This window comes from Kitasatospora sp. NPDC048194 (genome assembly GCF_043202455.1).
In the GTDB taxonomy this organism is placed as follows: domain Bacteria; phylum Actinomycetota; class Actinomycetes; order Streptomycetales; family Streptomycetaceae; genus Kitasatospora.
Window position 1 is genome coordinate 224,517 of sequence record NZ_JBIDAK010000004.1, and the last position, 56,437, is coordinate 280,953.

Here is a 56,437-nt window from a genome sequence, read left to right on the forward strand (position 1 = left end):
CGGTCGGTGCACGTCGTCGCCACCGTCGTTCGCGAGGACGGATACCTCCACAACACCTACCGCGACCCCTTCCACGTGCAGGCCGAGTGCACCCGCATCGCCGCCGAACTCGGCCACCTCACCCACACGGTCACCACCGCCAAGGACCACCGGATGCCCGTCATCACCATCAGCGCCGCGCCCAGCGGCAGCGTCGTCGCCACCGGCACCGGCGACGACCTGTCCGCCACCCTGCTCCGGCACGCCGGGTTCCACCAGATCGACGACTGGCACGGCCGCCGACACCGCCTGCCCACCACCACTCCCCGCCCCGAAGCGGCCTCCATCGCCACCCACGCCGCCCAGATGCTGCGCGCCGCCCGCTACAACGTCGACCTCGACCCCAAGCTCCACGTCGAGCCGCTCGACACCCCGGGCCGGCAGATCCTCCACCTCACCGACGCGATCCGCGGCGCCGCCGACTTCGCCGAACTCTCCGGGGTGCTCGACGAACTGCTCGACCCGCACGACGGGATGCTCGTCCGCCTCCAGGAGGCCCTGAAGACCACCTCCGAGCAGATCACCGATCTCGACCCCGACCAGTACGAACTCTCCGACCGGTTCGGCGCCGCGTCCGACCAGCTCGTCACCGCCCAGGCCGAACTCGCCGGGGTACTCGACGAGGTGCAGCTCGCCACGTCCGACACCGCCGGCACCGCTGACGTCCTTGCCGCCGAGGACCTGCGCACCCGCGCAGCCCTCGCCCGCAGCACCACCGCCCCCTCCGCCAACGCGCTGGGCTCGCCCGCGGCAGCAGCCTCCACCGGGCTTCCGCCCGTGCCGGCCGCAGTGGTGGGCGCTGCCGGCCGCACCCGCTGAAACGTTCCTGCCGTTCACTACCGCCCTCGGAGCCCCGATGCCCGAGCACTACTCGTCGATCGGAGACGCGGTCGGCGCCACCATGCAGCACAACATCCGCCTGGCCCACCGCGACCCTCAGACCCTCGCCGACCGGCCGCTCCAGGTCCGCTACATCCCGCCGCCCGCCGCCGACCCCTACTCCCTGCCGGGCATGGTCATCCGGCTGGAGGAGGACACCAGCCCCGCGGAGGTCGCGGCGATCCTCGAATCGACGACCAGCGCCCTGACCGGGCCGCTGACGCAGCTGACCGAGCTGGTCGCGGCCGGAGCCGACTGGGCCGGAGCGCGGGTGGACTTCGACCCACCCGGCTACAACCTGACCTACGACATGTGGACGCGCCTGGCCACCGCGCACCAGGCGCTCCTCACCGTCCGGGAGGACCTGGAGGCCGCCACCGAGGGAATCCCGGCCTGCCCCGCCGAACCCAGCCCCACGCGCCATCCGGACATGGTGCCCGTCCTGCGCACCCGCGAACTCCTGCACGACGTCATGGGCGCGCCCGCGCCCAACCCGGGAACGCCGGACACCCGCCGCCAGGCAGCAGCCCTCGCCACCTCCCCCAACACCACCGCCCGCAGGACCGCCCCCACAGACCCGCCGGCCCCCGCACCGGGCCCGACCACCGCAGGCCGGCCCCGGCCCACCCGCTGACCGGACGAAGGAGGACCAGGAAGATGCGCACCCTCGCCGACGTGTTCGGTACCGACGTCGAGATCGTCCACCGCTCGGACGACGTAGTCCGGGCCTTCTGCCGGACCGACGCCCCGGAGCAGATCCACGACGTCCTGCGCCAGTGCGGGTTCACCGCGTCCGAGAAGCACAGCTCCTGCTGCTACAGCCTGCCGCCGGAAACTCCCGGCGCCGGCCGGTTGGAAGGCCTACCAGGAAGCCCGGCTGGACGCCTCGCTCGCCGCGCCGGCCGGCTACGTCCGCAGCGAGAACGACGATTCGGTCACCTACACCGACCCGACCCAGGTCTTCGTCCTCAAGTTCGGCAAGTGGACCGGAGAGAACCGCAGCGCCCTGTCCGTCGCCAACGCCGACCTGGTCTGGTATGAGAGCCACTACTGCTGCCAGGATCCGAAAACCAACGGGAACGTGACCGAGACCCAGCAGCAGGGCAAGAACGCCGCCCTGCTGGACGTGACCTACCACGACAACTCGGACTACATGCACCAGAAGGACCAGCGCGCACTGGAGCTGGACCTGATTCGCAAGGACGGCGTCGGCTTCAAACTGGAACTCTCCTTCCCCTCCGCCGCCGACCAGGCAGCCGAAGGACAGGACATGTTCAACCAGGCTCGAAAGAACCTGACGATCAACGGGCTCTGATCAGCCGATGGCGCCCACGCGGGCCGACCGGGCGGAAGAGGCCGGACGAGTGAGTCAGGATATGGGGCGAGCTCGAGCGCGCGGGGGCCCCGGGTTGATCATCGGAATGAGCTCACGCACCCTCGGCTGCAGCAGAGAACCCTGACGCGGCATTGGTACGGTGCGGGTTCCGGTCCGGGCAGCGGCGGAGGAGTACGGTCGGTGCACGGTCCGTGGACGGGATGGGAGTGGAGCACATGCAGCCGATGAGCCTGGGCACGATCGCCGAGGTCGTCGACGGCCGCCTCGAGCAGGTGCCGGACGCGGACGCGATCGTGACCGGTCCGCTGGTCGTCGACTCGCGCAAGGTCACCCCGGGCGCCTTGTTCGTGGCGTTCGACGGCGAGCGTGCGGACGGCCACGACTACGCGGCCGGCGCCGTGGCGGCCGGCGCGGCCGGGGTGCTGGGTTCACGGCCCTGCGGCGCCACAGCGGTGCTGGTCTCGGACGTCCTGGCGGCCTTGGCCAAGCTGACCCGCTGGCAGACCGCCCGGATGCACGGGGTGACGCGGATCGGGGTGACCGGCTCGTCCGGGAAGACCAGCACCAAGGACCTGTTCGCCCAGGTCCTGGCCCGGGCCGGGGTCACCCACGCGACGGCCGGGAGCCAGAACAACGAGATCGGCGTCCCACTCACCGTGGCCTCCTGCCCGGCAGACGCCCGCTTCCTGGTACTGGAGATGGGCGCCCGCGGCATCGGGCACCTGACCTACCTGACCGACATGGCCCCGCTGGACGTCGCGGTCGTCCTCAACGTCGGCGCAGCCCACGCCGGCGAGTTCGGCAGCAAGGAAGACACCGCGAAGGCGAAGGGCGAGCTGCCCGCCTCCCTGACCGCGCACGGGCTGGCGGTGCTGAACGCGGACGACGCGCTGGTGGCGCCGATGGCCGCCCGCACCAGCGCCCAGGTGGTTTTCTTCGGCCGCTGCGAGACGGCGCAGATCCGCGCCACCGACGTGAGCCTGGACGAGGGCGGCCGCGCCGCCTTCCTGCTCACCACCCCAGCCGGGCAGGCCCGGGTGCAGCTGCAGCTGCTCGGCGACCACCACGTCTCCAACGCCCTCGCGGTCGCCGCGGTCGCCCACCATGCAGGCCTGGCCCCTGCCGAGATCGCCGACGCCCTCAGCCACGCAGTGGCCTCCACCGGCTCCCGGATGCAGCGCCACGACCGCCCGGACGGCGTCACCGTCATCGACGACGCCTACAACGCCAACCCCGACTCGATGGCCGCCGCGCTGCGCGCACTGGCCGCGATGCGCGCCGGCCGGCGCACCGTGGCGGTGCTCGGCGAGATGCGCGAGCTCGGCGCCGGCTCAGCCGGCGAGCACCGCACCGTCGGCGCCCTGGCCGCCGAGCTCGGTACCGACATCGTCGTGGCCGTCGGCGACGGCGACGCCGCGCACACCGCCGCCGGCGCCCGCGACGGCGGCGCCCAGACCCACCTGGTGACCGACCGCCAGGCAGCCGCCCGCCTGCTGGACGACCTGCTGCGCCCCGGTGACCTGGTGATCGTGAAGGCATCGCTGTCGGCGGGGCTGCAGGCGCTGGTGAAGGACCTGGTGGCTGCGCCGACCTGACCGGTCGGGCGGCATGATACGCGGCGGGTGCGCCGTGGCAGACTCCCGCCGGCGCACCGCCGAACGGGCGCGACGGGATGTCCAGGGGAGGTCGGTGGTCACGGCCTGCCGCGCTTCTGCGCAGGCGGGGATTTGGCGGTCGACGACGGCAAGGGATGGGCCGGGTCATCCCGGCTGCCCGGCGGCGCACCCGACTGGGGACATCACCGAGCAGCGCGGGTGGTATGAGTCATCGCGCGGTGCCCCGTCACCCGGCCCGCGCCGAACAGGTCTTCCAGCATGTCCATCGCGTTCGAATTTCCGGTGGAACCGTATGATCACCGGGTGACGTGTCAGGGCGGATACGACACGCCCATGCTTGTCTCGAACCGCCGGCCGCACTCCCAGGCCGAGCTCTGCCAGGCGCAGCGCAGCGGCCCCGATGACCGTGAGCGCTGCCCCGAGCCGGCGTGGTTCGTGATCCATCGGCACCTCGACTCAGACCTGGTCGTCTGCGCCGGCCACCTGGGCCCGGTCATCCTGCACGCGCCCAACGTCTACTGACCGCAGTAGATCTCGCTGGTCGATGCGAACAAGCACCCCGAGCACGCCTTCGTCACCGGCGCCGCCAGCGACCGAAGGAAGCAGCGCACGAAGGGCTGGGCCGAGCACCTCTTCGAGGATGACCCGGCGCCGGCTTGCAACCCCGCGCTGCAGCTGACGGCCCCACAGGACGCCAACCTCCTGGTGTCGACCGTCCTGGCCGTCAGCCCCGGGCGGCGGTCCAACGAGGTTCTCGGCGCCCTCTCGGTGCCGTCGAAGCAGCTTGCCGCCAAGGGCCCGAACACCGTGCCGGCGGTCCTGCGCGGCTACGCCGCCGCGAACAAGATGGTCAACGGCGGGAAGGACTGGGCCACCGTCCGTCCTGCACCTGCGCCAGGCCCGGACCGCTGCCCGAGATCGGCCACGTCCTCGATCTCGGCCTGCGCGGCCCGCCGCCGTCTATGACCTGTACGACTACTTCACCGACGCGGCCGTCGAGCCCGACAACCAGGAGCCGGACGGCCTGAGCGCAGCCGAGCGCGACGTCCTCACCCGGGCCGCCGTCACGGGGCAGCAAGCCGCCGACTGGATCCGCATCCTCGCTGCCCGGCAGCAGCACGTCGACAACCGGCAGGTTCCTGGAGCGGTACGCGCTGCCCGCGGTCGGCTCCACCACCGCGTCCGCTCCGCGGGTCGTCCTCAACGACATCGCGGGCGACCTGGTGGTGCTGCGCGAGGCGATCGACCAGACCCACGCCCTTGCCGCCGAGGCGCAGCCGGCCGCCTGCGAGGTCCGGCCGTAGCCGGACGGAGGGGGAGGATCGTGGCAGTCCGCACCGTCAGCCTGTGGTCGCTCCGGTCAGGGCTGCGGACAGCGGCGAACGGACGCGGCGCGCCGTCTTGCTGCCGGTTTCCGCCGCAGCTGTTCACGGTCATCGCAGAGGTGGGCTGTGCGGCGCGAGGAGCCCCTCATCCGGCTCATCCGATATCGCTGGCGCGGGGACGGCAGGCCCTACTAGGGTGCGGCGTGCGAGCAGCAAGCTGATGGGGGTTCGAGTACTTTGGCAGGGCATGTGCGGTCGGCTACGTCGGAGGACGTGGCAGGTCTGGCGGTAGTCGAGGCCGCCTCGTGGCGGGCTGCGTTCGTCGGGTTGCTGCCCGCGGACTACCTTGCCGGGCTGGACACCGAGCGGCTGTGCGTCTCCTGGAAGGAGAAGCTGGCCGGGGGGAACTGGCCTTCCTCTGGAACGCTGCTGGCCGAGGCAGCAGTTGACGGTGAGGTCCGGACGGTCGGGTACTCCCGGTTCTATCCGACCGAGGACCTGGACGACGACCCGAGGACCGTGTCGACGATCGGCGCCCTCTACACACTGCCCGAGGTGTGGGGAACCGGGATCGGCAAGACTTTGATGGCGCGGACACTGGCGACCATGGCCGAGGCAGGATTCAGGTCGGCGTCGTTGTGGGTCCTCGAGGACAACCTGCGTGCCCGGGCCTTCTACCAGGGCCAGGGCTGGACACATGACGGCACCGTGCTGCGGGAGTGCAGCGACGGGATGCCGATCACCAAGCTCCGCTACCGCCGCGTCCTGCCGACCAACTGAAGCTGCGGCGCCTCGAGTGCCGGCAGGCGTCGCGGTCGCGCCGCAGGTTGCGGCACAGTGCTTGCCCCTGAGCTGTTGCCCGAGGCAGGCTCTCCCCGCGCCTCCCTGCCGCGGGGGATGTCCTGAAGCCAATCCTCCGGGCTCCCTTCTGGGCAAACAGTGGTTGTCGGGTGAAGGACCGCTCAGCGACGTTCTCGCGGTTCGAAATCAGGTGTGCTGCCTCAGCCGGTGAGTGAGCATAGGGGTCATGGTTGACTCGAGTCTTTATGCCGCGTTCTTCGCCGCCGCCCTTCTGCTGTGCGTGTCGCAGGGGCCGGACATGATGTTCATCGTGGCGATGGGAGGCCGCGGTGGTCCGAGGACGGGGGTGCTCGCAGCGGTTGGGGTCGCATGCGGTGCCCTTCTGCACGTGCTCGCAGCGATGCTGGGCTTGTCTGCACTGTTCTTGGCGTTCCCAACGTTGTATTACGCACTGCGTTGGGCCGGCGCGGCGTACCTGCTGTACCTCGCCGTGAAGACATTCCGGGACAAGGCCCCGCTCGACGGCGAGGTAGGACGGGCGGGATCGCCGGCTCCCAGCCGGTGGCGAGCCTTCGGCCAGGGCATGTTGACGAACGTCCTGAACCCCAAGGTGATCTTGTTCAACGTCGCGTTCCTGCCGCAGTTCGTCCGTCCCGCTCTGGGGCACGTCCCGGTGCAGTTCCTCATCCTGGGCCTGACGATGGTCCTCATCGGGCTGACCATCGACACATCCGTCGGGCTGCTGTCGGGGCGCCTTGCCGCGCTACTGCGCCGCAGCCGCCGGTTTGCGCGCGGGCTGAACATCTTCAGCGGCACGATCTTCAGCGGTCTGGCCGTGCGCCTGCTCGCCGCACCGAAGTAGAGGTTCGCCGACCGGCAACCACAGGCCCCGTTCGGGACCTGATCGCGGGCGTGCCTGGCGGCGTCCTGCCCGGCCTGTCCGAGGCCCTCGGCTGTGGGTCTGTACGGCCTGCTGGCCGGCCTCCGCCTTGGTCAGGGCTGCGCCCTGTGCGTCGAGGCATACGCCTGGCGGGCTCCGACCACTCACCGGTGCTGCAGCGGAATCGCGGGCCGGTAGAGCCTCGGTACTACCACGCCCGCAGCACCCGCTACGAAGACTCCCTGCAACACGAGACCCGCAGTCAACCCCCGAAGGACCCCGAACACTCCACCGCAGGCCCCGCAACCCTGTCCGGACAGTGACTGTGAAGACGCCGGTGTCGTCGATCGGACCGCTCCCCTCACGATGCCGCCCCCTGGCACGACCCCCGGAGGCCGCGGCCGCCCAAGCCCGCACCGGTGCGCTGGAGCAGGAGCCGGAGCGGCCAATCCGGTCGAGACCACCACTTCTGAGCGGAGCACCGGATCGACCTCGCACTGCTAAGGCGCCGCGAGGTAGCGGGGTTCCGCTCTGCCGTTCGGCTCACCACTTCCCTGGCCTACCCTGTGTCCGTGAGAAAGTCGAACACACCGCCTGTGACGGCGAGAATTCCCCGGCGGGTCACGCCGGGCGGGAAGGGCAACGCCCTGCACCGAGCCATGAGGATCGTCGTGGTGGGCACGGTGCTGATTGTCGCGGCGGCGCCTCTCGTCATGCTCGCGTTGTCCCGACTGCCTGCGGAACGCGCCTTCCAGAAGTGCGCGGAGCAGCCGGACGTGTCGCAATGCCATGACCCGCTCACCTCGTGGCTCCCGTAGCTTGTGACCCTAGGTCGTCCCACCAGGTGGGGCCTCAGGCTTTCACGAGGGATGCCATCTAGCGTTTGATCAGAGACGCGGGCAATTCTCTTACGCTGCAGCGATAGGGCTTGTCGAGGATCCGGGCCGTTGTTGTCGAAGGGTCTGAGGTGAGCCGTACCGGCCTGCATTCCGTTCCCGCGGCCCGGGCGACGGTTGGGGGACCGTCGGTGAGGTGGATGGGACGCTTCTGATCGAAACCCCTGCGAGACCGACGCAAGCCAGGCAATAATGATCAACAGCTGGCTGCGCGTACTACTTGGGGAGCTCGTGTGAGTATGAGTCCGCGCGAGGTGTTTCTCCACCTTGTTCATGGGGTCGCCGACGGGAACTTGAACGAGTTGGCTGACCTGTACGGCGAGGTCACCGATGTCCGGCATCCGATGGCGACGCCGGAGTCCGAGCCGTTGACGACTCGGCGTGCGCTCCAGGAGCACTTCACGGTGCCGCGCCAGACGTTCGGGAGTCCCTGCCGAAGAGGCGTGTCGTCGATGTCATCGTTCACGAGACCATCGATCCTGAAGTGATCGTCGCCGAGTTCGCCTATGAGTTCACGTTGCCGGAGGGCTCCGTGGCCAAGGTGCCCTGCGTCTTCGTCATGCGTGTCCGGGACGGTCAGATCATCGAGTCACGCGACTACATCGACCCGATCCGTACTTACACGGCGCGTGGGGATCTAGACCGTCTCATCGCGTCATTGCGCAAGGGGGCTTCCTAACTCACACGCATTCGCGAATGGGCCTGTCCAGGTCTTACGAGACAACGGAATGCGGTTCTCCCCGGCTGACGCCTGTGCCCCAGTCGGGCGGCCGCCCGTTGGCCCAACACCGCGTGCGCTGCCGCGGCTGCGCCGCGAGGCACGCCACAGAACCACCGTGGTCTGGGCAACACCGCTCTCGGTGCAGGCCGACCGATACGCCTCCCGCCGGGCGCCGGTCCCCGCTCTGACCGCGCCGGCCTAACCGCCGCTGCTCGGCGCGTCGGCGCCTCGCCGGTACGCGTCTACGATCGTGAGCAGCAGCGATACGTTGGGGATGTCGGCTACGTTCTCGGAAGCGGCCGAGAAGAGCTTGCCGTCCCTGCTGACGGTTACGCGGCCGCCGTTGGTCGACACCGTGGCCTCACTCCAGGGGATGAGGCCTCGCTTTCCCTGTATCCCGGCCTCGCTGATGGTGAACTTCCCGAAGGTCAGGGACTGTCCGTCGTCCAGCGCTGCTCGCGCGCTGGAGATCAGGGCGCGGGTGACCTGTTCTTCGGCCCGCCTGCCGAGGAGGGCGTACTGGCGGGCTGGCGAATCGGTACCTTCCGCATGCTCGTCGCAGGAGCCGATGATCGGTATTTTCGTGCCGTTCGATCCGATCAGGGTGTACGAGAAGGACATCCTGGAGAGCCGCGATGCCATCGGCGGCACCTGGGACCTCTTCCGGTATCCCGGCATCCGGTCCGACTCCGACATGCCGACCTTCGGTTACGGCTTCAAGCCGTGGACCCACCGCACGTCGATCGCCGGCGGACCCCTCATCGTCGACTACCTGCGCCAGACGGTCTCCCAGTACGGGCTGGCCCGGCACATCCGGCTCGGGCACCGGGTCGTCAGCGCGGAGTTCTCCTCCGCGACGGGCCGGTGGACCGTCACCGCCCGCCACTCCGGCAGTCGGAGGAGGACGACGTTCACCGCGCGGTTCCTGTTCCTCGGCACCGGCATGTACGACCACGACGCCGGATTCACACCCGAGTTCACCGGCATCGAGGACTACGCCGGCACCGTGGTACACCCGCAGCACTGGCCCGCGGACCTCGACTACACCGGCAAACACGTCGTCGTGATCGGCAGCGGTGCCACGGCCGTCACCCTGGTCCCCTCGATGGCGCGCACCGCCGGCCACGTCACCATGCTGCAGCGCTCACCGGGTTACGTGCTGTCCCTCCCGGCCCACGACGCCCTCGCGAACCTGCTGCGGAACCTGATCGGCCACCGCCGGGCGCACCGGATCGTCCGGCGCAAGAACATCATGGTCACGCGTGGCGTCTACAGGGCCAGTCGTCGTCTGCCGGGGCCCGTGCGACGACTGCTCATCGCCGACGTCCGCCGACGACTCCCGCGCCACTTCGACGTCGACACGCACTTCACCCCGCGCTACGACCCCTGGGACCAGCGGCTGTGCGTGGTCCCCGACGGCGATCTGTTCGAGGCGATCACGGCCGGACGGGCCTCCGTCGCCACCGACCACATCGACCGGTTCACCAGGACCGGCATCCGGTTGAGGTCGGGTCAGGAGCTGACCGCGGACGTCGTCGTCACCGCGACGGGCCTCACCATGTCCCCCTTCGGCAAGATCCGGCTGAGCGTCGACGGCCGCGAGACCAGGCCCTCGGACACCACGGCCTTCAAGGCGATGATGCTCTCCGGTGTGCCGAACCTCGTCTTCGCCCTCGGCTACACCAACCTCTCCTGGACCCTCAAGATCGACCTGGTCTGCGAACACTTCTGCCGCCTGCTCGACCACATGGACGCCCACGGGTACGACACCGTCGAGCCGGTCCTCGACGACCCGGCCGTCGCCCGGGTGCCGTACCTGGACCTGAACTCGAACTACGTCCTGCGGAGCATCGGGGACTTCCCCCGGGCGGGCACGAGCGGGCCCTGGACGGTGGAGATGGCCTACGAGCGGGACGTCCAGCGGCTTCGCGAGGGGCCCGCCGAGGACAGCGCGCTCCGCTTCACCGCCGTCCGCCAGGCGCCGCCCGGGCCGCCGCCCCGCCCGGTTCCGCCCGGACCGCTCCCCGCTCCGGGGAGGGCAGCACGGTGAAGCACGACATCATCTTCCTAAGCCGGGGCGTACGCTGCGCCGCCTGGCACCTGCCGGCCACGAACGACGCCCTGGCCGGGCCCGGCGGGCGGCCCTGCGTGGTCATGGCCCACGGATTCGGCGGCACCCGCGACAGCGGACTGCTGAACTACGCAGAGGGCTTCGCCGAGGCCGGGCTCGACACGCTCGTCTTCGACTACCGCGGCTTCGGGGACTCCGGCGGTACGGCCCGTCAGGACGTCTCCGTTCGCCGCCAGCGGCAGGACTACCACGCGGCGCTCGCGGCCGCCCGCCGCCTGCCCGGAGTCGATCCGGCGCTGATCGCGCTGTGGGGCGTGTCCTACGCGGGCGGTCACGCCCTCGTCGTCGCCGCCCAGGACGCGCGGGTCGCGGCGGTGATCTCGCTCACGCCCGTCACCGACGGCCTCGCCTCGCTCGCCCACCTGGTGCGGCGCAGCGGGGCGGGCAGGCTGCTGCGCCTGGCGGGGCACGGCCTGCGCGACGCCGCCCGGGCCGCCACCGCCCGGCCGCCGCACCTCGTGCCGGTGATCGCGGAGCCGGATGCTCCGGCGATGATGGGAGTCCCCGGCGCGCGCGGGATCTGCGCCTCCTTCGCCGGCCCCGGCTTCCGCAACGAGGTGCGCGCCCGCGCGGCGCTGAAGGTGGGTCTCAACCGGCCCCACGCCTTCGCCGGCCGCCTGCCGTGCCCGATCCTCCTGCAGATCGGCACCGAGGACCGCATCGCGCCCCCGCACGCCGCCCGGCGGACCGCCCGCAGGGCCGGCCCGCGGGCGGAACTGCTCGAGTACCCCGTGGACCACCTGGACGTCTACGCGGGACCGGCCCAGCGGGACGTGCTCACCGACCAGATCGACTTCCTCACGCGGGCCCTGGCCCACCAGGACTCCCCCACGCAAGGGACGGGATGAACATGTACGACTACGTCATCATCGGTGCCGGCTCCGCGGGCTGCGTGCTCGCGGCCCGGCTCTCGGAGGACCCGGACGTGCGGGTCGCACTCATCGAGGCGGGCGGTCCCGACACCGCGCAGGAGACCCACGTTCCCGCGGCCTTCCCGCAGCTGTTCAAGTCCGCTCTCGACTGGGACCTCGACTCCGACCCGGAGCCGGGCACCGGCGGACGACGGGCGTACCTGCCCCGCGGCAAGGTGTTCGGCGGCTCCAGCTCGATCAACGCCATGATCTACATCCGGGGCAACCGCGCCGACTACGACGGCTGGGCGGCGGCCGGGGCGACCGGCTGGTCGTACGCCGACGTGCTGCCGTACTTCCGGCGCTCGGAGGACAACGAGCGCGGGGAAGACCTCTACCACGGGGCGGGCGGGCCGCTGACGGTCAGCGACGGCCGGTCCTGCCACCCCCTCGCCACGGCCTTCGTACGGGCCGCCGAGCAGGCCGGGTACCAGGCCAACGACGACTTCAACGGCGAGACCCAGGACGGCGTCGGCCGCTACCAGCTGACGCAGCGCAACGGCTTGCGGTGCAGCGCCGCCGTCGCCTACCTGCACCCCGCACTGGAGCGGCCGAACCTGACCGTGCTCTCCTCGGCCCTCGCCCACCGCATCGTGATCGAGGGCGACCGGGCGACCGGGCGACCGGCGTCGAGGTCGAGCGGAACGGCGGCGTCGAGACCGTGCGCGCCGAGCGGGAGGTGATCCTCTCCGCGGGAGCGTACGAGTCCCCGAAGCTCCTGATGCTCTCCGGGATCGGCCCGGCCGCCCTGCTGTCCGCCTTCGGCCTCGGCGTCGTCCGTGACCTGCCGGTCGGCCAGGGCCTGCAGGACCACTACATGACGCTGCTCAACTTCCGTACGGACGTGGACTCGCTCCTCACCGCGGCGACCCCGGAGAACGCGGCACTGCTGCAGAGCGAGGGACGGGGCCCGTTGACCTCCAACCTCGGCGAGGCGGGCGGGTTCTTCCGCAGCCGTCCCGAACTGGACGCTCCGGACGTGCAGTTCCACGCCGCCCCGGTGCCCTTCCACCAGGAGGGCCTCGGTGCCCCGGCCGGGCACGGCTTCGCCTTCGGCCCGTGCGTGGTCGCCCCGACGAGCCGCGGTGCGGTGACCCTGCGTTCGCCGCGCCCCGACGTGGCGCCCCGGATCGTCCACAACTACCTGACGACGGCCGAGGACCGGGCGGCGATCGTCGCCGGCATCCGGATCGCCCTGGAGATCGCCGCCCGGCCGGCCGTGTCCGCCCTCGCCACCGGGGCTTTCGACGTGCCGGCCTCGCACGACGACGCCGGCCTCCTCGGCTGGGCACGGCGATCCGGGCAGACCCTGTACCACCCCACGTCGACCTGTGCGATCGGTTCGGTCGTCGACCCCGAGCTGCGGGTGTACGGCGTGGCGGGACTGCGCGTCGTCGACGCCTCGGTCCTCCCGTCCGTGCCGCGCGGCAACACGAACGCGCCCACGATCATGGCCGCCGAGAAGGCGTCCGACCTCATCAAGGGAGCCGTCCGATGACCACGCCCCCGCTCACCGCCGAGCAGGCGCGAACGATCGACCGGGCGGTCGACGACCTCGTCCGCGGCGAGGCCGCGTGGGCCGCCTGCGGCCTGGCCGAACGGCGCGAACTCCTCCAGCGGGTACGTGCGGCGACCGTCGCGCACGCGCGGGAGTGGGTGCGCGCGGCCGCCGCGTACAAGCGTCTGCCGGAGGACAGCCCGCTGGTCGGAGAGGAGTGGATCACCGGCCCGTACCCGGTCCTCACCTCCCTGGCCGCGCTCACCGCGAGCATCGAGGCGCTGGAGGCCGGGCGCAGCCCCGTGGACGGGTTCCCCCTCGGCCGGGCGCCCGGCGGGCGGGTGTCGGTCCGCGTCCTGCCGCACGGCGTCTGGGACCGGCTGCTCCTGAACGGCTTCAGCGCCGAGGTGTGGATGCCTCCGGGCGTCACGGAGGAGGAGGTGCGCGACCGCGCCGGGCTCGCCCTGCTCCACCCGGCCGGGACGGGGGGCGTGGGCGCCGTGCTCGGCGCGGGGAACATCACCTCGATCCCGATCCTGGACGTGCTCTACGAGCTGTACGCGAACAACCGGGTGGTGGCCCTCAAGCTCAACCCGGTCACCGACGGCCTCCTCGACGTCTTCGGCAAGGTCCTGGCCCCGCTGACCGAGCTGGGCGCGGTCCGCGTCCTCACCGGCGCAGCCGGGGCCGGCTCCTACCTGGTGCACCATCCGAAGGTCGGACACGTCCACCTGACGGGCAGCGTCGAGACCCACGACGCCATCGTCTTCGGCACCGGGGAGGAGGGCGCTGCCCGGAAGAGGGCCGGGACACCGCTGCTCGCCAAGCCGGTGACCAGCGAACTGGGCGGCGTCTCCCCGACCATCGTGGTCCCCGGCGACTGGTCCGAGGCGGACCTCCGGTACCAGGCCGAGCACCTCGCCACCCAGAAGCTGCACAACGGCGGCTACAACTGCGTGGCGAGCCAGGTCGTCGTCCTCAGCTCCGCGTGGCGGCAGAAGGAGCAGTTCCTCGCGCATCTGCGGCAGGCCCTGGGCGACGCCCCGGTGCGCCCCGCCTACTACCCGGGCAGCGACACCCGGGTGGAGCGTGCCGTCGGCGCGTACCCCGGCGCGCTGCGCCTGGACGGAGGTCGGGTGCTGCTCACGGGCCTCGATCCGGCCGACCCCGGGCCGGCCCTGACCGCCGAGTACTTCGGACCGGTCCTCGCCGTCCTGGAACTCCCCGGCGACGCACGGCAGTTCCTCGACGAGGCGGTCGCCACCGCGAACGGGAGGATGGCCGGCACACTCGGCGTGAACCTGATCGCACACCCACGGACCATCGACTCCCTGGGCAGCGCGCTCGACCGGGCCATCGCCGAACTCCGCTACGGAACGGTCGCGTTGAACGCGTGGACCGGCGCCGGCTACCTCACCGCGACCGCCACCTGGGGCGCCCACCCCGGCCACACCGTCGACGACGTGCAGAGCGGCATCGGAGTCGTCCACAACGCCCTGCTCCTCGACGGGCCCGAACGCACCGTCGTCCGCGGCCCGTTCCGTCCCGCACCGCGAGCCCTCCTGCCCCTCCGGCACGGGAAGCCGGCCTTGTCCCCGAAGCCGCCGTGGTTCGTCACCCACCGCACGGCCGCCACGATGGGCCGGCTCCTCGTCGACTTCGCCGCAGCACCCCGCTGGACGGCCCTGCCGAGGATCTTCGCCTCCGCCCTCCGCGGCTGATCCCCACCGCCGACGACGGAACACACCGGGACCGGACATTCCCGGTTCCTGCCCTGCATTTTCACCATTCACGAAGAGAATTCACCTCTCCGTACGTCCACCCCGTACGGCCGCACGGCGCGGCGTTCGGCGAGCGGTCACGCCATGACCGCTCGCCGAACGGGAACTCCGGGGACAGTGGCGCGTGCGGGGCCCCTCCGTCTGCGATCAGGTTATCGAGATCTGCCCGTCGCAGAAACTTGGAGGCAGGTCCTCAGCAGTAGTTCCAGACGTACCAGACAGGACCCCAGCTTCCGTGGGCGTCGGAGGAGGGGGCGCCGGGGGTGGTGTAGAGCCATCCCCCGTCCTTGCCGTACATCCCCGTCGTCGTACCCGGAGTCTGGTTGTTGTACCAGGACCCCCCGCTGCCCATGCCGTCGGGAATCTCCTGCTTGTAGCAGTCCTTGAACCGGAATCCGAGCTGCTGGAAGTTGGCCTGCTTGTAGCCGCAGAAGTACCCCTTCGGGCAGTCGGCCGGCGCGGACTGTACGGTCGGCTGCGCAGCGTGCGACGGCGCCGTGGACAGCGCTACGGCGGTGAAGGCTCCAGCGGCCACGAGAAGCGTCCGCAGGGACGACCAGCGGTTGCGGTTGTTGACCATGCGAATTCCCTTTCCGTCTGCGCGTGCAGTGAGTGGTCGACCGGCTTCTTGAACCAATCCGGCCCCGACTGGCCACTTAACAAGGTTCACGGGGAAGTTGGTAGTCACACCGACAATTTTCCGCCGCATTCGAGCCTCCCGCCTTCATCAGGAGTACCGGCCTTCCCGGGAGTTCCGCTCAAAGATCAGCCACAGTGGCCGTTGGGGAAAGGAGGAAATCGTCGGCCGTCCCTCACCCAGGACGTTGACCTTCGCTTTCCGTTCGGAAACACGCACGGGCAGGGCGTTGCGCCCGTGATGGAGCCGGTCAGTGGTGATTCTTGGCCACTCCGGTCGGCTCGCTGGCGGTGGTTTCGGAGTCATGCGGGCGGCGGCTGTGCGGGGGCGCAGGGCAGTCCGGGGTTCCCGTTCAGGAAGCGAGGATCGCCTGACTGGTGACGAGTTCCCGGTACAGGGGGCAGCGTTCCAGCAGGGTGGGGTGGTCGCCGGCGTCGACGACGGTGCCGCGGTTCATCATGATCACCTGCTGGGCGTCCTGGACGGTGGAGAGCCGGTGGGCGACCACGATCACGGCCCGGGTCGCCGCCAGGTCCGCCACGATCGTGCGGAAGCGCTGCTCGTTGAGCGCGTCCAGCTGGCTGGTGGGTTCGTCCAGCAGCACGATCTCGGCGTCGGACAGCAGCGCCCGGGCCAGTGCCATCCGCTGGCGCTGGCCGCCGGACAGGTCGCACTCGCGGCCGAGCGGGGTGTCGAGCCCCTGGGGCAGGCGGGCGATGTCATCGGTGAGGCCGACGGCGTCCAGCGCGGCGGTCAGTTCGGCTTCGTCGACCGGTTCGGTGCGGCCGAGTTGGAGGTTCTCCCGGGCGGTCGCCTCGATCAGTGTGAACGCCTGGTCGACGTAGGCGATGCGGGCTCGCAGCGCGTTCAGCGGCCAGTGGGCGGTGTCGTGGCCGAGGACGGTGACGGAGCCCGAGGCGGGCCGGATGAAGCGGTCGATGAGCGAGAGGGTGGTGCTCTTCCCGGCTCCGGAGGGGCCGACCACCGCGGTCAGGCCGGTGCGCCCGGTGCTGAAGGAGACCGCGCGCAGTGCGGCGTCGCAGGAGCCGGTGTGGGTGAAGGAGACGGAGTCGAAGACCACCGAGGGGACGTCGGGTGGCGGGGGCGGCACGGTGCGCTCGGCGTCGTGCGGCTCGGCTTCGGGTGTGAGGGCGAGCAGATCGGTGCAGCGGTCGCGGGCCGCGAGACCTGCTTGGAGCCGGCCGAAGCCGGTGGCCAGTGCGCTGATCGAGGGCACGGTCTGCAGGAGGTAGAGCAGGAAGGCGGCGAACGCGGCGGGCTGGACGCTGCCGGTGGCCATGCGGACGCCGCCGGCGAGGATCACGGCGATCAGCGCGAGCTGGTTGCCGAGCGTCAGTACGGCCGGGATCAGCGAGTTCAGCCGCCCGCCGGCCAGGGACACGGCGCGCAGTTGTTCGGCGTCCGCGGCGAGCGCGCGGGCGGCCATCGACTCGGCCCGGTAGGCCTTGATGGTGCTGAGTGCTTCCAGGTCGGCCGTGAAGCGTTGGGCGATCCGGCCCACGGCGTCCTGCTGGCTGGTCACGTTGGCTTTGATGCGGCGCACGATCAGCAGGACCAGGGCGGTGAGCGCGGCGAACGCGAGGACGGTGACGACGGTGAGGATCCAGTCGATCCACGCCATCACGAGCAGTGTCGCCGCCACGGTCAGCCCCGCCAGGGGCAGTTGGGTGGCGACGTCGACGACTTGGCGCAGCAGCAGCGCGTCGGAGGTGATCCGGGCGGTGAGTTCGCCGGTGCCCTGGGATCGGACGACGGCGAGCGGCAGGCGGAGCGTGTGCTCCATGATCCGTGTGCGCAGGCGGTAGGTCATCCGTTCGCCGATGCGGGCGAGCAGGAAGCCGGCGAGGGCCTGGGCGAGTGCGCCGGCTGCCGCGACGGCGCACATGAGCAGGACGTGGGGGGCGAGCGGCCGGTGCGCGGAGAAGTCGGTGATGATCGTCTTGACCAGCAACGGGAGGGCCAGGGCGGCTCCGGTGGAGGCCAGCGCGAGCAGCAGCGCGACGGCCAGTGGCCATGGCTGGGCGGTCAGTTCTCGGCGCAGTCGGATCCGGTCCGCCGGGCGGGGGGTGGTGCGAGCGGGCTGGTCGACCACGGCGTCCTCTCGGCGGGTGCGGCGAACGGGCGGTGCAGTGAACAGGCGGTGCAGTGAACAGGCGGTGCACTGAACGGGCGCTGCGACGAACGGGCGGTGCGGCGAACGGCGCTGCGGTGCGGCGGTGGCGCGCCGCCGGGTGGCGCGGGGGTGGTGCGGGTGCGGGCCGCAGCGAGGGTTCCGTCGCTGCGGCCCGGCGGGCCGGCGGCCTGGCCGGCCCGGGTGGACGCCCGGGCCGACCAGCTACCGCCTACCTTTTACCCGGCTCTACCGGACCGTCGGCGACGTCAGAGACAGAGCAGGGTGCTCACGGTGCTGACCGTGCAGTTGAGCGCGCTCAGCGAGCTGACGTTGGCCATGGTGTCGTCGATCTCGACCGCTTCGGTCTCGGCCAGCTCGATGGTCTGCAGGTCCAGGATCGCCATGACGTGTTCTCCTTCACTGTTGGGTGGATCACCCGGCCGGCGGCCGGGGGTCTGTGTGGCGCGCGAGGGCGCGCGCGGGCGGTGTGCCCGTGGCCCGGGTGGTCCGGGCAGGTGGGCCGGGCCCGTCAGTGGGACCGGTCGGTCCAGGGCAGGAAGGGCGTACCGGCCAGTGCGGTGCCGAGCGCCAGCAGCACACCGGCCGAGCCGGTCGCCAGGTCCGCGGACAGGCGCAGCAACTGGTCACCGGGGAAGGCCAGCTGACCCCGGTAGGAGACCTGGTGCCAGGCCAGCAGGGCCCGCTGCCGGTCGAGCAGTGCCGCTGCATCGGGTTCGGGCGCCCGGTGGCGGGTCAGCGCCGCGTAGCCGATGAGCCCGGCCCGGCCGTTGAACAGGCCGGACTGGATGACGAACTCGGGGGTCGCGGCCAGGCGGATGGCCGGCTCGTGGCGGGCCGACGGGCTGTCCGGGCGGTGTTCCAGCAGGGCGTGCAGTGCCAGGCCGATCCCTGCGCTGCCGCTCTCCACGTACGGGAGCACCCGGCGGCCGTCCACCACCTGGAGGCTGCCGTCCGCGACCTTCCTGCACCGGTCGAGGTCGAGTTCGAGCAGGGTCTCCGCCTGGTCGAGCAGCGCGCTCTCGCCGGTCTGCTCGTAGAGCCGGACCAACGCCAGCGCGGTCCCGGCGGCCCCGCCCAGCAGTCCGGCGCGGCGGGCGGGATCGCTGCGGCCGGCCTTCTCCAGCGCGGCGGCCGACGCGTGGGCGAGCGCGAGTGCCTGGTCGAGCAGCCGTCGCTCGCCGGTGGCCCCGGCGAAGTGCAGCAGGGTGAGGGCGATGCCCGGCGCGCCGGTGGCCAGGCCGGGCTGCGGTTCGTGGTCCGGGGCCGTGGCGAGGCGGCTCAGCAGGTCGAGTGCCGCGTCGCGTTCGCCGAGCAGGTCCAGCACGTACGCCACGCCGTGCCCGCCGTGGTACAGCCCCGGCTCGACCGGGCGGTCGGCGGCTCGTACCAGCCAGCGGACGTGGTCGGGATCGATCGCGGCGCCGGTGGCGTGCAGAGCGTAGAGGACGCCGGCCGCGCCGTGGCCCAGGCCCAGGCCTCCGTGGGTGAACTGGGCGACGTCGCCGGGGAAGAGCCGGTCCGCGCGCTCGGGGGTGGCCATCGCCGCGATCCCGGCGGCCAGCGAGTCACGGATCCGCGGCCAGTCGGCCTCCCGCGCGGCCAGCAGTGCGCCGAGCTGCGCGCGGCGCGTACCCAGCTCGGGCCGCACGGTCCGCCCGTCCGCGGGCGCCGGACCGAGCAGAGCGCGGATCGGGGTGGTGTAGCCCTCGGGTACCGGGAAGCGGCTCTCGATCACGTCGGCCAGCTCATGAGCCTTGCCCGGGTCCAGCGCGGGCAGTTGGACCAGCGGCAGGAAGAGCCACAACCGCAGCGCCGCCAGTGCGTAGCGGTCGATCTGCTGACCGGTGTGACCGGGCGGCGCCGCGAAGCCCGCCGCTCCCAGTGCCGGACGGACGAAGTCGTCGACGGTGCTGGCGAGTTCGAAGTCGATGAAGCAGACGTCGCCGTTCGGCCGGATGAGCACGTTGCGCGGATGCAGGTCGCCGAAGACCACGCCGCGGGCATGGATCGCCGCCACCACCTGCTCGATCCGGTCCACGAGTGCCAGCGCCTCGCGGGTGTAGTCGGTGACGACGGCCTCGTCGACGCCCGGATGGATCAGCGGGTAGCGGCCCGCCAGCCACTGGCTCAGCGACGTGCCCTCGACGAACTCCTCGGCCAGGAACTCGTGTTCCCAGGCCGTCAGCAGCCCGCGTTGCTCGGGGACCCCGGGCACGCCCGCCAACCGGACCAGGACGGCGTGCTCGTTGCGCAGCCTGGTCACGGCGTCGGTCCCGCGCTGGTCCAGGCCCGCGTACGGCCTGGCCTCCTTCAGCACCAGCCGTGGTCCGTCGGCACCGTCCCGTGCCAGGTACACACCTCCGGCGTTGGAGAAGTGCAGCGCCCGCTCGATCGTGTAGGGCAGTCCGCTCTCCTGCTGCGCCGCCCGGGCGGCCAGGGCCGGCGCGATCACGGCCGGGACCGGCGCCCAGGACGGCACCGCGAATCCGGGGCCGCGCACGTCCGGCTCCAGCCGGCCGTCCGGGCCGACCAGCGCGAGCACCTGTTCGCCCGCCTCGTTGCGGCAGTGCAGCTCGGCGAAGCCGCCGTACCGCAGGTAGAGCGGGCCCTCGCCCCAGCGCAGGTCACTGAGGATGTACGGGCCCTTGCGGCCGGCCAGTGCGCTGCCCAGGCCGTCGAGACATCGCTCCAACTGCGCGTCGTCCACCGGGTAGAGGGTGCAGAACTTGCCGCTGGCGCCGCGCGGGGCGTACTTGGAGTTCTGCATCTGCAGGACCGGCAGTCCGCGCAGGAACTTGAACGTCACGCGTTCCCTCAGGCAGAACGCGAAGACCTGCTCCAGCACGTCCTCGGCGTCCTCGGCCCGCGAGGACACATGGATCTTCCAGCCCTGCGGGGGCAGCTGGACGTCCGCCGGCCGGACCACGGCCCAGATCTCCTGGTCCCCGCGCTGCCAGCCCGCCGGCAGCGGCCGACTGACGGCGTCGAACTCCTCGTGCGCGCCCCAGCGTCGGGGTGACTCGTAGAAGACCGGGTCGGCGAACGCGTAGACCTCGTAGCGGTTGTCCAACGAAAGCCCTCCTCGGAACACGGAGCACGGGGGCGCAGAGCACGGCGGTACGAAGAGACACGGAGCACGGAGCATGAGGCGCAGAACGGGCCACGCGACGGAGCCCCGGACCGCACCATCAGGAGGAGCCGACGGGCGGGGCGACACTCGCCGTCAGGCGGCTCGAAGTCCCGGCTGCCCGATGACCCCCCGAAATATGCCGTGAGCTTGACCCGTCCACAACAGCGCAAACGTAGGCGTGTCCACGACATACGCACTACGGCGCATTCCGCGATCCCTGAACGAGCCGGCACACGGCCGTGCGCGCCCGTTCGACCACCAGTGCCACCTTGCGCCGGAGTCCGCGGACCACATCCGGGTCCCTGCGCCCTCCCGCTGGCAGGGCGTGAGCTGCACGGCATGGGTGCCGGGAGGGTCACGGCGCCGAGTGGGACAGGCGAACCCGGCGGCACCGAAGGGGGGCGCACGCCGGCAGCCCCATGGCGCCATCCACGGCTGACCGCCGGGATCTACCGCTCGCAGGCCGGACCGGATCGGGCGGGCCAGACCGCTACCACGGGTGGTGGCGGTCTGGCCCTGGTCACCGGTGCCAATGGCAGTCGACCGCTGTTTCAGATCTTCTGACCGGAGTGGTTCAGCCTTTGCCAGGCCCCCGCCTCCGGTCCTGCTGGTAGGCCAGACCCCTGTCACCGGCGCGACAGCGGGGCAACGGTGGTCCGCACACCGTTGCCCCGCCGCTCGCGCACCCTTGCGACTATCCCCGGCTCAGTTGACGTTCACCGCCGTCCAGGTGGCGGCGACCGCGTTGTACTCCGTGCTGTCCGAGCCGTACAGGTCCGCCGCCGCGCTGAGGGTGGCCGCTCGGGCCCCGTCCGCCTGTACCGCGAACACCGACGCGTCGGCTCCCGGCCGCGTCGAGCTGCCGATGCCGGCCGATCAACGCCACAGTGACGGCGGGACCGTCCGCGCTGACCTGACGTCCAATCAGCGCATCGGCTGAAAGCGAGGGTTGACGAAAGCAGCGGTTGGGCGGGAACGGCGCTGGGGCGGCCCGAGCACGGGCTGCCCCAGCCGGGGGCCGCAAGCCCCCGCGCCTGCATCAATGCCCGAACTGTGAGACGGGCCTTGTGAGGCTGTCTGTCAGCCCGTCAGCATGACGGTCATGCATCGCCACGCGTACCTGAGCCGTCGACTGGACGTCGACCTGGCGCACGCGTGTTCCGCGATCTGTCACCGCTCCATCTGAGCATGGTGACCCGTCCGGCTTCGTCCGGGCCTTCCCTCGCTGATCCCTGCCGGGCCGAGTGCCGTCCGGGTGCGGGTCGGTCGGTGTGCACCGCTGTCGGTTATCGCCTTCATCCGCCTTCACCCGGACGGGGATCTCCCATGCACTCTGCGCTGTCCTCCCGCGCTGCCGTCTTCTCGGTGGCCACCCTGCTCTCCCTGGTCTGCGCCACTGGGGCGGACGCCGCGACCACCTACGGTCCGCTCCCGGCGCACAACCCGTACACCGGGCCGGAGGGCACTGCCACCATGCACGGCGACACCGGTTCGTCCGACGCCACCGCGCTGCCCGGCCCCGGCGCCGGCGCGCTCAGCTCTCACCGGGCCGCGCTCGCCTCGGCGTGCCCGACCGTCCTGGTCGGCTCCGACGGCTACCCGGTCGCGCTCTGCACCACGATCTTCGGCCGGACCCCGACCGTCCATCTGCTCGACCCCGTCACGGGCGGCTCGGTGGCGGAGCTGGCCCTCGCGAAGGGCTCGCTGATGGGAGGCGTCTACGCCTACCTGGACGACCACGACCGCCTGGTGGCGGTCGACGGCAACCACGACCTGCTGCGCATCGGCCACCGCAGGACCGCGTCCGGTGGCTGGGAGCTCTACGCCGACAGCTCGTTCTCGCTGGCCTCCGCGATTCCGGACGGCGACACGGTGATCGGCATCTCGCCGGACTGGCAGGGCCGGGTCTGGTTCGCCACCGAGGGCGGCGTGGTGGGCACCGCCGACGACCGCACCGCCACCGTCCGCTCGATCACGCTCCCGGTGGGCGAGGCGATCGAGAACTCCATCTCCACCACCCCGGTCGGCACGGCTGTCGCCACGACCTCCGCCACCTACCTGCTGAACGCCGATATCGACGGCACCCCGAAGATCAGCTGGCGCCAGGCGTACGACCGCGGCCCCGGCCGCAAGCCCGGCCAGCTCAGCTGGGGCACGGGCTCCACGCCGACGTTCTTCGGCCCGCGCACCGGCAGTGACTACCTGGCCGTCGTCGACAACGCCGCGCCGACCGAGAACCTGCTGGTCTACAAGGTCGACACCGGTGGGAAGGTCTGCTCCGTCCCGGTTCTGAAGGCGGGCGGCAGCGGCAGCGAGAACTCGCCGATCGGCGCGGGCAACGCGGTCTTCGTCGCCGGCACCTACGGCTACCCGTACCCGGCACTGCCCGCCAACGCGGGCCCGAGCGTGCCGTCCTCCGGCACGTTCTACGGCGGCCTGAGCAGGGTCGACGTGCGCCCCGACGGGTCGGGCTGCGACCTGAAGTGGGACAACAGAACCCGCTCGGCGGCCGTTCCGAGGCTCTCCACCGGTGACGGGCTGATCCACACGGTGCTGCGGGAGCCGGTCATCCCCGGCACCAACGCCACCTCCGCCCTCGACCCCTACTACTACGCGGAGATCGACCCGGAGACCGGCAACACCGTCCGCACCAAGTGGCTGGGCAGCGGCTTCATCTTCGACACGCTGCAGATGGCCGGCACGATCGCGCCGGGCGGCGTGGTGTACCAGGGCACCACGACCGGTGTGCTCAGGATCAGCGCAGGCTGACACCCGGTCCGGGCCCGCTGGCACCTCGGCGGCGAGGTCGGCGTGACGCTGCACGTCGACCCCGCCCGACGCCTCGCCCCGTCAGGAGGCGGCGGGCAGCGTCGCACCGGCCTCCCGCACCTCGGCGTGGACGGCGGACTCCAGCAGGCCACCACCCGGACGGGCGCCGAGGGCGGTCCGGCCGTCCCCCAGGGCCGCCCGTCGACGTCGCCGGTCTTCGCTACAGCCTGCTCTGTCGGGGCAGGAGGGGTAATTACCCAGGTCAGAGGACATGGCATGATTCCGGGGTGGCTCCTGTGACCGGTTCCGAGTACATACCGCCCGCCGAACGTGCGGCTCTTGTCGACCTGTTGGCCGGTGCACGAGCCGGCCGGGGCGGGGCGGCGGTCGTACGTGGTGAGGCGGGTATCGGCAAGACGACGTTGCTGCGCCATGTCACCGGCGAGCTGTCGGGTGTGCGGCTGCTGTGGGTGAACGGGGCGGAGTTCGAGGCCGACTTCGCGTACGCGGCCGTGCACCAGTTGACCCGTCCGCTGCATGAGCGGATCGGGCAGTTGCCCGCCCCGCAGCGGGACGACCTGTCGGTGGCGCTGGGTCTGGGCGAGGGGGGCGCGCCGAACCGGTTCGGCGTCGGCCTGGCCCTGTTGGGGCTCCTCTCGGAGGCTGCCGGGGAGCAGCCGGTGGTGTGCGTGGTGGACGACGCGCAGTGGCTGGACCAGGCGTCGGCGCAGGTGTTGGCGTTCGCGGCCCGGCGGGTGGCGGACGAGTCGGTGGTGTTCGTGTTCGGGGTCCGCGATCCGCACGTGGTCGCGGAGCTCGAGGGGCTGCCGGCGCTGACGCTGCCCAGGCTGTCCGATCAGATGGCACGCCGGCTGCTGGCGTCCAGTCTGCTCGGTCCCGTCGACGACCAGGTACGGGAGCGGATCCTCGCCGAGGCGCGGGGCAATCCGCTGGCGCTGCTGGAGCTGCCCCGCCGGCTCGGGCCCGCCGCGCTGGCGGGCGGCTTCGGGCTGCCGACACCGGTGTCCCCGGCCAGCCGGATCGAGCAGAGCTACCAGCAGCGGGTCTCCGGGCTCTCCCCGGACGCCCGGACCTTGCTGCTGGCGGCGGCCGCCGAACCCCTGGGAGACCCGGGGCTGCTGTGGCGGGCGGCCGATCTGCTGGGCGTGGGGCCCCAGGCCGGGTCGGAGGCGGAGGCGAGCGGGTTGATCGACCTGGGCGGGCAGTCGAGGTTCCGGCATCCGCTGGTGCGCTCGGCGGTGTACACGGCGGCGTCCCCCGTGCAGCGCCGTCGCGTCCACGGGGCCCTCGCGGAGGCCACGGATCCGCTGACGGCACCCGACCGGCGGTCGTGGCACCGTGCGCAGTCCCTCTCCCGGCCGGACGAGGAGGCGGCGGCGGAGCTGCTGCGCTGCGCGGAGCGGGCGCGGCGCCGGGGCGGGGCCGCTGCCGAGGCGGCGTTCCTGGAGCAGGCCGCGGGCCTGACGGCCGATCCGCGGCTGCGGGCCGGCCGCAGTCTCGCCGCGGCCCGGGCCGCACTGGCGGCCGGGTCGTTCGAGAGCGCGTTGACGCTGGTCGCGGCGGCCGAGGGAGGCCCGATCGACTCCGCCGACCAGGTGGAGGTCGAACTCCTGCGCGGACGTGCGGCGTTCTTCGGTGACGGCGCGGCGGACGCGGTCGGCCACCTGGTGGCGGCAGCCGCCCTCGATCCCGGCCGGGCGCGGCTGCACCTGCTGGACGCGCTGCAGGCGGGTCTGGTGGTCGGCCGGGCTTCGCCCGCCGCGCGACAGGCCCTGGCGGCGGCCCGGCGGGCGCCCGCCGCGACCGGTGAACGCTCGACCGCGGACGCGCTGTTGGACGCGCTCGTCGGCTACCTCGACGGCGACCTGGCGACGGTGCCGGTGCTGCTCGGGCTGCTGTCCGAGGTCACCGACCCGCTGTGGGCCGGCCGGCTGTCGCTGGCCGCCCTGCTCGCCGTCGAACTGTGGGATGTCGCCTTGGGAGACCGACTCGTCGAACGGGCCGTGGACGGCGCGCGCACCAGTGGAACGTTGATGGTCCTCCCGGTGGGCCTGTGGATGCGGGCGATGGCGGCTACCCTGCGCGGTGACCTGCTCGGGGCGGCGGCGCTGAACAGCGAGGCCGATGGCATCGCCGAGGTGACCGGCGTGCCGCCGCACTGGTACGGCCGGCTGTTCTCGGCTGCGGTGCGGGCAACGGCCTCCGAGGCGCGGCCTCTGTTCGACCGGGTGCTGGCGGAGTCGTACGCGCGGAGCAAGGGCATGCTGACGGCGACCGTCCACGCGGCGGCGGCGCTGCACGCCAACGGCACGGCCGACCACCGGGCGGCCCTGGATGCGGCCCGGTTGGCCGTGACCGACGGCGAGCTGGGAATGTCCAGCCTCGCCCTGCCCGAGCTCGTCGAGGCGGCCGTCCGGTGCGGCGAGCAGGACGCCGCGCAGGAGGCCTTCGCGCGGTTGTCGCGACACGCGTCGGCGGTCGGCACCGACTGGGCGCTGGGGGTGCGCGCTGCCCTCGCGGCGCTGCTGTCGGACGACCCGGAGGAGCTCCACGCCGAGGCGGTGAGCCGGTTGGATGCCGCCGGCCTTCGCGTCTGGCACGGCCGGGCGCTGCTGCACCAGGGCGCGTGGCTGCGCCGTGAGGGCCGCCGCGGGCAGGCCCGGGAGGCGCTGCGCAGCGCGCACGGGCTGTTCACCGCGACGGGCGCGGAGGGGTTCGCCGAGCGGGCCCGGGCGGAGCTGGCCGCCGTCGGCGAGCAGGTCCGGCCGGCCGTGCTGGGCGCGGTGGAGCTGTTGACCGGTCAGGAGCTGAACATCGCGCGCCTGGTGGCGACCGGAGCGACCTCCCGCGAGGTCGCCGACCGGCTGTTCCTAAGCCCGCGTACCATCGACGCCCACCTGCGCAGCGTGTTCCGCAAGCTCGACATCTCCTCGCGTCGCCAACTCCCCGTCGCGCTCGGGCAGGACGCCTGAGCCCTGGCGCTCCCGACCTCCGGCGCGGTCAGCCGTCCGTGGGGGTTCGACGCGGCCACCGGAGCGAGTGCGCCGCCGATGCTCGGCGCCGGCTCGCCGCCCGCCGCTGCCAGGCCGGCTCCTCCTGGACAGGGCCGGGCGGCTCCCCCTGCGGCGGCAGGACGGGCCGCCGGTGCACGTGCCGCCGCCCCTGCCACGAGCGGTCCGACGTGCCGACCGTACGCAGGCACCACCCGCCATGCCCGCGGGGTTAGGCAGTCGCCTAGGTGACTTTCGCCGATGAGGGCACGGGCGGCCCGGACCAGACTCGGGGACATGAAGAACACGCCCTCGGGCATCGACCGGGCCGCCCCGGTCGTGGCCCGCCGTGAGCTGCCGATCCGGGCCCCGGCCCCTGCCGTCTGGGCGCTGCTGACGTACGTGCCCGGCTGGCCGGTCTGGCAGCCGGACATCGCCGAGGCCCGCGCCCTGACCCCGCTGGCGCCGGGCGCGACGTTCCACTGGCGGACCGGCGGCGTGGACGTCACCTCCACCGTGTACGCGCTCGACGCGCCCCGGTCGATCCTCTGGGGCGGTTCCTCGCAGGGCATCACCGCCGTCCACCGGTGGACGTTCACACCTTCGGTCAGCGCGACGGTCGTCGTCACGGAGGAGTCCTGGGACGGTGAGGCCGTACGCGCCGACGCCGACGCCGTCGCCCGGGCCCTGGACCGGTCCCTCGCGCACTGGCTGCTGCACCTGAAGTCCGCCGCCGAGCGCCCCGCGCGCTGACGCCGGCCGCGCCGTCCCTTCTCCCCACCCCGGCCCGCTCCCACGGCCCCGTTCACGGAGTTCCCATGCCCAGTCCGCCCCGCGCCGCCGTCCTCGCGGTGCTGGCCTCCGCCCAGTTCACCGTCCTGCTCGCCACCTCGATCGTGAACGTCGCCCTGCCGCAGATCAGGGACGGCGTCGGCCTCTCCGACTCGGCCACCACCTGGGTCGTCAACGCCTACGGCCTGGCGTTCGGGGCGCTGCTGCTGTCCGGCGGGCGGGCCTCCGACCTGCTGGGACACCGTCGCGTCCTGCTCGCCGGTCTCGGCGTCTTCGGGACCGCGTCCGCGACGGCCGCGCTCGCGGCCTCGCCGGGGGTCCTGATCGCCGCGCGGGCCGTCCAGGGCGTGGGCGCGGCGGCGGTCGCACCGGCGGCCCTCGCTCTCGCCGTCGGCCTGTACGCGCCGGGCCCGGCCCGCGGCCGGGCCCTGGCGGTCTGGGGCGCGGTGTCCGGCGCGGGCGGGGCCGCGGGGGTGGTGCTCGGCGGCCTGCTGACCCGGGCGTGGGGCTGGCCGTGGATCTTTCACGCGGTGGCGATCGGGAGCTTCGCGGTGCTGGCGGCCACGGCCGTGTGCGTCCCCGCCGCACGGCCGGCGGACCGCGCCCGGTTCGACTGGGCCGGGACTGCCACCAGTGCTCTCGCCCTGACCGCCCTGGTGTGGGGCCTGACCACGGCCCGCCGCTCCGGTTGGACGGACATCGGGGTGCTGGCCGCGTTCGCTGCCGCCACCGTGCTCGCCGCGGCGTTCTGGCGGATCGAGCGCACCAGCGCATCCCCCCTGGTGCCGCCGCGGCTGTTCGCCTCCCGCGACGTGACGGCCGGGAACCTGCTGACCGGTCTGTTCGGCACCGTCTGGATCGCGTTGTTCTTCTTCCTGCCGCTCTACCAGCAGCAGGTCCTCGGCGAGGACCCGCTGACCACCGGGCTGGGCCAACTCCCCCTCGCCCTGGCGAACATGCTCGGCGCGACGCTCGCCCCCGCCGTCGCGGGCCGGATCGGCGGCCGGGCCACGCTCGTCGCGGCGCTGCTGACCGAGACGGCCGGGATGCTGTGGCTGTCCCGCATCAGCGCGGACGGGACCTTCCTCACCGACGTGCTCGGCCCCAGCATCCTGGTCGGACTCGGCCTGAGCGTCGCCTTCGTCCAGCTCACCGGCCTGTCCGTGGCCGGCGTCTCCGGAGCGGACGCGGGCCTGGCGGGCGGCCTGGCCAACACCACCCGTCAGGTCGGCGGCGCCGTCGGTCTCGCCGCCCTGGCGACCGCCGCCGGATCCGTCACCTCCCGTGCCACCGGAAACCAGCCGCCCCTCCAGGCGCTGACCGACGGCTACCGCGCCGCCTTCGCCCTGGGCGCAGCCGTCCTGGCTTGCACCGCGCTGCTCGCCGCCCTGCTGGTGCGCCGCGCCCCCGCCGGCGACCTGCCGCACCGCACACCTCCCCCGGAGCCCGCCGCTCCAGGGCGTCCCTGATGACCCGACCTCCTGTCCCTCCCTCCGCACAACCCTTCGAAAGGAACCACCGTGCTCACCGTCGACGAGACCGCTCCCGTCATCGTCCGCCTGTCCACCGAGATCGACGCCCCGCTGGAACGCGTCTGGGCCCTGCACACCGACATCGACGACTGGCCGGTGTGGCACCCCGGCATCGACCAGGCACGCCTCGACGGACCGCTGGCCGAAGGCAGCTCGTTCACCTGGCGCACCCACGGGCTGGAGATCACCTCCACCATCCGCGAGGTGGTGCCCCGCGCCCGGATCGTCTGGGGCGGCCCCGCCGGCGGCATCGAGGGCGTCCACGTGTGGGCCTTCGAGCACGCCGGTGACCGCGTCGTCGTCCGCACCGAGGAGTCCTGGAGCGGCGCGCCGGTCGACGCCGCCACCGAGGAGCTCGCCGCCGCCCTGCGCACCTCGCTGGAGGACTGGCTCACCTGCCTCAAGAACCGTGCCGAGAGGCTGTCCTGACCTTCCCCGCCCCGCCTGCCCCTCACCGAACCGCATCGAACCGCACCGCACCGATCCGATCCGATCCGATCCGAAAACACGACACGAGGACCGCGAACATGTCCGCCAAGCCCTACCTGACCGGCCACTACGAGCCCGTCGCCGACGAACTGACCGCCACCGACCTGACGGTCGAGGGTACCCTTCCCCCGGAGCTGACCGGGCGCCTGGTCCGCAACAGCCACAACCCCAAGCCCGGCGTCACCCCCACCCACTGGTTCAAGGGCAGCGGCATGGTGCACGGCATCCGACTGCGCGAGGGCCGCGCCGAGTGGTACCGCAACCGCTGGGTGCGTACCCCCGCCCTGGACGGCGCCCCCTACCTGACCGAACACGGCCCGGACCTGACCGCCTCCACCGCCGGTACCCACGTCATCGAACACGCCGGCCGGCTGCTGGCCCTGTGCGAGGCCAACCTCCCGTTCGAACTCACCCCCGACCTCGACACCGTCGGCCCGTACGACTTCGACGGCAAGCTGCGCAGCGCGATGACCGCCCACCCCAAGAGCGACGCCGTCACCGGCGAACTGCACTTCTTCGGCTCCTCGCCCTTCCCGCCGTACCTGGTGTACTACGTCGCCGACGCGGACGGGCACATCGTCCACAGTGCCGAGATCCCCGGCGCCAGCGCCGCGCTCAAGCACGACTTCGCCCTCACCCGTCGCCATGTGGTCTTCGTGGAAGGCACCGTCACCTTCGACCCCGCCGAGCACTCCGGCATCCCCTACTCGTGGCAGGACGAGCAGCCCGCCCGGATCGGCGTCATGCCGCGCGGAGCAGGGGGCGCCGAAGCGATCCGCTGGTTCCCGATCGAGCCGGGCAACATGCTGCACGTCGCCAACGCCTACGAGGACGCCCAGGGGCGCATCGTGCTGGAGGGCCCCACCGTCGACCGCGAGGGCTTCGAGCTCTCCTGGAACTGGTGGGTCGGCGCGCCCGGCCGCGGCAGCGAGCCCAACACCCGTTCCTACAACCGCCGCTGGACCGTCGACCTGACCACGGGACGGGTCGACGAGCGGGTGGTCGACGATCTCGCCATCGAGTTCCCCACCCTCAACGAGGAGTTCCTCGGTGTGGAGAACCGCTACCAGTACGCCGTCTCCTTCCCCGACCAGCACGGCTTCGGCGGCTACGGCGTGGTCAAGTACGACCGCGCCACCGGCGAGCGCCGCATCCACCAGGCCGGCGACGCCCGGCTGCCCAGCGAGGCGGTCTTCGTCCCCGCGGCCGGCGCCACCCGCGAGGACGACGGCTACCTGCTCACCGTCGTCTCCGACCTCAAGCAGGACGCCTCCCAACTGCTCGTCCTGGACGCCGCCGGCCTCGAGCGGATCGCCACCGTCCATCTCCCCCGGCGCGTCACCGCCGGCATCCACGGCTCCTGGATCCCCGACACGACCTCCTGACCCCGCCCCACCCGGCCCCGGGGGCGCCCCGCCCCCGGGGTCTTCGAAGCCTTCACGGAAAGAGCCCTGCCATGCGCGTTCCCGCTGCGGCCACCACCACCGCCCTCACCCTCACCCTGCTGCTCACCGCCTCGACCGCCGCGTCGGCCCTCCCCGCCGACCCGGTGCCCGCCGTGGCGGCCACCCACCGCACCGACGTGCGGATCGACGAACACGCCCCGGTCATCACCCGCGCCGACATCCTGGTCCACGCTCCGCTGCACACCGTCTGGAACATCCAGACCGACGTCGAGAACTGGCCCACCTGGCAGCCCGGCGTCGAGACCGTCACCAAGGACACCCCCGGCCGGTTGCGCCCCGGTTCGGTGTTCCGCTGGAGCACCGACGGACTCGACATCACCTCCACCGTCCGGCAGGTCGACCACGGCAGGCGCCTCGCATGGGGCGGCCCCGCCCAGGGCATCACCGCCGTCCACGTCTGGACCTTCACGCCCACCCGCAACGGCGTCCTCGTCCACACCGAGGAATCCTGGAACGGTGCACCCGTCACCGCCAACCGGGCCGCGCTGCAGAGCGCCCTTGACGACTCCCTGCACAACTGGCTCACCAACCTCAAGCGCGAAGCCGAAAGCCGGTAACCCGTCCGTCCAGGTCACCGGCGCTGCCGCCCCGCCCGCCAGGACCCTCGTCGACGCCGAGCGCGCAGAACTCGGCACCGACGCCTGGCGGGCCGGGCCGCTTCGCACCCCAGCGGGCGCGCCCGGGGCGCGTACCGGTCAGCCGTGGGCCAGGCAGTGCTTGAGCTCGTCGAGCTCGTAGAAGTAACTGCCCTTGGTGACGGGCTTGCAGGACGGCTTGAAGGCCGTCTCCTTCTCGTTGTAGAGCATGCGCACCAGGTACTTCGCCGGCCGTCCCGCGGAGGAGGGCTTCGCGAACAGGTCCCACTGGATGTTCGCGCCCATCGGTGAGACCTCGGCGCCGCGCCACGGGTTGTTCGCGTAGGTGTAGGGCTCGTCAGGGTCGGCGGGCTCGGTGCTTCCGGGCAGTCCCATCAGGGCGGCCAGCGGCTCGATCTCCTCGGCGTGGGTGAAGCGCAGCACCGCGCCGTTGTCGCTGGTGCCGTCGGCCTTGGCCCGGGCCTGGGCGAGGAGGTCGTCGAGGAGGACGCCGGCCATCCTGTAGGTGATCGTGCGTCCGTCGAACGCCGGGCCCTTCTGGTAGAACTCCTCGGCGTCGTCCAGGTACGCGAACCACTGGGCGTCGCGGCGGGCCAGGAACGGGGTGAGGTCGACGTCCGGTGCCTCCACGGCCAGGTCGGGCGCCGCGCTGTAGAGCTGGTGGAGCGAGCGGGCGAAGGAGACCTGGTCCTCGTCGGACAGCGTCGCGGCGTAGTCGTCCTGGAACAGGCGCCCGACGACGCGGTGTGCCGCTTCGGTGGTGCGGGGGTCGGCGCCGATGTCCGCGAGGACCGCGGCCAGGTCCGGATCGCCCTTCAGATACGCCTGGTAGTCGGCGTTCTGGGGCTGCTTGTGGAAGTACAGCCGGTCCCGGTCGGTGACCGGCGCCTTGATCAGGCCCGCCAGCGCCGGCTCCCCGGAGACCAGACCGCCCGTGAACGCACCGGCGCTCGCCACCGTCCGCGGAACGCCGGACGTCTCCACCACGATCGGCTCGTGCCGGGCGGCGATGTCCGCGAACAGGTCCGGCAGCCGCTGCTCCATCCGCAGCGCGGTCTGCCGGTGCTCCTCCGCGCCGCGGGCCGACAGGTTGCCGTAGCCGATCCCGGAGGCCGCGGCCAGCAGGGCCTCGACCTGCGGGCCCAACCGGGCACCCAGGTCGGTGAGCGCGTCCTGGCCCTGGGCCTTGTGCAGGGCGGCGAGCACGGCGTCGCCGTCACCGCTGTCCGTCATGGCGCGGGAGCCGTGGCGGGCGACGTTCTCGGTGAAGACCGGTACGAAGCCCTTCGGTGCCTCCTGGTAACGGCCCGGCTCGCCCTGCGGGGCGTACGGTGCCTTCGTCCCGTAGAGGTCGCGCCCGGGGCGGGAGTCGGTGGGACGGTCCCGTGCGGAGGCGGTGCCCGTGGTGGACAGCACGCCCACGGCGAGGGAGACGGCCAGGACGGCGGACAGCGAGGCGGTGCGCTTCACAGCGGCCCCTTCGGATGGAATCAGGTCGGGTCGGACTACCGGCTGGTAGCCGCGGCCCGCGCACTCTGCCAGGCCCGACCGAACACCTGCCGACACCGGATCGCCACCCCGGTGACGGACTGTCGAACGCCCACTGCGGCGGGTCTGCCGCCGGGGCGACCGGACGGTCCCCGCCGTGATGCCGGCGGGGCCGGGGCCGCCGCGCAGCCCCAGGACCGGAGCGCCGACCGGGCCGGCCCCGCCCGATTCACGATCACCCCTCGATGCTGGATCCTTGCGGTGCACCGCAGGCCAGCACTCTGCCGACGAAGTGCGCCAACTGTGCCCGCATTCCTTCCCGCGCCGTGCGGTCTCCTCCGGCCAGGTGCTCGACGAGGTCGGCCCGTGTGGCGGCGAGCAGGGCGTGGGCGGTGAAGTCGCTGTCCGCGGGGCCGAGGATCTGCTCCAGTACGGCTCGGAGCAGACTGTGCCACCGCTCGTAGTGTTCCGCCCGGTACGGACTGCTGGTCCCGTCCTCCTCCAGAGCCAGCGCGAGGCGCCGGTTGTCGAGTTTGAAGCACAGGACGGCGTCGAGCAGGGCGGGCACGCGATCCTGCGGCGGGGTCGCGGGCCCCAGCGGCGGCGGGCCGGCTTCGATGGCCTCCCTGATCGGCTCGAGCCGCGCCTCGTACAGCGCGCGGAGCAGTCCGGCGCGATCGCCGAAGGCCCGGAAGAGTGTGCCCTTGCCGACGCCGGCCGCTGCGGCGACGTCGGCCATGGTGACGTCCTCGGGGCTCTCGCAGCGGGCGAAGAGGGTGTCGGCGGCCTCGAGCACGGCCTCCCGGTTGCGGGCGGCGTCCTTGCGGGACCTGGGCTCCGGCATGCTGTTCCTCCGTTTGCAAAGCGGACCGGCGGTCCGTATCGTCGAAGCGGACCCGAGGTCCGGATTTCTGTGAACTGGAGGATACCCATGTCCGCACCGACTTCCCCAGCTGATCTGTACCGCCACAGCCTGCAACTGCTGCTCGACAAGGACATCGCCGCCTGGGTCGCCCTGTGGGCCGAGGACGGCCTGATGGAGTTCCCCTTCGCCCCCGCCGGCCGGCCCGGGCGCCTGGAGGGCCGGGAGGCCATCGCCGCCTACATGTGCCACTACCCCGACCACATCGACCTGCACGACTTCCCCGACCTGCGGATCCACCAGACCACCGAGCCGGAGACCATCGTGGTCGAGATGCGCGGCGTCGGCCGCCTGGTGCAGAGCGACGCCCCCTTCGACATGACCTACATCGCCGTCGTGACCGTTCAAGACGGGAAGATCACCTCCTACCGCGACTACTGGAACCCCCTCGCCCTCCAGGAGCCCGGCGCCGACTTCACCGGGAGCAGCCGATGACCACCACCGGCACCACTCTGGTCATCGGCGCCACCGGCACCACCGGCAGCCGCACCGCCGCACAGCTGACAGCCGCCGGCCACCGCGTCAGAGCCGCCGGCCGCCGGGCCGCACCGGTCGCCGGCGCCGAGCCGGTCCTCTTCGACTGGTACGACTCCGCCACCCACGCGGCCTCCCTCGCCGGCGTCGACCGGGTCTACCTCGTACCGCCCGTGGGCGACCCCGACCCTGCGGCGACCATGCTGGCGTTCCTGGGTCAGGCCCGCACCGCTGGTGTGCGCCGCGCGGTGCTGCTGAGCTCCTCCGCCATCCCCGAGGGCGGCCCGGCGGTGGGAACGGTGCACCGGGCGCTGCCCGATCTGTTCGACCAGTGGGCCGTACTGCGGCCCTCGTGGTTCATGCAGAACTTCACCGGCACGCACGTGCACGCCCGTAGCATCCGCGACGAGGGCGTCATCCGGACCGCCACCGGAACCGGCCGGGTCGGCTTCGTCGACGCCGACGACATCGCGGCCGTGGCCGTCCGCGCTCTGACCGACGAGCAAGCCCCCAACACCGATCTCGTCCTCACCGGGCCCGAGGCGCTCGGCTATGACGACATCGCCGCGATCATCACCGAGGTCACCGGGCGGGCCGTGGTCCACCACCGTCTGTCCTACGAGCAGCTGCGCGATCGCCTCACGACGCAGCTGCCGGTGGAGTTCGCGGCCATGCTGGCCGGCATGGACCGCGCCATCGCCGGAGGGGCGGAGGACCGCATCACCGACACCGTCCAGCGCCTCACCGGTCGGCCCCCGCGCAGTTTCCAGGAGCTCCTCAGAAGCGAGCTGCCACACGGCGGTTGAGGTCCAGAACGATCAGCCGCTCCGGTTCGAGACCCTGCGTGATTCCGCCCGCCTCGCGCTGTTCGGCGACCGCCCGGCCCGGTCTCTCGCTGCTGCCGGTCACGGCCCGGGGGGGGGGCGGGCCCCCCGGGGCGGGGCGGCCCCCGCCCCGGGGGGGGGGGGGGGCCGGGGGCGGGGGCGGGCCGGGGCCGGGGGGCCCGGGGGGGGGGGGGCCCCCGGGCGGGGGGGGGGGGCCCCCCCCGGGGCGGGGGGGGGGCGGGGGGCGGCCCCGGCGGGGGGGGGGCCCCCCCCCGGGGGGCCGGCCCCCCCCCCGGCCCGTGGTGGTGGCGGTGCCCGGTCAGGCGTCCGGCAGGGCCGCGAGGACCTGCTTGGCGGTGGTCCCGCTGGACTGCGGGTTCTGCCCGGTGATCAGGTTGCGGTCGACGATCACGGTGTCGGACCAGGCCGCGCCGGTCCTGACGTCGGCGCCGCGCTCGGCGAGCCGGCTCTCCACCAGCCAGGGAGCCTGGTCGCCCAGTCCGCCCTGGTTCTCCTCCTCGTCGGTGAAGCCGGTCAGGCTACGGCCGGCGAAGACGAAGGCGCCGTCCTCCTTCGTGGCGCTGAGCAGCCCGGCGACGCCGTGGCACAGCGCGGCGATCACCTGGCCGCGGCCGTCGGCATCGGCGAGCAGGGCGCCGAGGCGGCCGTCATCGGCCAGGTCGGCCATCGGGGCGTGGCCGCCCGGCAGGTACAGGGCGTCGTAGTCGGCGGCGCGGACGGCGCCGAGGTCGAGCGGGGCCGCCAGGTCCGCCTCGATGGACTCCAGGTACGCCTTGAACCCGGCGGCGTCGGCGGCGTCGACACCACCGCGCGCGTCGAGCGAGATCGCGTCGACGGTGGGCCGGGCGCCGCCCGGGGTGGCGATGCGCACGGTGTGACCCGCCTCCGTCAGCACCTGGTGCGAGACGGCGACCTCCTCGGCCCAGTACCCGGTGGGGTGGGTGCTGCCGTCAGCCAGGGTCAGGGTGTCGGCGGCCGAAATGATCATCAGGATCTTTGCCATGGGACGCGTCCTCGATTCGGAAGGGAGATACGGGTGATGTCCGCGAGGGACCTCCCCAGAGTGCCTCGGGAAAGCGGGCACGGCATGTCCCCGTCATAAGAACGCTTATGTATCGTCGGTTGCGTGAAGGACTTGGATCTGGTCGCCACCTTTCTGGAGATCTACCGCCGGGGCTCGCTGACGGGCGCCGCGAAGGCGCTCGGCCTGTCCCAGCCCGCCGTCAGCGGGCAGTTGGTGCGCCTGGAGGAACAGGTGGGCGGCGTTCTGTTCACCCGGTCCCGCCGCGGCACGCAGCCGACACCCCTCGCCCACGAACTGGCCCGCCGCGTCGGCCCCCACCTGGACGGCCTGCGCCACGCGCTCACGGACGACGACGCGGACAGCGCCCTGCGCGGCACCGTACGACTCGGAGCGGCGGCCGAATTCGCCACCGCCCGCCTGCTGCCGGCCCTCACCTCCCTGACCCACCACGGCCTGGAGCTGGTGTTCACCCTCGACCAGGCCGAACCGCTGCTCGCCCTCCTCGCCGAGGACCGGCTCGACCTGGTGGTGTCCTCGATCCGGCCACCGCTGTCCATGCGGCGACTGGCCGCGATGCCGTACGTCGACGAGGAGTTCGTCCTGGTGGGCAGCCCCACCGCGGCCCGGTCCATCGACACCGGCCACCTCGGCGAGGACCCGGTCTCCGCCCTCGCCCATCTCCCCCTGGTCGCCTACGCCGAGGAACTGCCCATCATCCGCCGCTACTGGCGGAGCGAGTTCGGCCGCCGTCCCCCCAACCAGGTGGCCGTCATCGTCCCCGACCTCCGCGCGGTCCTGACCGCGGTGGTCGCCGACGCGGGCATCTCCGTCCTCCCCCGCTACCTGGCCGAACCCGCCCTCCACTCCGGCGCACTGGAACAGCTCCACCGCAGCCCTGTCCCACCGCTCAACACCCTCTACCTCGTCACCCGTTCCGGCCCCCTCGCCCCGCCCGTCCACCACCTGCGAACGCGCCTCATCGACCGCGCCACCACCTGGGGCGCCCTGTAACCGCCTCGGCCGATCAGCGCAGACCGAGGCTTCCCGGTGGCCGGCGGATCCGTCGTGCCGCCGTCAGGTCAGGCGCTTGACGTAACGATGGGCGGGCACGCGCACGGGGCCCTCGTCGCTCGGCGCGTGGTGGTCGAAGATCCCCGCATCCTCCCAGCCGTTGCGGGCGTAGAACCTGCGGGCCCGGAGGTTGCCGGCCACCACCGCCAGCCAGGCCCGCCCATGACCGCCGGCCACGACGAGTCGCTCGGCCTCCGCCAGCAGCGCCGCGGCCACGCCGCTTCCCCGGTGGTTGCCGGCCACGTACACCTGCTCGACCTCGTCGTCGGCCACCATCACGAAGCCCGCCACCGCACCACCGACGACCGCGACGACCGCGTCGCCGACGCGTTGCACGGCGCGCACGGCGAACGACTCCTGCGTCCGTACGGCGAGCAGGGCTTCGGGAACGTTGCCCAGGTGGGCGTCGCACCACCCTCGGTACCAGATGTCTCCGACGGCTCGCGCGTCCTCGGGCCGAGCCGGACGGATGACCATGGCTCCGCTCGTGTTCTCTGTCATGTCAGTTCCATGGGGGTGGTGGTACCGCTGGACGTCGTCGACTGCAGGCTACTGCGCGACCCTGGGGTCAGACCTGGGCGCCTGCAGCGTCCGGTTGGCGCGTGGGGGTGAAGTCCGGGAGGTGTTGCAGGCTTTCGGTGACGGCGGTGAAGCCGTAGTCGAGCATGCGGAGCTCGTACTGCGCGACGGCGGCCGGGAGTTCGGCCTCACCGTGCTGGACGGCGGCGAGTGAGCGGGAGAGCAGCGCGGCGTCGCGCAGCGCCGTGTTGGCGCCCTGGCCGCCGCTCGGCGGCATGGGGTGGATCGCGTCGCCGAGCAGGGTGACCCGGCGGGTACCGCCCCAGTGCGGCACCGGCTTGGCACAACGGGCGGTCAGGGGTGAGCTGTTGCCGACGTCGGCCCGGCGGACGAGGTCGAGCAGGTCCGGATGCCAGCCGTCGAGCAGGGCCAGCAACCGGTCGCGGACGGCCGGCCAGCCGCCGGGCTCGCGGGAGCGGAGCACGGGGAGCATGACGACCCAGCGCAGGTAGTCGCCGGTGTCGGGCAGCAGGACGTCGGGGGCCAGCTCGGCCGCGGCGAGCCTCGGGGGACGGCGGAACTCCATCCGGCCGAGCAGCATGACGACGCCGGGGCCGTGGACGATCGTGCCGAAGCCCGGTACGAGGGCGGCGAACCGCTCGGTGAGGGGGGTGCGTCCCAGGATGGCGTTGCCGGGGAGGGTGACCACCTCGGCCTCGGGCAGCAGTTGGCGGCGTACTGCCGATCCGATGCCGTCCGCACCCACGAGCAGGTCGCCGGTCGCGGTGGTGCCGTCACCGAAGCGGGCCTCGACCGTGCCGTCCGCGCTTTCGGCGTAGCCGGTCACGGCCTTGCCGAACTCGACGCGCCCGGTCAGCCCGGTCAGCAGCAGTTGGCGCAGCACGTGCCGGTCGGTGGCCGTCCCGCCATCCACCGCGCCGAGTCGCCGGATCTCGCGGAGTTGCCGGTCGAGGACCAGCCGCTCGCCTGCCATCGGCCCGGTGACGGCCGCCAGCAGGCCGTGCAGCCGCGGTGGCAGGCACTCGTGCAGGGCGGCGAGACCGTGCTCGTTCAGGCCGATCCGGAAGCCCTGGTAGCGGCTGTGTGCCGCGTTCTCCCGCTCGTAGACGCGCACGTCCACTCCGGCTCGGAGAAGTCCGTGGGCCAGGCAGAGCCCGCCGATTCCGGCTCCGGCCACCATGACCTTCATGCGTGTTGTCCTTTGTTCGTCCGGTCCGGTGTGGGCGTCAGCGACGCGGGGAAAGGAGGATGACCGCGGCCGAGTACGGAGCGAGCGAGGTCGGCGCCGGCCCGTGGTGCACGGTGGGAGCCGTGGCGCCCGGGCTGCCCGCTGTGCTGTCCGGCGCAGCGCTGGCCTCACGCAACGGTGGTCACGGGGGCCCCGCACGCGGGATCCTCCGTGTCGAAGCGCTCTGCCGCACCGGACGCGGCGGCCCCGGCCTCGACCTCGGCCTCGGCCTCGACCAGCTTCTCGATCCGGTTGTGGAACGGCGCACCGGCGACGAAGGCCACCGCGAACGCTCCGAGCAGGAAGACCGTCGACAGCCAGGCCATCGTCGACACCGGCAGCGTGTAGGCACCCACGACCCGGGCCGCGCACTCACCGACCAGCGACAGGCCCCAGGCGAGTGTGAACCCCCGCTCGGCCCGCCGGAACCGGGCCGACCCTGCGCTCAGCCGGTCCCAGGCCGCGACCCTGACAGGCTCGCCCTTGGTGAGAACAGGCTTGAGCGCTGCGCTCACCATGGGTCGCCCGGTGAAGGCCGAACAGACCATCGCGATGCCCACCACGCTGCTGAGTGCACCGTCCTTGGCCACCGCCAGCCGCGCGTCCCCGGACACCAGCGACAGCCCGATCCCCGCCGTGTTGACCAGCAGCATCAGAGCGGCCATCCCATTGACCGACCGCCGGGAGACGAGGCTCGCCACCGTCCGCACCACCGGCACCACGCTGCTCAACGCGAGCGAGACGATCTGGCTCAACCCGAGCACCGAGTGCAGCAGATAGGAGACGGCCAGCGGAATGCCGACATCCACCACCAGCGGACGGAGGACCGCCGTCACGGGGTTGGTGGGCGGCGCGGCGGGCTTCTTGTCCATGGCTTGTCTGCTCCTCTGCCGGGTGCTCGATGACTGTTCCCGTGCGCCCAGCCTGCCGCGCGGAGCTGACCTCCCGTCAGTGACTCCTGTGCCCGGATCCGTATGACAGCTGTCACCGCGAATTGCTGACGGATCAAAGTCTCCGCAGGTCCGCCGCGGTGTACGGCGCCCTGGGACGGACCTTCGGGACGGCGGCGGGCAGGTGGATCGTCGCCTGGCGGCCCCACCCGGGAGGAACCAGTGGTCCATGCACAGCAAGCGTCGACGTACAGCTCCAGCAGCGCCAGTAGTCGCCGACCCATTTACATAGACTCTGAATATAAACACGCTATGCTTTGGGCATGAGTCGTCAAGACACCCCACCTGGCGCGTCCGCCGCCATCGGCGCAGCCCTCTACGGCCTGGCCACCAGGGCCGCGCGACGCCTGCCCCGGGACATGAGCCTGACGTCCGCCGCCACCCTGGCCACCCTGGACCGGACCGGCCCGCGGCGCATCACCGATCTGGCCGCGGTCGAGGGCGTCACCCAGCCCGCGATGACCACCCTGGTCCGGGTCATGGAGGAGTCCGGCCTGGTCGAACGGCGGGGCGACGCGTCCGACAAGCGGGTCACGCTGGTGTACCTGACCGAGGCCGGCGCCTCCTACGTCCGGACGCGGCGCCAGGCGGGCGTCCTCGCGTTCGAGCGCTTGATCGGCCGGCTCACCGGCGACGAGGTCCAGGCGCTGATGGCCGCCCTTCCGGCGCTGCAGCACCTGGCAGAGCTCGACAGCCAGGACCGCGAAGGAGCGGAGCAGTGACCGGGCAGCCGGACGGCGCGGTCGCGGTGAAGGCGTCCCCGGTGGCGCGTCCGGAGCCGCGGCTGCTCGTCCCCGCCCTGATATTCATCGCCCTGGTCGTGGCGGCGGTCGCCAGCCTCGGGACGCCGCTCATCACCAGCGTGGCGACCTCGTTCCACGTCTCGCTCGGCAGCGCGCAGTGGTCGCTGACCGTCTCGCTGCTCAGCGGCGCCGTCGCCACGCCGGTCCTGGGCCGGCTCGGAGCCGGCCCGCACCGGCGGGCCACGATCCTCGCCACACTGGCGGTCGTCGTCGCCGGCAGCGCGCTCACCGTGCTGCCGCTGCCGTTCGCGTGGCTGCTGGCCGGCCGGGCGGCCCAGGGCGTCGGGCTCGGCCTGACGGCGTTGATGATGGGCGTGGCCCGCGACCACCTCCCCGAGGAGCGCAGCGCGGCCGTGATCTCCCTGATCTCGGTGGTCTCGATCATCGGGGCCGGTGTCGGCTACCCGCTGGCCGCACTGCTCGCCGAGCTCGGCGGGGTACGGGCCGCCTACGGCCTCGGCCTGGCCGTCACCGCCGCCGCCCTCCTGACCGCGTGGCGCTCCATGCCCGAAGCCCCCGAAGGCCGTTCCGCCCGCGTGGACGTGACAGGCGCGGTCGTCCTGGCCGCTGCGCTGCTCCTGGTGCTGTTCCTCGCCGGCGAACGGGATCTGTGGAGTCGGCACCTCGCCGTGGCGGCCGGCCTCGCCGTCGTCACGGTGGTGCTGCTCTGCGTCTGGGTCGTCGTCGAGCTGCGCAGCACGGCGCCGCTGGTCGATGTGCGGGCGGTGCGGCACCCGACGGTCGCCGGGGCGAACCTCGCCATGTTCGTCGGCGGGATCGGCATGTACCTCCTGCTCACGCTCGTCACCCGGTACGCGCAGACGCCGCACGGCGCCGGCTACGGCTTCGGGCTGACGACCTTCGTCGCCGGGCTGGTCCTCGTCCCGTTCTCGGTGCTGGGGTTCGTCGCCGGCAAGCTGACACCGCGGGTCCGGACGCGGATCGCCGACCCGCTGCTCCTGGCCGGCAGTGCCGTCGTGGTCGGCGCCGGGTTCGCCCTGTTCGCGGCGGCCCGGTCGAACCTGGCCGAACTGTTCGCGGCGATGGGCGTGCTCGGCTTCGGCGTCGGTGGGTTCTCGGCCGCGATGCCCGGGGTCATCCTGGCCGCCACCCCCAAGAACGAGACGTCGAGCGCGATGAGCTTCAACTACGTCGTCCGCAGCGTCGGGTACTCCCTGGGCAGCGCCACCGGCGGGCTGATCCTCACCGCGGGCACCGGCCCCGGCCACCTCTTCCCCGACGACAGCTCGTACACCACCGCGGCGCTGGTCGGCATCGGCGCCATGGCGATCACAATGCTGACAAGCCTCGCTCTCGCCCGCCGAAGCGTGTCCGGGACCAACCCATAAGTCAGATGCAATCGTCCTCACACCGGAGGTTCCATGCCCAAGGGCTACTGGGTCAGCGTCTACCGCACCATTGCAGACCCTGAGAAGCTGGCCGCCTACGACAAGCTGGCCGGTCCGGCCGTCAAGGCGGCGGGCGGTCGGACGATCGTCCGTGGCGGCCGGGTCGTCGCACACGACGCCGGAATCGCCGAGCGCACCGTCCTGGTCGAGTTCGACAGCTTCGAGCAGGCCGTCGCGGCCCGCGAGAGTGCGGCCTACCAGGAGGCGCTGGTCGTTCTCTCGGACGGGGTCGAGCGCGACTTCCGGATCGTCGAAGGCATCGACTGACCGAGGTCCAGGTGGATCTTCGCTGAAGATCCACCACCTTGGTTTCCGCTGGTGCGGCGGGGAGGCGGCCGGCCAGGTCGCCGCGCACCCGGGCATCAGCGCCGGCGCCGCCCCGCAACCTCCGCAATCTGCCCAGTCCCGACGGCCCAGATCCTGGGCCGCCCACGACCAGGCCTTCGACGAGTCGCGCGGCCTGCCCGCCCCCGCCGAGCCGGGCCACGCCGCGCTGGCCGCCCCAGCCAGTCCGGAGTCGCTCCCTTCACGCTGCGCTGCGCCCGTGGGGGCAGGCGACTTCGGACTGCCGGCAGGCCGTCGGGGCGGCCCTACAGGGCCTCGCGTGCGGTGCGGGGCGTGCGGCCGAGGAGTTCGCCGAGGAGCGGGCTGGTGCCGGCGAAGTAGCCGTCCCGAGCGGCCTGGTAGAAGCCCAGCAGAAAGCGGGTCATGGAGGCGGGCTGCCCCGCGGCGGCCCGTGCGGCGGCCCAGTCGTCGTCGTCCATCAGCTGAAGGCGTACCGGGCGCCCCGCCAGTTCGGAGGCGGTGTCGGCGAGTTCGGCGAAGGTGGGGGCGGCGGGCGCGGTGAGGGTGACCGGTCCCTCGTGGGCGCCCGGGGAGGCGAGGATCAGGGCGGCGGCTTGGGCGGCGTCCTCGCGGGCGGTCCAGGACACCGGCCCGTCGCCGGGTACCGCGATGACGCCGGTCTCGCGCCACGGGCCGGCCAGCAACTCCAGGCTGTGGGCGTAGAACCCGTTGCGCAGGGAGGTCCAGGGGACGCCGGAGGCGGCCAGCAACTCCTCCGTGACGTGGTGGTCACGCCCGGGCGCGAAGGGGTTGTCCGGCGCTGCGGCCTGATGGCTGGTGTAGAGGATGCGGCCGACCTTCGCCTCGACGGCGGCGTCGATCGCCGTGCGGTGCAGGGCGACCGCGTCGGCCGTCGGGTCGTTGGAGGAGACCAGCAGCAGCTGATCTGCTCCGGTGAACGCGGCGGGCAGGGTGTCGGGGGCGGCGTAGTCGCCGCGCCGGACCTCCACGCCGCGCCGCGCGAAGCGCTCCGCCTTCGCGGGATCGCGCACGGCCACCGCGATCTCGCTCGCGGGCAGCGTTTCCAGCAGGTGGTCCACGGTGGCGCCGTTGAGCGCCCCGGTCGCTCCGGTCACGACTATCATTGATATTCACCCTTCGCTATCAGCGTTATCGTCCGTCGGAGACCACCGTACGACGCGATTCCACCGATAGCAACACAGTGATATCGTTGATACATGGACGATGAGGCCAAGCACAGGACGGACACCCGGGCAGCGATCATCGAGGCCGCCGCAGCCCTGCTGGGCGAGAGCGGCCCCGGCGCCGTGACCACCCGCGGTGTGGCCCAGCGCGCGGGCGTCCAGGCGCCGGCCATCTACCGCCTGTTCGGCGACAAGGACGGCCTGATGGACGCCGTCGCCGAGCACGTCATGGCGGCATTCGTGGCACGGAAGGCCGCCCGTGCCGCCAGCGCTGCGGCCGCGAACACTGATCCACTCGACGACCTGCGGACGAGCTGGCGGGAGCAGATCGAGTTCGGCCTCACTCATCCAGCCGTGTTCCGGCTGCTGAGCGACCCCGAGCGCGCTCCCGGTTCGCCGGCGGCACGCGCGGGGCGGGAGATCCTTCAGGCGCGCGTGCACCGGCTCGCGGCGGCCGGGCTGCTGCGGGTACCCGAGCCGCTCGCCGTCGACCTCATCCACGCCGCGGGCGTCGGGACCGTCCAGATCCTGCTGGCGACGCCGCCGGAAAGGCGGGACCCCGCCATGGGCGAGGCGATGATGGACGCCGTCTTCGCCCGCATCCTGCCCGACGCCCCTTCCGCGGCCACGGACAGCACGCGGGTGCTGGCGGTCGCCCTGCGGGCCGTGGCCCCGGATCTGGAAACGCTGAGCGTGCCGGAGCGCCACCTGCTCATCGAATGGCTCGACCGCATCGCCGCGCCCCGCTGACACACCCCACGCGGCGCCGCACCCGCAGAGGCGGAACACGCCGAACGCGCCGCGCGCGACCAGGGACCACCCCACGACGCGGCCGGAGCTCTCCGCCGTCAGCGATCACGGTTACTCCTCCGCGCCGCAGGCAGCCGCAAGGGTACCGCTCATGCCTCCCCGCCCCGGCTGTCCTGCGGCTTGCGGGTGGCGGCCATGCCCGTCCGCAGGCGAGCGGTTCGTCCGGCCCCTCGGCCGCCTCCGGCTATCCGAGCGAACGTCAGCCCCACTGCCGACGTCAGCCCCACTCCCGACGCGCTTGCTTCACTTCGCGGTCGGCGGCCCAGGCGTCGGCGACCGGCCCGAGGTGGTCGAGCTTCTCGGGATTGATCACCCCTCGGATGGTCTGAATCCGCCCGTCGAGCACATCAAGTACCAGGACCTGCAGGATCTTGCCGTCCCGGTGGCGGAAGATCGCGCCCGGCTGGCCGTTGACCTCCTGCGGCTCGAACGTGACGCCGATCCTGACGAGCCACGGGAAGACCGTGCCGAGCAGCCGGGCCACGTTCTCCGCGCCACTGACGGCCTTGGCCAGCTGCGGGCTCTTCCCGCCGCCGTCCCCGACCAGCTGCACGTCGACGGCCAGCAGGCTCTGCAGGCTGCCCACGTCGCCGTTCCTGAGCGCGTCGAGGAACCGCGTCGCCAGCCTCTGGCGCTCCTGCCGGTCTGCTTCGAACCGAGGCCGCCCGGCCGCCATGTGACGCCGCGCCCGGACCAGCAGCTGCCTGCAGGCCGCTTCCGACCGTCCCACCGCCGCGGCGACATCGTCGAACCCGAAGTCGAACACCTCCCGCAGCACGAACACCGCCCGCTCCAGCGGGCTGAGCCGCTCCAGCAGCAGGAGTGCCGCCATCGACAGCGAGTCGGCCAGCTCCGCCGACCGCGCCGGATCCTCGTACGGGTCGGCCAGCAGCGGCTCGGGGAACCACGGGCCCACGTACGCCTCCCGCCGCACTCGCGCGGAACGCAGCACATCGATCGAGATCCGTGTCACCGCGGCCGACAGGTACGCCTTGGTCGACGTGGGCCGGGTCGCCGAGCCGTCGAAGCGCAGCCACGTCTCCTGTACGGCGTCCTCGGCCTCGCTCACGCTGCCCAGGATCCGGTAGGCGATCGAGAACAGCAGCGGTCGCAGCTCCTCGAAGTCTTCGACCTTGCTCATGCCGTGTCCTCTCTCCGTGAAGTCCGTCCACCACCCGGTCGCGCGCCCCGGGAGACGGGTTCGCGAGGCGCGCGAACGACTGCGGTCACGCCAGCTCCTCGCGGAACCCCTGACGCCACGACGGGTACCGCAGTTCCCAGCCCAGCTCCCGCCTGGCCTTGGCGTTGGAGAAGCCGCGCCCCTCGGTCATCATGCCCACCACCATCTCGCCCGCCAGCAGCCGGGCCAACCACGCGGGAAGCCGCCTCGGCGGCTTGGCCTCGGCGCACTTCGCGAGATACGGAAGCCACTCGCTGACCGGCGCCGGCTCGTCGTCGACGATGTTGAACACGCCCTGGGCCCGCTGCTCCACCGCCAGGACAGTGGCGCTCGCCGCGTCGTCGATGTGCACCCACGAGGTGTAGCCGGTGCCGCCCCCGACGAGCGGGAACATCCGCTTGCGCACCATCATGACCTGGTCGTCGTTGGCGCCCGGGCCGTAGAAGCCGCCGTAGCGAAGGACCGCGCCACCCGCCCTGACGACCGCGGCCTCGAGGTGGCTGATCGCCTTCGTCCCCTCCACGACCTGCAGCGGGTCGTCCTCGGTCTTGACCCATCCGCCCTCGCGGATCCCGTTGAAGCTGGCGTGGCTCTGCGCGACGACATGGGAGACCCCGGCCGCCTCGGCGGCGGCCAGCAGATGGTCGATCCCCTCGGTGCGGAGCCGGTTGGTGGGCGCGAAGAAGCGGTCGGCGTTCCTCATGGTGGGCTTGCCGGCGTGCGCCTCGGACAGGCCCGTCATCTGGTTCACGATCGCATCCGGTCGGGCCGCGGCCACCACCTCGCCGACCGACACCGCATCGAGCCCATCCATCACGACGCCTTCGGCGCCGAGCCGCGCGAGCAGGTCCAGCTTGGCCGGACTCGTCGTCGTGGCCGTCACCTGGTGGCCCCGGGCCACCAGCTGCGGCACCAGCCGCCGCCCCAGGACCCCGCTCCCGCCCGCCACGAACACCCGCATGACCATCACCTTCCCGATCCCGAAGTCTGCTTCCGGGACCTGAGACGAGACAGCGCGGCCGCCTGTGACATGGACGAACAAGACCGCGGTGGCGGAAGCGCCTTGGCGGGAGCGGAGTCCTGCGATCACGGCGTCGAAGTCCCTGCGGTCGCAGCAGGGGCTTGCCTGCCAAGGCCGAGGGCCGTATCGGCATTGGCTACGAGGTGATGGAGGGCTCGATCTGGGACGCGCCGCCGCCTGCGGTCTCGCTGCGGCGCGACTCAAGGCGGTCGACCGCTTGCTCGCTCCATGCCTTGATGGCCGATGCCTGCTCGGGGGGTGAGTGAGTCGAGGGCGTGACAGCGGATGTTGGCGCCCCGTGCACGAGAACGGCGCTCTGAGCGGCACCGCGTCAGCTGGTGTGAGACACGGCTCTCGTCCCGGTCGAGCGACTCGACGAACTCGCCGACCCGCATCTCGCGGTCGGCGGCCCGCCACAGCGTCACCAGCACGCTGAACCCGGCCTTGGAGATGGCGCATTCGCGCTGCGAATCGTGACCTCGGCGCTACCTCGCCTTCATCGCTTGCGACGGTGATGGGGACCTGGAGCTGCGGAGGCGCACGTGCTGCAGGCCGGGTTGATCCGGCTTTCCACGAAGTCGGTCCTTCCGTGCCGGTGAGGGGGTTGCGGCTGTCAGCTCGGGAGCCCGGCCAGGGCGAGGAACTCGCTGCGCGAGCGGGCGTCCTCGCGCAGGGTGCCGAGGAGGGTGGAGGTGAGGGTGGTGGCACCGGTGGCCTGGACGCCGCGCAGGGTCATGCAGGTGTGCTCGGCCTGGATGACGATGCCGACGCCCTTGGGGTCGAGGTGCTCCTGCAGCCAGTCCGCGACCTGCTTGGTCAGCCGTTCCTGGACCTGCGGACGGCAGGCGAAGTACTCGACGACGCGGGCGAGTTTGGACAGCCCCAGGATCCGGCGGCCGGGCAGGTAGCCGACGTGGGCGGTGCCGACGAACGGCAGCAGGTGGTGCTCGCACACCGACCGCACCGGGATGGAGCGGGCGAGGACGAGCTCGTCGTAGCCCTCGTCGTTGGGGAAGGTGGTCAGGTCGAACGGGCGGGGGCTGAACAGCTCGGCGTAGGCGCGGGCCATCCTGCCCGGCGTGCCGCGCAGGCTCTCCGAGTCGGTGGATATGCCCAGGGCGTGCAGGAACCGCGTGGCGGCGTGCTCGGCCGCCGCCAGGTCGATCCCGCCGGCGTCATGGATGACGCGCAGGGCAGGGACCGGGTCCGGGAGGCGGGGCGACAGATCCCGCTCGCCTATCACGTCAATGCCGGTGGCGGAGTACTGGCTCATCTCAGCTACCCCCGACGCCCAGCGCGGTGAGCAGGACCAGGACGACGGTCACCACTGCGAACAGGCCGTGGCCGAGGACGACCGCGACGGGGAAGTGGCGCTCGGCCGGAGCGTCGGCATCAGCACCGGCAGCGGCAGGGACGGAGGCGGTGCGGGCGCGGTGGACCGGGATCCAGCGCAGCAGCATGACGAAGCCCAGCAGGGCGACCGGGACCAGCAGTCCGAACGCCGTCCAGGCGAGCGCCGTCCTGTCGGCGGCGAGGTAGACGATCCACACCACCAGCCCGGCTGCGGCCAGCGCGAAGTGCCCGAACAGCACCGGCGCGGGCAGCCGGCTGGTGCCGGTGCGCTGCTGGTGTACGCCGCCGCGCTGGATCCAGACTCCCAGCATGTAGAAGCCGCCGAGTGCGGTGACCAGCCAGGTGATGAGTGCTGCGACATCCATGAGCTACTCCGAGGTGGTGAGGATGGGTATCAGCGGGAGGGGCCGGTGCCGGAGCCCGGCGGGGTGCGGGTGGTGTAGCCCTCGGCCTGGGTGGTCTCGTCGGCGACCCGCACGCCGTAGCGGTAGGCGAGCTTGCCGCCGAGGAACCCGGAGACGCCCAGCACCGCAATGCTCACGGCGGACAGGGCGAGCAGCCCGGCGCCGACGCTGCCGGAGGTGCCGGCGGAGTGCCGCCAGAAGAAGGCTCCGGTGTAGGCGTCGGTCACCAGCAGGTTGAGCGCCATGTGGATCAGTCCGGTGCGGAACGCGCGGGTGCCGGCCGGGATGGCCAGCAGGTCGAGGAAGCCGACTGTCGCCGCCGCCAGCGCGCCCAGCACGCCGACCGCGATCAGCCACATCGAGCCGCGGGCCAGGAAGCCCGGATCGTCCACCACGTGCGAGGCGATGTCGAACACCAGGCTCGCCACCCAGGCGCCGATCGGCACCGTCACCAGGATCGGGTGGAACGGGTGCCCGTACGGGCCTGCCATCACCGCGCTGACGGGTTGCTTCGCCTGCAGGTGCTGCTCGCCGGCCATGACACTGCCCCTTCCGCTATTTCACCAATAAGTTTTGTCGTTATTCGAGGAGGTCGTCAAGCCCAGCAGGCCAGGACACCCCGTGGCAGCTCGCGGCATCACTCGTGGGAGTTATCGTGGTGACGTGTCCAGTGACGAAGCGACGACGGACCCGACCGAGGCGATCGATTCCGTGAGCGTGCTCGGCGAGGAGTCCCGGCGCCGCATGTTCACCTTCATCCGGCGCGCCGGCCACCCCGTGACCAGGGACGAGGCCGCCGCCAGCGTCGGCATCTCCCGCAAGCTCGCCGCCTTCCACCTCGACAAGCTCGTCGACGCCGGCCTGCTGCGAGCCCGCTACGGCACGCCGGGCGGCGTCCGGAAGGTCGGACGCCAACCCAAGGTGTACGAGCCGACCGGCACCCAGATCACCGTCTCCATCCCCGAGCGCCGCCACGAACTCCTGGCCGACCTCCTACTGGAGGCCGTCCTCACCGAGACCGGCGACCGGAGCGCGGCCGAGGCCGCGGTCCAGGCGGCCGGCCGCCGCGGGCAGGATCTCGGCAGGACGGAACGCGAACTGAGCCGCCCGGGGCGCCTCGGCGCCGAACGCGGACTCACCCTGTGCGAGCGAATGCTGGAGGCCTACGGCTTCGAACCGGTCCGCGAAGCCCCCACCGAGGTGCGCCTGCGCAACTGCCCCTTCCATCCGCTGGCCGCCAAGGCTCCCGGCCTGGTGTGCGGGATGAACCACGCCTTCCTCAGCGGCTACGTCGACGGCCTCGACATCGGCGGCATCGAAGCCGTCCTGGCCCCCGCCCCCGGCGAGTGCTGCGTGCAACTGCGTCCGGCCCGAGCCGCGGAGCCGACGGACCCGCACTGAACCGCGCCCCGACCCGCGACCGCATCGTGAATACGTCTCAGTCGGCGCGGAGAGCCGGGGCCGGCGCGGGAGAGTGAGAGCGAGCCGGGGCCGGCGCGGGAGAGTGAGAGCGAGCCGGCGCCCGGCATCTGCGCGCCCGGCGCGCCCCCTTCCGACATTAAGGTTCAGCCGATACGGCCTGAGGCGCCGTCACGGATCTGCGGGTACAAACGGGGGTCGATCTGTCGCCAGGCGACTGGCTCCATGCGCCCCGGTCCGTGAGCGAGCCTCAGCCCGCACGCCTTTACAGGTATGGCTAGCCTCACCTAACCTCTGACGTCGGCGCTTCCCGTCCCCTATCGAAGGAACGACCGAACTCATGCCTCTCACCGCGTCCATGGACAAGGCCAGCCCGTACGCGCTCGGCCTCTTCCGGATCGTCATCGGCTTCCTCTTCGCCTGCCACGGCGCCTCCTCGCTGTTCGGCGTCTTCGGCGGATCCATGGGCACCGGAGCCACCGTCCCTGCCGGCACCTGGCCCTACTGGTACGCGGCCGCGATACAGCTGGTCGGCGGGGTCCTCGTCATGTCCGGCCTGTTCACGCGCAGCGCGGCCCTGGTCTCCTCCGGTTCGATGGCCTACGCCTACTTCGTGGAGCACCAGGCCGACGCACTGCTGCCGCTGCAGAACCACGGCGAGCCCTCCGCGATGTACTGCTGGGCCTTCCTGCTCCTGGTCTTCACCGGCCCCGGCGCACTCGCCCTCGACCACGTCCTCACCACACTCCGCCGAGGCCGCTCCGCCTCCGACGCCGCCGTCACGGCGTAACGGGCCGGCCCCGCGCCGTGCCGCGCACTGACGCGGCGTCAAGGTCGGTGCTGCTCATGAGCGGGGGCGCCGGACAGCTCACCGGCGCCGACCCCGTCGCCGTGGCGGCGGCGCACCACGGGGATGCGCTCGTGGTACTCGCCGGTGCACAGGCGCGAGTCAGGAAGCAGCCCGGGTGAGCGTGCGGGCGAGGTCCGGGAGATCGCTCGCCGTGTAGTGCGGGGCGGTCATGATCGCCGGGTATTCGGTCGCCTCCCGCCGGAGCCACGCGGCCTGCAGCCCGGCACGGCGGGCGCCGTCGATGTCCCAGGGGTGAACCGCGACGAGCACCGTCTCCTCCGGTGCGGTGCCCAGGGTGCTGGTGGCGTACCGGTAGGCCGCGGCGGCCGGTTTCCAGGCGGCCGGGGCACTCACGTCGAGCAGCGCCTCGAAGCAGTCCAGCAGCCCGGCGCCGTCCAGCAGGCGCTCCGCACCGGCGGTCGAGCCGTTGGTCAAGGTCGCCAGCCGCAGCCCGGCGGCGTGCAGCTCCCGCACGCCGCCGGGTACGTCCGGATGCACCGGGAGGTCGTCGAAGCCGTCCAGGACGTGGGCGACGGCACGGTCGAGATCGCCGCGCCAACCGGGTAGGCCGGCCAGCAGGCCGCGCAGCCCGGCCTCCGCCACGTCCCTGAAGTCGGCACAGGCCCCGGCCGCGGTCAGCGCGAAGCCGTCCCGCAGGATCCCGGCGAACCAGGCGGGCAGCAGGGTTCCGGGCGCGCCCACCTCCTCGAACCGGGACCGCAGCGGAGAGAGGTCGCTGAGCGTCTCGTTGACGTCGAACAGCACCAAACTTGGCCGGGTCATCGGGTACTCCCTCGGCGTCGCACCACCATGACCAGCCATCCAAGTGAGACGGCTTCCAACTGGGCGTTCCACCTGTGTTCGGGCGATTTTATGCCAGTATCGGCGCGCCCCAGGCTGCTGGCATCCTCTGGCGCTGGGGGCGCGCGACAGGAGTGCCACTGGTTCGCAAAGTCCGCAGGACCTGTGCACTTCCACCTGTCCCATCCGGTGCAGGCGGGCTCTGCGGCCGACCGTTGTGTCCGCGAGCGGGTCCGTGAACGCACCAATTCGCAAGGCCGCCCGCTCGGACGGGTATCTCCCCAACGAGCAGGCGGCCTTGAAAGGCGCAGCGGAGTCGTTCAGCAGGCTCGTTCGGTGCCGGCCACGGCTCGCGCTCGAGCATTAGGAAGTGGCGCAGCTCGGCCGCCGGGCGTCCAGGCCGGCGATCGGTCGAACTCAGGCCTCCCGACGCTTGCTAAGCCGTTCCTCGAATTCAGCAGGCGTTGCCCACGTCGATGCGCAGGCCCGTGATGGTCGGCGAGCCGAGCGTGGACGAGTACAGCTGACCGTTGGGGCTCACGCAGGCAGTGAACGAGTTACCGAAGGCCGTGTACTGGATCTCGACGCTGTCCTGATTACGCGTGTTGATGACGCTAAACGGGGTCCTCGGGCTCACGTACTGGAAGTAGCTGGTCTGGTCCTTGTACGCCGCCGACGGGTTCCCACTGGTGCTGGTGTTGTTGTAGATGCACACATACGGGTAGGGGCACGACCCGTAACTGTTGGCGCTCGCCGACTGCGCCGCACCGATCACGGCCAACGGTGCCAGGAGTACGCTCGCGACGACCGACCCGATTGCCCGCTTGCTCACGTTCTTCATCACTACCTCCTTGGAGCGCGTCCGTTCGTCTCGCGTCGCGCAGCATGATCTTGACTTTCGAATACCCCACAGCCTGCGCCGGGGCCTGCTATGTGATCGCCAGGACCTCTCGCCCGACAACGCAGGAAGGTCCTGAACGAGCTTCGGTCCCAGCACTAGACCTTCGTCGGGATGTACTGGTAGCACTCCGGGTGGCTCTTGTAGAGCCGGTTGGTCCACATGTAGTTGCCGGTGAGCGGACCGACGACGCCGTCGTCGTCGACCTGGGCGCTGCGCTGGTAGTACTTCACCGCGGCGAGGGTCTGGTCGCCGAACACGCCGTCGACGTCCAGGGCCATCTGCGGGTTGGGGAAGTCCATGTTGGCGACATAGGCGTTCCACGCCCACTGGACGCACTTGACGGCGTATCCGGAGTCCCCGTAGCGGATGTAGCGCGCACTGGTGCTGGCGCTCGCGGACGTGGTCGCGGTGGCGGCCAGGAGCGCGGCACACACCGCGATCGTGCCCGCGCGCAGTGCAGTTCGACCGGAGATGTTGATGAGTCCCCCTCGAGTTCGTAGGAAAGCGGAAAGACACGACACCGGTCGTCCTCACCGGTTCATCACCCTAGGACGCCCCTTTGGCCTCCATCGCACGCTTCAGGGCGTCTCACCGGGCGCTGTCCTGTCTCACGCCGCTGACCTGCGAAGTGGGACGGCGGTCGGGCGGAATCGGAGACGCCCGTGGATCGCAGCGGAGCTGCGTACGAGCTGCCTCGGGCGCGGCGAGCCTGTCGTCATCGCCAGGCCGTCGTCTCCCGCGGGGCCGGCGGCTGGAGCGGTCGTGGTCCGTCCAGCCCCGGGAGAGCCGGTGCCGGGCGGTTGTGTGAGCGGGGCTGGGTCCGACCTGCCGGCGCTGCGCAGGTCTCGTTGTGTTCGTCACTGCGGTGGTACCGGCGGGTACGGATCGCCCGCGGACTCGGCCCGACCAGGAGTACCGAACGAGCGGGCCGTTGTCCGTCGACGTGCCGAGGGCCCCTGCGAGATCACTCGAAGCGGCCCTGTCCCACAGCGTCCGCCCACCTCCAACCCGGCTGCCGCGGCTGCCCGGAGTCCCGGAGGCACCCGGCAGGTTGTCCGCGAACCCGGTGCCCCCGGCACGGTCCGCCGCCGGGACCGCCGCCGCTCGTGGACGTTCTTACACGCCTTTGTCATCGCTCTGCCGAACGCCTGACGGACCCCCGGCAAGGTCGTTCCCACAACGCCCGCAGCGCACAGGGAAGAAGGCCCAGCGATGACGACCTCGACCATGACCACCGCGACCACCACCGCCCGTCCCGACGGCACCGCGTCGGGGCGGGGCCGTCGGATCGGCCTGGCCGCCGCCTCTCTGGCCGTCCTCACGGCGGTGCTCCCGCTCACCGCCGTCTCCCCCGCCCAGGCCGCCCCTGCCGGCGTCGAGGGCCGCCCCGCCTGGTGCCCGACCGTGCCCGGGTACCGGGTGGACTGCGCCACGATGCGCCGCCCGCAGGTCGCCGACGAGCCGGGCCTGGGCACCATCGGCGTCAGCTACGCGGTGGTGCGCCACAGCCGCCCCGGCCCGGCCCTGGGCACGGTGGCGCTCAATCCGGGCGGCCCCGGCGAGACCTTGATCGACCGCGCCGAGCAGGTGGCGGGCGCACTCGAGGGTGTCCTGGACGACTACGACCTGCTGCTGCTGGACCCGCGCGGTACCGGTCGCTCCGGTCGGCTGCCCTGTGACGTCACCGAGAGGGACTACCGCTGGGCCCCGCGGGCCGAACAGCGCGAGGCCGTCGCCGACTGCGCCGAGGAACTCGGCCCGCGCGCCCGCGCCTACACCAGCGCGGCCACCGCCGACGACATCGACGCCGCCCGCGAGCGCCTCGGCGTTCCGAGGCTGGTCCTGTACGGCCTCTCGTACGGCACCTACCTGATGCCGGTCTACGCCGACCGCCATCCGGAGCGCGTCGAGAAGATGGTGCTCTCCGGAGCCTACCCCGTCGCCTTCGACTCCCTGGCCCGGCCCGGCGCCCAGCAGGTCTCCCTGACGCTGCGCCGGATCTGCGAGCGCAGCGGCTCCTGCGACGCGGACACCGCGGTGCACGACCTCGCCGCCGTCACCGAGCGGCTGCGCAACCGCCCGCTCAGGGTCACCGCGGCCGTCGGCGGCGAGCGGCGCACCGTGCTCTTCACCGAGGACAAGCTCGCGAACCTGATGTACGAGCCGGCCACCCGCGGCATCGGTCTCCACCCCGGTGGGCCCGGCCTGCTCGGCGCGCTGCCCGCCGCCCTGCACGCGCTGGCCGCGGGCAACGAGGGACCGCTCACCGCCTTGGTGCGCAGCGAGATCGAGAGCACCGGCACCGAGGACCAGGCCTCGTTCCTGGCCGTCACCTGCAACGACTACACCCGCACCTGGGACCCGGACGCCCCGGTGGCCGAGCGCCGCCGCCAGTACCGCGCCGCGCTGGCCGCCGCCGACCCGGCCGACTTCGGGGCGTTCAGCGCCCAGGGGTGGGCCGCGGGCCAGACCGACGGCGGGGACAACTGCCTGAACTGGCCGCGCCGGGGCACCGCCCGCCCGCAGCCGACCGACCTCGAGCACCTGCCCGACGTCCCCGTCCTGGTGCTCTCCGGGGACCTCGACACCAACACCCCCGAGGCCAACTCCCGCCTGTCAGCGGCCCAGTTCAAGCGGAGCTCGTTCGTCTCGGTGCCCAACAGCGGACACCTGCCGGAGATGGAGTCCACCGGCTGCGCGGTGGGGATCTCCAGTCACTTCATCCGCACCGGCGATGTCGGCGACACCTCCTGCGTGAACCGGGTCCCGCCGGTGCCGGTCGTCCCGGTCCCGCGCTGACCCCGCCGGACGGCCGTCCGGGGAACAGCCCTTCCCCGGCCGTCCCCGGGCAGCCGTTCCCCGGACGGCCGGTCCCAGGGCGCCCCCCGTACGGCCGGTCCGCCGACGAACCACCCCCGCCCGGCCGCACCCCACCAGCTCGCAGCGAAGATGACCCCATGACAGATCTCACCGCCGCCCGGCGCACCGTCCTGGTCGTCGAGGACGACCCCGGCGTCCGCAACACCCTCGACCACCTGCTCCGCTTCGAGGGCTACCGGGTGCTCACCACCGCCGACGGCCAGGAGGCCCTGGAACTCCTGGAACACCGGCGCCCCGACCTCGCGGTGGTCGACGTGGTCATGCCCCGGCTGGACGGCCTGGCCCTGTGCCGGATGCTGCGCCGGCGCGGCGACCGGCTGCCCGTCCTGGTCCTCACCGCCCGCCACCAGCTCGGCGACCGGGTCGCCGGGCTGGACGCGGGCGCCGACGACTACCTCGCCAAGCCCTTCGCCACCGAGGAGCTGCTGGCCCGGATACGCGCCCTGCTGCGCCGCACCGAGCCGCCCGGCGGCACCGAGGGCGCCGAACTCGGCCTGGACGACCTGGCCCTGGACCCCTCCGCCCGCCGGGCCCGGCGCGGAGGCCGGCCGCTCGACCTCACCAAGACCGAGTTCGACCTGCTCGAACTGCTGTTGCGCAACCAGGGCACCGTGCTGACCCGGCACCAGATCTATGAGCGGATCTGGGGCTACGACTTCGACACCGACTCGCGCTCGCTCGACGTGTACATCGGCTACCTGCGCCGCAAGACCGAGGAACACGGCGCGTCCCGGTTGATCCACACCGTGCGCAACGTCGGCTACACCGCCCGGACCGCCTGATGCTGCGCGCCAGGATCGGCCTCGTGGTCCTCGCCTCCGTCCTGCTGGCGATCGCCGTGCCGGTCGTCGCCGCCTACCGCGGCGTCAGCACCCTGGTCGCCGACCAGCTGGACCGCAGTCTGGCGGACCGGGCCGACACCGTCCTCAGCGCCCTGGACCTCGACCGCGTCCCGGCCGCCCGGCCCGACACCGTGGAACAGCTGCTGGCCCCCGACGGCACCGCCCGCCCGCTCACCCCGGGCGCGGCGGCGCTGCCGGTCTCGGACCGGGCCCGGGAGGTGGCCCGCACCGGGCAGGGCTCCCACCAGGAGGACGCTGAGGTCGACGGCACCCCGTACGGCCTGCTCACCAGGGCCCTACCCGACGGGCGCGGCGCGGTGACGGTCGGGCAGACCTACGCC

General features: G+C 72.3%; 55 protein-coding genes (2 of these 55 only partly in view). 34 read left to right on the plus strand and 21 right to left on the minus strand.

Annotation, left to right across the window (positions count from 1 at the left end; genetic code table 11):
- From ACGF07_RS07970 to ACGF07_RS08015, 10 genes are all read left to right on the plus strand, one after another.
- Window positions 1-858, plus strand: partial view of a hypothetical protein gene (locus ACGF07_RS07970; protein ID WP_392896443.1) — the 3' portion only. 375 nt of this gene lie to the left of the window's left edge; only the last 858 of its 1,233 coding nucleotides appear in the window; the start codon falls outside the window, past its left edge; the stop codon is at window positions 856-858.
- A 37-nt stretch (window positions 859-895) separates the two neighbouring features.
- Window positions 896-1,552, plus strand: a complete 657-nt coding sequence (locus ACGF07_RS07975; RefSeq protein ID WP_392896445.1) for a hypothetical protein — start codon at window positions 896-898, stop codon at window positions 1,550-1,552.
- 447 nt (window positions 1,553-1,999) lie between these two features.
- Window positions 2,000-2,233 carry a hypothetical protein gene (locus ACGF07_RS07980; protein WP_392896446.1) on the plus strand — a complete coding sequence of 78 codons (234 nt, stop codon included), beginning with the start codon at window positions 2,000-2,002 and terminating at the stop codon, window positions 2,231-2,233.
- Window positions 2,234-2,469: 236 nt separating this feature from the next.
- Window positions 2,470-3,849, plus strand: coding sequence for a UDP-N-acetylmuramoyl-tripeptide--D-alanyl-D-alanine ligase (murF, locus tag ACGF07_RS07985; RefSeq protein ID WP_392896448.1), 1,380 nt, complete (start codon window positions 2,470-2,472; stop codon window positions 3,847-3,849).
- Between the two features lie 354 nt (window positions 3,850-4,203).
- Entirely contained in the window at window positions 4,204-4,392 is a 189-nt protein-coding gene (locus ACGF07_RS07990) for a hypothetical protein (protein WP_392896450.1), read from the plus strand.
- Window positions 4,393-4,575: 183 nt separating this feature from the next.
- Window positions 4,576-4,836 carry a hypothetical protein gene (locus tag ACGF07_RS07995; RefSeq protein WP_392896452.1) on the plus strand — a complete coding sequence of 87 codons (261 nt, stop codon included), beginning with the start codon at window positions 4,576-4,578 and terminating at the stop codon, window positions 4,834-4,836.
- A gap of 632 nt (window positions 4,837-5,468) precedes the next feature.
- Window positions 5,469-5,975 carry a GNAT family N-acetyltransferase gene (locus ACGF07_RS08000; protein ID WP_392896454.1) on the plus strand — a complete coding sequence of 169 codons (507 nt, stop codon included), beginning with the start codon at window positions 5,469-5,471 and terminating at the stop codon, window positions 5,973-5,975.
- 247 nt (window positions 5,976-6,222) lie between these two features.
- Entirely contained in the window at window positions 6,223-6,858 is a 636-nt protein-coding gene (locus tag ACGF07_RS08005) for a LysE family translocator (RefSeq protein WP_392896456.1), read from the plus strand.
- Between the two features lie 590 nt (window positions 6,859-7,448).
- Entirely contained in the window at window positions 7,449-7,694 is a 246-nt protein-coding gene (locus tag ACGF07_RS08010; RefSeq protein WP_392896458.1) for a hypothetical protein, read from the plus strand.
- Window positions 7,695-8,256: 562 nt separating this feature from the next.
- Window positions 8,257-8,451, plus strand: coding sequence for a hypothetical protein (locus ACGF07_RS08015; protein ID WP_392896460.1), 195 nt, complete (start codon window positions 8,257-8,259; stop codon window positions 8,449-8,451).
- A 240-nt stretch (window positions 8,452-8,691) separates the two neighbouring features.
- Here ACGF07_RS08015 and ACGF07_RS08020 read toward each other — a convergent pair whose 3' ends face one another.
- Window positions 8,692-9,114 (minus strand): DUF6585 family protein, encoded by a 423-nt coding sequence (locus ACGF07_RS08020; protein ID WP_392896462.1) that lies wholly within the window; start codon window positions 9,112-9,114, stop codon window positions 8,692-8,694.
- Between ACGF07_RS08020 and ACGF07_RS08025 the strand changes: the two genes are divergently transcribed.
- The 5 genes from ACGF07_RS08025 to ACGF07_RS08045 are packed head-to-tail and all read left to right on the plus strand — an operon-like array spanning window position 9,098 to window position 14,754.
- Window positions 9,098-10,543: a flavin-containing monooxygenase gene (locus ACGF07_RS08025; RefSeq protein ID WP_392896463.1), complete on the plus strand. Its 1,446-nt coding sequence runs from the start codon at window positions 9,098-9,100 to the stop codon at window positions 10,541-10,543. The genes ACGF07_RS08020 and ACGF07_RS08025 overlap by 17 nt on opposite strands.
- Complete coding sequence (locus tag ACGF07_RS08030; protein WP_392896465.1) at window positions 10,540-11,472, plus strand: alpha/beta hydrolase; 933 nt, start codon at window positions 10,540-10,542, stop codon at window positions 11,470-11,472. The genes ACGF07_RS08025 and ACGF07_RS08030 overlap by 4 nt, the downstream gene beginning before the upstream one ends.
- Window positions 11,469-12,218, plus strand: a complete 750-nt coding sequence (locus ACGF07_RS08035) for a GMC family oxidoreductase (RefSeq protein ID WP_392896467.1) — start codon at window positions 11,469-11,471, stop codon at window positions 12,216-12,218. Before ACGF07_RS08030 ends, ACGF07_RS08035 begins: the two co-directional genes overlap by 4 nt.
- A complete protein-coding gene (locus ACGF07_RS08040) occupies window positions 12,197-13,033 on the plus strand; it encodes a GMC family oxidoreductase (protein WP_392896468.1) in 837 nt (278 codons plus the stop codon). The genes ACGF07_RS08035 and ACGF07_RS08040 overlap by 22 nt, the downstream gene beginning before the upstream one ends.
- A complete protein-coding gene (locus ACGF07_RS08045; RefSeq protein WP_392896471.1) occupies window positions 13,030-14,754 on the plus strand; it encodes an aldehyde dehydrogenase family protein in 1,725 nt (574 codons plus the stop codon). Before ACGF07_RS08040 ends, ACGF07_RS08045 begins: the two co-directional genes overlap by 4 nt.
- Window positions 14,755-15,007: 253 nt before the next feature.
- Here ACGF07_RS08045 and ACGF07_RS08050 read toward each other — a convergent pair whose 3' ends face one another.
- From ACGF07_RS08050 to ACGF07_RS08070, 5 genes are all read right to left on the minus strand, one after another.
- On the minus strand, window positions 15,008-15,394 hold the full coding sequence (locus ACGF07_RS08050; RefSeq protein WP_392896473.1) for a hypothetical protein: 387 nt from the start codon (window positions 15,392-15,394) through the stop codon (window positions 15,008-15,010).
- 409 nt (window positions 15,395-15,803) lie between these two features.
- Complete coding sequence (locus ACGF07_RS08055) at window positions 15,804-17,564, minus strand: ABC transporter ATP-binding protein (protein ID WP_392896474.1); 1,761 nt, start codon at window positions 17,562-17,564, stop codon at window positions 15,804-15,806.
- 287 nt (window positions 17,565-17,851) lie between these two features.
- Window positions 17,852-17,989 (minus strand): SapB/AmfS family lanthipeptide, encoded by a 138-nt coding sequence (locus ACGF07_RS08060; protein ID WP_350742175.1) that lies wholly within the window; start codon window positions 17,987-17,989, stop codon window positions 17,852-17,854.
- 125 nt (window positions 17,990-18,114) lie between these two features.
- On the minus strand, window positions 18,115-20,676 hold the full coding sequence (gene lanKC, locus ACGF07_RS08065; RefSeq protein WP_392896477.1) for a class III lanthionine synthetase LanKC: 2,562 nt from the start codon (window positions 20,674-20,676) through the stop codon (window positions 18,115-18,117).
- A 765-nt stretch (window positions 20,677-21,441) separates the two neighbouring features.
- Window positions 21,442-21,567 (minus strand): M4 family metallopeptidase, encoded by a 126-nt coding sequence (locus tag ACGF07_RS08070; RefSeq protein ID WP_392896479.1) that lies wholly within the window; start codon window positions 21,565-21,567, stop codon window positions 21,442-21,444.
- A 495-nt stretch (window positions 21,568-22,062) separates the two neighbouring features.
- Here ACGF07_RS08070 and ACGF07_RS08075 point away from each other — a divergent pair, with 495 nt between their 5' ends.
- The 7 genes from ACGF07_RS08075 to ACGF07_RS08105 all read left to right on the plus strand — a co-directional run bounded on the left by ACGF07_RS08075 (window position 22,063) and on the right by ACGF07_RS08105 (window position 31,352).
- Window positions 22,063-23,505: a hypothetical protein gene (locus ACGF07_RS08075; protein ID WP_392896482.1), complete on the plus strand. Its 1,443-nt coding sequence runs from the start codon at window positions 22,063-22,065 to the stop codon at window positions 23,503-23,505.
- Window positions 23,506-23,801: 296 nt separating this feature from the next.
- Window positions 23,802-26,498 carry an AAA family ATPase gene (locus tag ACGF07_RS08080; RefSeq protein WP_392896668.1) on the plus strand — a complete coding sequence of 899 codons (2,697 nt, stop codon included), beginning with the start codon at window positions 23,802-23,804 and terminating at the stop codon, window positions 26,496-26,498.
- 315 nt (window positions 26,499-26,813) lie between these two features.
- The gene (locus ACGF07_RS08085; RefSeq protein ID WP_392896484.1) at window positions 26,814-27,269 is read left to right on the plus strand and encodes an SRPBCC family protein; all 456 of its coding nucleotides are present in this window, start codon (window positions 26,814-26,816) and stop codon (window positions 27,267-27,269) included.
- Between the two features lie 65 nt (window positions 27,270-27,334).
- A complete protein-coding gene (locus ACGF07_RS08090) occupies window positions 27,335-28,777 on the plus strand; it encodes an MFS transporter (protein ID WP_392896487.1) in 1,443 nt (480 codons plus the stop codon).
- A gap of 51 nt (window positions 28,778-28,828) precedes the next feature.
- Window positions 28,829-29,269, plus strand: a complete 441-nt coding sequence (locus tag ACGF07_RS08095) for an SRPBCC family protein (protein ID WP_392896489.1) — start codon at window positions 28,829-28,831, stop codon at window positions 29,267-29,269.
- Window positions 29,270-29,367: 98 nt separating this feature from the next.
- The gene (locus ACGF07_RS08100) at window positions 29,368-30,714 is read left to right on the plus strand and encodes a carotenoid oxygenase family protein (protein WP_392896492.1); all 1,347 of its coding nucleotides are present in this window, start codon (window positions 29,368-29,370) and stop codon (window positions 30,712-30,714) included.
- A 71-nt stretch (window positions 30,715-30,785) separates the two neighbouring features.
- Entirely contained in the window at window positions 30,786-31,352 is a 567-nt protein-coding gene (locus ACGF07_RS08105) for an SRPBCC family protein (RefSeq protein ID WP_392896493.1), read from the plus strand.
- Between the two features lie 138 nt (window positions 31,353-31,490).
- Here the strand turns inward: ACGF07_RS08105 and ACGF07_RS08110 are convergent, their stop codons facing one another.
- Both ACGF07_RS08110 and ACGF07_RS08115 read right to left on the minus strand, forming a co-directional pair.
- Window positions 31,491-32,861 carry a histidine-type phosphatase gene (locus ACGF07_RS08110; protein ID WP_392896496.1) on the minus strand — a complete coding sequence of 457 codons (1,371 nt, stop codon included), beginning with the start codon at window positions 32,859-32,861 and terminating at the stop codon, window positions 31,491-31,493.
- Between the two features lie 253 nt (window positions 32,862-33,114).
- Entirely contained in the window at window positions 33,115-33,723 is a 609-nt protein-coding gene (locus tag ACGF07_RS08115) for a TetR/AcrR family transcriptional regulator (RefSeq protein ID WP_392896498.1), read from the minus strand.
- Window positions 33,724-33,810: 87 nt separating this feature from the next.
- On the opposite strand from ACGF07_RS08115, the gene ACGF07_RS08120 reads away from it, so the two are divergent.
- Window positions 33,811-34,236: a nuclear transport factor 2 family protein gene (locus tag ACGF07_RS08120; RefSeq protein ID WP_392896500.1), complete on the plus strand. Its 426-nt coding sequence runs from the start codon at window positions 33,811-33,813 to the stop codon at window positions 34,234-34,236.
- Window positions 34,233-35,081 (plus strand): NAD(P)H-binding protein, encoded by an 849-nt coding sequence (locus ACGF07_RS08125; RefSeq protein WP_392896502.1) that lies wholly within the window; start codon window positions 34,233-34,235, stop codon window positions 35,079-35,081. The genes ACGF07_RS08120 and ACGF07_RS08125 overlap by 4 nt, the downstream gene beginning before the upstream one ends.
- 337 nt (window positions 35,082-35,418) lie before the next feature.
- On the opposite strand, the gene ACGF07_RS08130 is transcribed toward ACGF07_RS08125, so the two are convergent.
- A complete protein-coding gene (locus ACGF07_RS08130) occupies window positions 35,419-36,123 on the minus strand; it encodes a type 1 glutamine amidotransferase domain-containing protein (RefSeq protein WP_392896504.1) in 705 nt (234 codons plus the stop codon).
- A gap of 123 nt (window positions 36,124-36,246) precedes the next feature.
- Between ACGF07_RS08130 and ACGF07_RS08135 the strand changes: the two genes are divergently transcribed.
- Window positions 36,247-37,155 (plus strand): LysR family transcriptional regulator, encoded by a 909-nt coding sequence (locus ACGF07_RS08135; protein ID WP_392896506.1) that lies wholly within the window; start codon window positions 36,247-36,249, stop codon window positions 37,153-37,155.
- A gap of 63 nt (window positions 37,156-37,218) precedes the next feature.
- Here the strand turns inward: ACGF07_RS08135 and ACGF07_RS08140 are convergent, their stop codons facing one another.
- From ACGF07_RS08140 to ACGF07_RS08150, 3 genes are all read right to left on the minus strand, one after another.
- Entirely contained in the window at window positions 37,219-37,716 is a 498-nt protein-coding gene (locus ACGF07_RS08140; RefSeq protein WP_392896508.1) for a GNAT family N-acetyltransferase, read from the minus strand.
- A 67-nt stretch (window positions 37,717-37,783) separates the two neighbouring features.
- Window positions 37,784-38,944, minus strand: a complete 1,161-nt coding sequence (locus tag ACGF07_RS08145) for an FAD-dependent oxidoreductase (RefSeq protein WP_392896511.1) — start codon at window positions 38,942-38,944, stop codon at window positions 37,784-37,786.
- A gap of 167 nt (window positions 38,945-39,111) precedes the next feature.
- Window positions 39,112-39,855 carry a VC0807 family protein gene (locus tag ACGF07_RS08150; protein WP_392896513.1) on the minus strand — a complete coding sequence of 248 codons (744 nt, stop codon included), beginning with the start codon at window positions 39,853-39,855 and terminating at the stop codon, window positions 39,112-39,114.
- Between the two features lie 341 nt (window positions 39,856-40,196).
- Between ACGF07_RS08150 and ACGF07_RS08155 the strand changes: the two genes are divergently transcribed.
- The 3 genes from ACGF07_RS08155 to ACGF07_RS08165 are packed head-to-tail and all read left to right on the plus strand — an operon-like array spanning window position 40,197 to window position 42,412.
- Window positions 40,197-40,655: a MarR family winged helix-turn-helix transcriptional regulator gene (locus ACGF07_RS08155; protein ID WP_392896515.1), complete on the plus strand. Its 459-nt coding sequence runs from the start codon at window positions 40,197-40,199 to the stop codon at window positions 40,653-40,655.
- The gene (locus ACGF07_RS08160; RefSeq protein ID WP_392896517.1) at window positions 40,652-42,085 is read left to right on the plus strand and encodes an MFS transporter; all 1,434 of its coding nucleotides are present in this window, start codon (window positions 40,652-40,654) and stop codon (window positions 42,083-42,085) included. The genes ACGF07_RS08155 and ACGF07_RS08160 overlap by 4 nt, the downstream gene beginning before the upstream one ends.
- A 33-nt stretch (window positions 42,086-42,118) precedes the next feature.
- On the plus strand, window positions 42,119-42,412 hold the full coding sequence (locus tag ACGF07_RS08165) for a DUF1330 domain-containing protein (RefSeq protein WP_392896518.1): 294 nt from the start codon (window positions 42,119-42,121) through the stop codon (window positions 42,410-42,412).
- A gap of 323 nt (window positions 42,413-42,735) precedes the next feature.
- On the opposite strand, the gene ACGF07_RS08170 is transcribed toward ACGF07_RS08165, so the two are convergent.
- The gene (locus ACGF07_RS08170) at window positions 42,736-43,575 is read right to left on the minus strand and encodes an NAD(P)H-binding protein (RefSeq protein ID WP_392896520.1); all 840 of its coding nucleotides are present in this window, start codon (window positions 43,573-43,575) and stop codon (window positions 42,736-42,738) included.
- A gap of 93 nt (window positions 43,576-43,668) precedes the next feature.
- On the opposite strand from ACGF07_RS08170, the gene ACGF07_RS08175 reads away from it, so the two are divergent.
- A complete protein-coding gene (locus ACGF07_RS08175) occupies window positions 43,669-44,385 on the plus strand; it encodes a TetR/AcrR family transcriptional regulator (RefSeq protein WP_392896522.1) in 717 nt (238 codons plus the stop codon).
- Between the two features lie 277 nt (window positions 44,386-44,662).
- Here the strand turns inward: ACGF07_RS08175 and ACGF07_RS08180 are convergent, their stop codons facing one another.
- From ACGF07_RS08180 to ACGF07_RS08200, 5 genes are all read right to left on the minus strand, one after another.
- Window positions 44,663-45,586 (minus strand): RNA polymerase sigma-70 factor, encoded by a 924-nt coding sequence (locus ACGF07_RS08180; protein WP_392896524.1) that lies wholly within the window; start codon window positions 45,584-45,586, stop codon window positions 44,663-44,665.
- An 85-nt stretch (window positions 45,587-45,671) separates the two neighbouring features.
- Entirely contained in the window at window positions 45,672-46,592 is a 921-nt protein-coding gene (locus tag ACGF07_RS08185) for an NAD-dependent epimerase/dehydratase family protein (protein WP_392896669.1), read from the minus strand.
- 667 nt (window positions 46,593-47,259) lie between these two features.
- Window positions 47,260-47,919 carry a GTP cyclohydrolase I FolE gene (folE, locus tag ACGF07_RS08190; RefSeq protein WP_392896526.1) on the minus strand — a complete coding sequence of 220 codons (660 nt, stop codon included), beginning with the start codon at window positions 47,917-47,919 and terminating at the stop codon, window positions 47,260-47,262.
- Between the two features lies 1 nt (window position 47,920).
- Window positions 47,921-48,364 (minus strand): hypothetical protein, encoded by a 444-nt coding sequence (locus tag ACGF07_RS08195; RefSeq protein WP_392896529.1) that lies wholly within the window; start codon window positions 48,362-48,364, stop codon window positions 47,921-47,923.
- 29 nt (window positions 48,365-48,393) lie between these two features.
- Window positions 48,394-48,942, minus strand: a complete 549-nt coding sequence (locus tag ACGF07_RS08200) for a DUF2231 domain-containing protein (RefSeq protein ID WP_392896530.1) — start codon at window positions 48,940-48,942, stop codon at window positions 48,394-48,396.
- Between the two features lie 124 nt (window positions 48,943-49,066).
- Between ACGF07_RS08200 and ACGF07_RS08205 the strand changes: the two genes are divergently transcribed.
- Together ACGF07_RS08205 and ACGF07_RS08210 are read left to right on the plus strand one after the other, a co-directional pair.
- Entirely contained in the window at window positions 49,067-49,804 is a 738-nt protein-coding gene (locus tag ACGF07_RS08205; protein WP_392896532.1) for a helix-turn-helix transcriptional regulator, read from the plus strand.
- 358 nt (window positions 49,805-50,162) lie between these two features.
- Window positions 50,163-50,612, plus strand: a complete 450-nt coding sequence (locus tag ACGF07_RS08210; protein ID WP_392896535.1) for a DoxX family protein — start codon at window positions 50,163-50,165, stop codon at window positions 50,610-50,612.
- 159 nt (window positions 50,613-50,771) lie between these two features.
- Here ACGF07_RS08210 and ACGF07_RS08215 read toward each other — a convergent pair whose 3' ends face one another.
- The 3 genes from ACGF07_RS08215 to ACGF07_RS08225 all read right to left on the minus strand — a co-directional run bounded on the left by ACGF07_RS08215 (window position 50,772) and on the right by ACGF07_RS08225 (window position 52,808).
- Complete coding sequence (locus ACGF07_RS08215; protein WP_392896537.1) at window positions 50,772-51,455, minus strand: haloacid dehalogenase type II; 684 nt, start codon at window positions 51,453-51,455, stop codon at window positions 50,772-50,774.
- Between the two features lie 472 nt (window positions 51,456-51,927).
- Window positions 51,928-52,314: a hypothetical protein gene (locus tag ACGF07_RS08220; protein WP_392896539.1), complete on the minus strand. Its 387-nt coding sequence runs from the start codon at window positions 52,312-52,314 to the stop codon at window positions 51,928-51,930.
- A 155-nt stretch (window positions 52,315-52,469) separates the two neighbouring features.
- Window positions 52,470-52,808: a peptidoglycan-binding protein gene (locus tag ACGF07_RS08225; protein ID WP_392896542.1), complete on the minus strand. Its 339-nt coding sequence runs from the start codon at window positions 52,806-52,808 to the stop codon at window positions 52,470-52,472.
- Between the two features lie 778 nt (window positions 52,809-53,586).
- On the opposite strand from ACGF07_RS08225, the gene ACGF07_RS08230 reads away from it, so the two are divergent.
- From ACGF07_RS08230 to ACGF07_RS08240, 3 genes are all read left to right on the plus strand, one after another.
- The gene (locus ACGF07_RS08230) at window positions 53,587-55,173 is read left to right on the plus strand and encodes an alpha/beta fold hydrolase (RefSeq protein WP_392896545.1); all 1,587 of its coding nucleotides are present in this window, start codon (window positions 53,587-53,589) and stop codon (window positions 55,171-55,173) included.
- 158 nt (window positions 55,174-55,331) lie between these two features.
- Window positions 55,332-56,036: a response regulator transcription factor gene (locus ACGF07_RS08235; protein WP_392896547.1), complete on the plus strand. Its 705-nt coding sequence runs from the start codon at window positions 55,332-55,334 to the stop codon at window positions 56,034-56,036.
- Window positions 56,036-56,437: the 5' portion of a sensor histidine kinase gene (locus tag ACGF07_RS08240; protein ID WP_392896550.1), read on the plus strand. It continues 912 nt past the right edge of the window; only the first 402 of its 1,314 coding nucleotides appear in the window; it begins with the start codon at window positions 56,036-56,038; its stop codon lies off the right edge, out of view. The genes ACGF07_RS08235 and ACGF07_RS08240 overlap by 1 nt, the downstream gene beginning before the upstream one ends.

Coding starts and splice junctions, on each gene's coding strand:
- ACGF07_RS07975 (WP_392896445.1), top strand. CDS start 896: ATGCCCGAGCACTACTCGTCGATCGGAGACGCGGTCGGCGCCACCATG.
- murF (WP_392896448.1), top strand. CDS start 2,470: ATGCAGCCGATGAGCCTGGGCACGATCGCCGAGGTCGTCGACGGCCGC.
- ACGF07_RS07990 (WP_392896450.1), top strand. CDS start 4,204: ATGCTTGTCTCGAACCGCCGGCCGCACTCCCAGGCCGAGCTCTGCCAG.
- ACGF07_RS08005 (WP_392896456.1), top strand. CDS start 6,223: ATGGTTGACTCGAGTCTTTATGCCGCGTTCTTCGCCGCCGCCCTTCTG.
- ACGF07_RS08020 (WP_392896462.1), bottom strand. CDS start 9,114: ATGTCCTTCTCGTACACCCTGATCGGATCGAACGGCACGAAAATACCG.
- ACGF07_RS08035 (WP_392896467.1), top strand. CDS start 11,469: ATGAACATGTACGACTACGTCATCATCGGTGCCGGCTCCGCGGGCTGC.
- ACGF07_RS08045 (WP_392896471.1), top strand. CDS start 13,030: ATGACCACGCCCCCGCTCACCGCCGAGCAGGCGCGAACGATCGACCGG.
- ACGF07_RS08050 (WP_392896473.1), bottom strand. CDS start 15,394: ATGGTCAACAACCGCAACCGCTGGTCGTCCCTGCGGACGCTTCTCGTG.
- ACGF07_RS08060 (WP_350742175.1), bottom strand. CDS start 17,989: ATGGCGATCCTGGACCTGCAGACCATCGAGCTGGCCGAGACCGAAGCG.
- ACGF07_RS08075 (WP_392896482.1), top strand. CDS start 22,063: ATGCACTCTGCGCTGTCCTCCCGCGCTGCCGTCTTCTCGGTGGCCACC.
- ACGF07_RS08085 (WP_392896484.1), top strand. CDS start 26,814: ATGAAGAACACGCCCTCGGGCATCGACCGGGCCGCCCCGGTCGTGGCC.
- ACGF07_RS08090 (WP_392896487.1), top strand. CDS start 27,335: ATGCCCAGTCCGCCCCGCGCCGCCGTCCTCGCGGTGCTGGCCTCCGCC.
- ACGF07_RS08100 (WP_392896492.1), top strand. CDS start 29,368: ATGTCCGCCAAGCCCTACCTGACCGGCCACTACGAGCCCGTCGCCGAC.
- ACGF07_RS08105 (WP_392896493.1), top strand. CDS start 30,786: ATGCGCGTTCCCGCTGCGGCCACCACCACCGCCCTCACCCTCACCCTG.
- ACGF07_RS08115 (WP_392896498.1), bottom strand. CDS start 33,723: ATGCCGGAGCCCAGGTCCCGCAAGGACGCCGCCCGCAACCGGGAGGCC.
- ACGF07_RS08120 (WP_392896500.1), top strand. CDS start 33,811: ATGTCCGCACCGACTTCCCCAGCTGATCTGTACCGCCACAGCCTGCAA.
- ACGF07_RS08125 (WP_392896502.1), top strand. CDS start 34,233: ATGACCACCACCGGCACCACTCTGGTCATCGGCGCCACCGGCACCACC.
- ACGF07_RS08130 (WP_392896504.1), bottom strand. CDS start 36,123: ATGGCAAAGATCCTGATGATCATTTCGGCCGCCGACACCCTGACCCTG.
- ACGF07_RS08140 (WP_392896508.1), bottom strand. CDS start 37,716: ATGACAGAGAACACGAGCGGAGCCATGGTCATCCGTCCGGCTCGGCCC.
- ACGF07_RS08145 (WP_392896511.1), bottom strand. CDS start 38,944: ATGAAGGTCATGGTGGCCGGAGCCGGAATCGGCGGGCTCTGCCTGGCC.
- ACGF07_RS08150 (WP_392896513.1), bottom strand. CDS start 39,855: ATGGACAAGAAGCCCGCCGCGCCGCCCACCAACCCCGTGACGGCGGTC.
- ACGF07_RS08155 (WP_392896515.1), top strand. CDS start 40,197: ATGAGTCGTCAAGACACCCCACCTGGCGCGTCCGCCGCCATCGGCGCA.
- ACGF07_RS08165 (WP_392896518.1), top strand. CDS start 42,119: ATGCCCAAGGGCTACTGGGTCAGCGTCTACCGCACCATTGCAGACCCT.
- ACGF07_RS08170 (WP_392896520.1), bottom strand. CDS start 43,575: ATGATAGTCGTGACCGGAGCGACCGGGGCGCTCAACGGCGCCACCGTG.
- ACGF07_RS08175 (WP_392896522.1), top strand. CDS start 43,669: ATGGACGATGAGGCCAAGCACAGGACGGACACCCGGGCAGCGATCATC.
- ACGF07_RS08180 (WP_392896524.1), bottom strand. CDS start 45,586: ATGAGCAAGGTCGAAGACTTCGAGGAGCTGCGACCGCTGCTGTTCTCG.
- ACGF07_RS08185 (WP_392896669.1), bottom strand. CDS start 46,592: ATGGTCATGCGGGTGTTCGTGGCGGGCGGGAGCGGGGTCCTGGGGCGG.
- folE (WP_392896526.1), bottom strand. CDS start 47,919: ATGAGCCAGTACTCCGCCACCGGCATTGACGTGATAGGCGAGCGGGAT.
- ACGF07_RS08195 (WP_392896529.1), bottom strand. CDS start 48,364: ATGGATGTCGCAGCACTCATCACCTGGCTGGTCACCGCACTCGGCGGC.
- ACGF07_RS08200 (WP_392896530.1), bottom strand. CDS start 48,942: ATGGCCGGCGAGCAGCACCTGCAGGCGAAGCAACCCGTCAGCGCGGTG.
- ACGF07_RS08210 (WP_392896535.1), top strand. CDS start 50,163: ATGCCTCTCACCGCGTCCATGGACAAGGCCAGCCCGTACGCGCTCGGC.
- ACGF07_RS08215 (WP_392896537.1), bottom strand. CDS start 51,455: ATGACCCGGCCAAGTTTGGTGCTGTTCGACGTCAACGAGACGCTCAGC.
- ACGF07_RS08220 (WP_392896539.1), bottom strand. CDS start 52,314: ATGAAGAACGTGAGCAAGCGGGCAATCGGGTCGGTCGTCGCGAGCGTA.
- ACGF07_RS08230 (WP_392896545.1), top strand. CDS start 53,587: ATGACGACCTCGACCATGACCACCGCGACCACCACCGCCCGTCCCGAC.
- ACGF07_RS08235 (WP_392896547.1), top strand. CDS start 55,332: ATGACAGATCTCACCGCCGCCCGGCGCACCGTCCTGGTCGTCGAGGAC.